57 protein-coding genes and 1 tRNA gene (1 of these 58 cut by a window edge) are annotated in these 56,665 nt (G+C 65.4%); 25 read left to right on the top strand and 33 right to left on the bottom strand.

Annotated elements, in window-relative coordinates:
* Nucleotides 1–663: the 3' portion of a thioredoxin domain-containing protein gene (locus WC585_RS08380; RefSeq protein ID WP_373257309.1), read on the top strand. The gene continues 153 nt to the left of window position 1, outside the view; the window shows 663 of its 816 coding nt (coding positions 154–816); the start codon falls outside the window, past its left edge; the stop codon is at nt 661–663.
* Between the two features lie 20 nt (nt 664–683).
* On the opposite strand, the gene WC585_RS08375 is transcribed toward WC585_RS08380, so the two are convergent.
* The 13 genes from WC585_RS08375 to crcB all read right to left on the bottom strand — a co-directional run bounded on the left by WC585_RS08375 (nt 684) and on the right by crcB (nt 11,228).
* The gene (locus tag WC585_RS08375) at nt 684–1,406 is read right to left on the bottom strand and encodes a chorismate mutase (RefSeq protein WP_373257307.1); all 723 of its coding nucleotides are present in this window, start codon (nt 1,404–1,406) and stop codon (nt 684–686) included.
* A 275-nt stretch (nt 1,407–1,681) separates the two neighbouring features.
* Entirely contained in the window at nt 1,682–2,266 is a 585-nt protein-coding gene (locus tag WC585_RS08370) for a prephenate dehydratase domain-containing protein (protein ID WP_373257305.1), read from the bottom strand.
* Nucleotides 2,267–2,268: 2 nt separating this feature from the next.
* Nucleotides 2,269–3,639 (bottom strand): class II 3-deoxy-7-phosphoheptulonate synthase, encoded by a 1,371-nt coding sequence (locus WC585_RS08365; protein WP_373257303.1) that lies wholly within the window; start codon nt 3,637–3,639, stop codon nt 2,269–2,271.
* Nucleotides 3,636–3,977: a phosphotyrosine protein phosphatase gene (locus WC585_RS08360; protein WP_373257301.1), complete on the bottom strand. Its 342-nt coding sequence runs from the start codon at nt 3,975–3,977 to the stop codon at nt 3,636–3,638. Before WC585_RS08360 ends, WC585_RS08365 begins: the two co-directional genes overlap by 4 nt.
* A gap of 56 nt (nt 3,978–4,033) precedes the next feature.
* A complete protein-coding gene (locus WC585_RS08355; protein ID WP_373257299.1) occupies nt 4,034–4,495 on the bottom strand; it encodes a hypothetical protein in 462 nt (153 codons plus the stop codon).
* A 9-nt stretch (nt 4,496–4,504) separates the two neighbouring features.
* Complete coding sequence (locus tag WC585_RS08350; protein ID WP_292173930.1) at nt 4,505–6,037, bottom strand: acyl-CoA carboxylase subunit beta; 1,533 nt, start codon at nt 6,035–6,037, stop codon at nt 4,505–4,507.
* 82 nt (nt 6,038–6,119) lie between these two features.
* Nucleotides 6,120–6,416 (bottom strand): transcriptional regulator, encoded by a 297-nt coding sequence (locus WC585_RS08345; protein WP_373257297.1) that lies wholly within the window; start codon nt 6,414–6,416, stop codon nt 6,120–6,122.
* Nucleotides 6,413–6,862 (bottom strand): hypothetical protein, encoded by a 450-nt coding sequence (locus WC585_RS08340; protein ID WP_373257295.1) that lies wholly within the window; start codon nt 6,860–6,862, stop codon nt 6,413–6,415. The genes WC585_RS08345 and WC585_RS08340 overlap by 4 nt, the downstream gene beginning before the upstream one ends.
* Before the next feature lie 79 nt (nt 6,863–6,941).
* Complete coding sequence (locus WC585_RS08335; protein WP_373257293.1) at nt 6,942–7,706, bottom strand: ATP12 family chaperone protein; 765 nt, start codon at nt 7,704–7,706, stop codon at nt 6,942–6,944.
* A gap of 9 nt (nt 7,707–7,715) precedes the next feature.
* The gene (locus WC585_RS08330) at nt 7,716–8,393 is read right to left on the bottom strand and encodes an HAD-IA family hydrolase (protein ID WP_373257291.1); all 678 of its coding nucleotides are present in this window, start codon (nt 8,391–8,393) and stop codon (nt 7,716–7,718) included.
* Nucleotides 8,390–9,799 (bottom strand): putative 2OG-Fe(II) oxygenase, encoded by a 1,410-nt coding sequence (locus WC585_RS08325; protein WP_373257289.1) that lies wholly within the window; start codon nt 9,797–9,799, stop codon nt 8,390–8,392. Before WC585_RS08325 ends, WC585_RS08330 begins: the two co-directional genes overlap by 4 nt.
* Nucleotides 9,800–9,801: 2 nt before the next feature.
* Nucleotides 9,802–10,836: an RluA family pseudouridine synthase gene (locus WC585_RS08320; RefSeq protein ID WP_373257287.1), complete on the bottom strand. Its 1,035-nt coding sequence runs from the start codon at nt 10,834–10,836 to the stop codon at nt 9,802–9,804.
* On the bottom strand, nt 10,833–11,228 hold the full coding sequence (gene crcB / locus WC585_RS08315; protein WP_373257285.1) for a fluoride efflux transporter CrcB: 396 nt from the start codon (nt 11,226–11,228) through the stop codon (nt 10,833–10,835). The genes WC585_RS08320 and crcB overlap by 4 nt, the downstream gene beginning before the upstream one ends.
* 47 nt (nt 11,229–11,275) lie before the next feature.
* On the opposite strand from crcB, the gene WC585_RS08310 reads away from it, so the two are divergent.
* Nucleotides 11,276–11,716: a DUF2214 family protein gene (locus tag WC585_RS08310; protein ID WP_373257283.1), complete on the top strand. Its 441-nt coding sequence runs from the start codon at nt 11,276–11,278 to the stop codon at nt 11,714–11,716.
* Here the strand turns inward: WC585_RS08310 and WC585_RS08305 are convergent.
* The 5 genes from WC585_RS08305 to WC585_RS08285 all read right to left on the bottom strand — a co-directional run bounded on the left by WC585_RS08305 (nt 11,713) and on the right by WC585_RS08285 (nt 15,597).
* Entirely contained in the window at nt 11,713–12,201 is a 489-nt protein-coding gene (locus WC585_RS08305; protein ID WP_373257281.1) for a hypothetical protein, read from the bottom strand. The genes WC585_RS08310 and WC585_RS08305 overlap by 4 nt on opposite strands.
* Before the next feature lie 58 nt (nt 12,202–12,259).
* Nucleotides 12,260–12,994 (bottom strand): RluA family pseudouridine synthase, encoded by a 735-nt coding sequence (locus WC585_RS08300; RefSeq protein WP_373257279.1) that lies wholly within the window; start codon nt 12,992–12,994, stop codon nt 12,260–12,262.
* Between the two features lie 9 nt (nt 12,995–13,003).
* Complete coding sequence (locus tag WC585_RS08295; protein ID WP_373257277.1) at nt 13,004–13,444, bottom strand: hypothetical protein; 441 nt, start codon at nt 13,442–13,444, stop codon at nt 13,004–13,006.
* Nucleotides 13,445–13,513: 69 nt separating this feature from the next.
* Nucleotides 13,514–14,290, bottom strand: a complete 777-nt coding sequence (locus WC585_RS08290; protein ID WP_373257275.1) for a hypothetical protein — start codon at nt 14,288–14,290, stop codon at nt 13,514–13,516.
* Nucleotides 14,287–15,597, bottom strand: a complete 1,311-nt coding sequence (locus WC585_RS08285) for a replication-associated recombination protein A (RefSeq protein WP_373257273.1) — start codon at nt 15,595–15,597, stop codon at nt 14,287–14,289. The genes WC585_RS08290 and WC585_RS08285 overlap by 4 nt, the downstream gene beginning before the upstream one ends.
* A gap of 203 nt (nt 15,598–15,800) precedes the next feature.
* Between WC585_RS08285 and WC585_RS08280 the strand changes: the two genes are divergently transcribed.
* A complete protein-coding gene (locus WC585_RS08280) occupies nt 15,801–16,217 on the top strand; it encodes a VOC family protein (protein WP_373257271.1) in 417 nt (138 codons plus the stop codon).
* Nucleotides 16,218–16,226: 9 nt separating this feature from the next.
* Here WC585_RS08280 and gor read toward each other — a convergent pair whose 3' ends face one another.
* Nucleotides 16,227–17,624: a glutathione-disulfide reductase gene (gor, locus tag WC585_RS08275; protein ID WP_373257269.1), complete on the bottom strand. Its 1,398-nt coding sequence runs from the start codon at nt 17,622–17,624 to the stop codon at nt 16,227–16,229.
* A gap of 42 nt (nt 17,625–17,666) precedes the next feature.
* Here gor and WC585_RS08270 point away from each other — a divergent pair, with 42 nt between their 5' ends.
* A complete protein-coding gene (locus WC585_RS08270; protein WP_373257267.1) occupies nt 17,667–18,728 on the top strand; it encodes a hypothetical protein in 1,062 nt (353 codons plus the stop codon).
* A 59-nt stretch (nt 18,729–18,787) separates the two neighbouring features.
* Nucleotides 18,788–19,768: a hypothetical protein gene (locus tag WC585_RS08265; protein ID WP_373257265.1), complete on the top strand. Its 981-nt coding sequence runs from the start codon at nt 18,788–18,790 to the stop codon at nt 19,766–19,768.
* Nucleotides 19,769–19,821: 53 nt separating this feature from the next.
* Here the strand turns inward: WC585_RS08265 and rpiA are convergent, their stop codons facing one another.
* Entirely contained in the window at nt 19,822–20,505 is a 684-nt protein-coding gene (gene rpiA / locus WC585_RS08260; protein ID WP_373257263.1) for a ribose-5-phosphate isomerase RpiA, read from the bottom strand.
* Complete coding sequence (gene glmU, locus WC585_RS08255) at nt 20,502–21,842, bottom strand: bifunctional UDP-N-acetylglucosamine diphosphorylase/glucosamine-1-phosphate N-acetyltransferase GlmU (RefSeq protein ID WP_373257261.1); 1,341 nt, start codon at nt 21,840–21,842, stop codon at nt 20,502–20,504. Before glmU ends, rpiA begins: the two co-directional genes overlap by 4 nt.
* A gap of 68 nt (nt 21,843–21,910) precedes the next feature.
* On the opposite strand from glmU, the gene WC585_RS08250 reads away from it, so the two are divergent.
* The 9 genes from WC585_RS08250 to WC585_RS08210 all read left to right on the top strand — a co-directional run bounded on the left by WC585_RS08250 (nt 21,911) and on the right by WC585_RS08210 (nt 31,472).
* The gene (locus WC585_RS08250) at nt 21,911–22,630 is read left to right on the top strand and encodes an HAD-IA family hydrolase (RefSeq protein WP_373257259.1); all 720 of its coding nucleotides are present in this window, start codon (nt 21,911–21,913) and stop codon (nt 22,628–22,630) included.
* Nucleotides 22,631–22,658: 28 nt separating this feature from the next.
* Nucleotides 22,659–23,948 (top strand): dicarboxylate/amino acid:cation symporter, encoded by a 1,290-nt coding sequence (locus WC585_RS08245; protein WP_373257257.1) that lies wholly within the window; start codon nt 22,659–22,661, stop codon nt 23,946–23,948.
* Nucleotides 23,949–24,042: 94 nt separating this feature from the next.
* Nucleotides 24,043–24,117, top strand: a tRNA-Val gene (locus WC585_RS08240).
* Between the two features lie 389 nt (nt 24,118–24,506).
* Complete coding sequence (locus WC585_RS08235) at nt 24,507–25,037, top strand: hypothetical protein (RefSeq protein WP_373257255.1); 531 nt, start codon at nt 24,507–24,509, stop codon at nt 25,035–25,037.
* A gap of 250 nt (nt 25,038–25,287) precedes the next feature.
* Nucleotides 25,288–26,049 carry a hypothetical protein gene (locus WC585_RS08230; RefSeq protein WP_373257253.1) on the top strand — a complete coding sequence of 254 codons (762 nt, stop codon included), beginning with the start codon at nt 25,288–25,290 and terminating at the stop codon, nt 26,047–26,049.
* A 77-nt stretch (nt 26,050–26,126) separates the two neighbouring features.
* Nucleotides 26,127–26,903 carry a hypothetical protein gene (locus WC585_RS08225; protein WP_373257251.1) on the top strand — a complete coding sequence of 259 codons (777 nt, stop codon included), beginning with the start codon at nt 26,127–26,129 and terminating at the stop codon, nt 26,901–26,903.
* A 194-nt stretch (nt 26,904–27,097) separates the two neighbouring features.
* Complete coding sequence (locus WC585_RS08220) at nt 27,098–27,940, top strand: hypothetical protein (protein WP_373257249.1); 843 nt, start codon at nt 27,098–27,100, stop codon at nt 27,938–27,940.
* Nucleotides 27,937–30,555, top strand: coding sequence for a hypothetical protein (locus WC585_RS08215; RefSeq protein WP_373257247.1), 2,619 nt, complete (start codon nt 27,937–27,939; stop codon nt 30,553–30,555). Before WC585_RS08220 ends, WC585_RS08215 begins: the two co-directional genes overlap by 4 nt.
* Nucleotides 30,556–30,575: 20 nt before the next feature.
* A complete protein-coding gene (locus WC585_RS08210) occupies nt 30,576–31,472 on the top strand; it encodes a hypothetical protein (protein ID WP_373257245.1) in 897 nt (298 codons plus the stop codon).
* Between the two features lie 19 nt (nt 31,473–31,491).
* Here WC585_RS08210 and WC585_RS08205 read toward each other — a convergent pair whose 3' ends face one another.
* Complete coding sequence (locus WC585_RS08205) at nt 31,492–31,908, bottom strand: hypothetical protein (protein WP_373257243.1); 417 nt, start codon at nt 31,906–31,908, stop codon at nt 31,492–31,494.
* 337 nt (nt 31,909–32,245) lie between these two features.
* Between WC585_RS08205 and WC585_RS08200 the strand changes: the two genes are divergently transcribed.
* From WC585_RS08200 to WC585_RS08170, 7 genes are all read left to right on the top strand, one after another.
* Nucleotides 32,246–34,384 (top strand): DEAD/DEAH box helicase, encoded by a 2,139-nt coding sequence (locus WC585_RS08200; RefSeq protein WP_373257241.1) that lies wholly within the window; start codon nt 32,246–32,248, stop codon nt 34,382–34,384.
* A gap of 116 nt (nt 34,385–34,500) precedes the next feature.
* Nucleotides 34,501–35,583: an ABC transporter ATP-binding protein gene (locus WC585_RS08195; protein ID WP_373257239.1), complete on the top strand. Its 1,083-nt coding sequence runs from the start codon at nt 34,501–34,503 to the stop codon at nt 35,581–35,583.
* A 69-nt stretch (nt 35,584–35,652) separates the two neighbouring features.
* Entirely contained in the window at nt 35,653–36,690 is a 1,038-nt protein-coding gene (gene alr / locus WC585_RS08190) for an alanine racemase (protein WP_373257237.1), read from the top strand.
* A gap of 150 nt (nt 36,691–36,840) precedes the next feature.
* Nucleotides 36,841–38,205 carry a DNA repair protein RadA gene (gene radA / locus WC585_RS08185; RefSeq protein ID WP_373257235.1) on the top strand — a complete coding sequence of 455 codons (1,365 nt, stop codon included), beginning with the start codon at nt 36,841–36,843 and terminating at the stop codon, nt 38,203–38,205.
* Between the two features lie 6 nt (nt 38,206–38,211).
* Nucleotides 38,212–38,805, top strand: a complete 594-nt coding sequence (locus tag WC585_RS08180; protein ID WP_373257233.1) for a CvpA family protein — start codon at nt 38,212–38,214, stop codon at nt 38,803–38,805.
* Nucleotides 38,806–38,836: 31 nt separating this feature from the next.
* Nucleotides 38,837–40,342, top strand: coding sequence for an amidophosphoribosyltransferase (purF, locus tag WC585_RS08175; RefSeq protein WP_373257231.1), 1,506 nt, complete (start codon nt 38,837–38,839; stop codon nt 40,340–40,342).
* Between the two features lie 7 nt (nt 40,343–40,349).
* Complete coding sequence (locus tag WC585_RS08170) at nt 40,350–41,081, top strand: SDR family NAD(P)-dependent oxidoreductase (protein ID WP_373257229.1); 732 nt, start codon at nt 40,350–40,352, stop codon at nt 41,079–41,081.
* A 28-nt stretch (nt 41,082–41,109) separates the two neighbouring features.
* Here the strand turns inward: WC585_RS08170 and WC585_RS08165 are convergent, their stop codons facing one another.
* The 8 genes from WC585_RS08165 to WC585_RS08130 all read right to left on the bottom strand — a co-directional run bounded on the left by WC585_RS08165 (nt 41,110) and on the right by WC585_RS08130 (nt 47,801).
* A complete protein-coding gene (locus tag WC585_RS08165) occupies nt 41,110–41,472 on the bottom strand; it encodes a hypothetical protein (protein ID WP_373257227.1) in 363 nt (120 codons plus the stop codon).
* A gap of 58 nt (nt 41,473–41,530) precedes the next feature.
* Nucleotides 41,531–43,150 carry a ribosome biogenesis GTPase Der gene (gene der / locus WC585_RS08160; RefSeq protein ID WP_373257225.1) on the bottom strand — a complete coding sequence of 540 codons (1,620 nt, stop codon included), beginning with the start codon at nt 43,148–43,150 and terminating at the stop codon, nt 41,531–41,533.
* 42 nt (nt 43,151–43,192) lie between these two features.
* Nucleotides 43,193–44,611 carry a PQQ-binding-like beta-propeller repeat protein gene (locus tag WC585_RS08155; protein ID WP_373257223.1) on the bottom strand — a complete coding sequence of 473 codons (1,419 nt, stop codon included), beginning with the start codon at nt 44,609–44,611 and terminating at the stop codon, nt 43,193–43,195.
* Between the two features lie 23 nt (nt 44,612–44,634).
* Nucleotides 44,635–45,411, bottom strand: a complete 777-nt coding sequence (locus WC585_RS08150) for a tetratricopeptide repeat protein (protein ID WP_373257221.1) — start codon at nt 45,409–45,411, stop codon at nt 44,635–44,637.
* A gap of 78 nt (nt 45,412–45,489) precedes the next feature.
* The gene (gene panB, locus WC585_RS08145) at nt 45,490–46,326 is read right to left on the bottom strand and encodes a 3-methyl-2-oxobutanoate hydroxymethyltransferase (RefSeq protein WP_373257219.1); all 837 of its coding nucleotides are present in this window, start codon (nt 46,324–46,326) and stop codon (nt 45,490–45,492) included.
* A gap of 69 nt (nt 46,327–46,395) precedes the next feature.
* On the bottom strand, nt 46,396–46,818 hold the full coding sequence (locus WC585_RS08140; RefSeq protein ID WP_373257217.1) for a hypothetical protein: 423 nt from the start codon (nt 46,816–46,818) through the stop codon (nt 46,396–46,398).
* Nucleotides 46,808–47,395 (bottom strand): RNA polymerase sigma factor, encoded by a 588-nt coding sequence (locus WC585_RS08135; RefSeq protein ID WP_373257215.1) that lies wholly within the window; start codon nt 47,393–47,395, stop codon nt 46,808–46,810. The genes WC585_RS08140 and WC585_RS08135 overlap by 11 nt, the downstream gene beginning before the upstream one ends.
* Before the next feature lie 25 nt (nt 47,396–47,420).
* Nucleotides 47,421–47,801, bottom strand: coding sequence for a DUF6249 domain-containing protein (locus WC585_RS08130; RefSeq protein ID WP_373257213.1), 381 nt, complete (start codon nt 47,799–47,801; stop codon nt 47,421–47,423).
* 155 nt (nt 47,802–47,956) lie between these two features.
* Between WC585_RS08130 and WC585_RS08125 the strand changes: the two genes are divergently transcribed.
* The 3 genes from WC585_RS08125 (at nt 47,957) to WC585_RS08115 (ending at nt 51,487) form a co-directional block, all read left to right on the top strand.
* A complete protein-coding gene (locus tag WC585_RS08125) occupies nt 47,957–48,787 on the top strand; it encodes an endonuclease/exonuclease/phosphatase family protein (RefSeq protein ID WP_373257212.1) in 831 nt (276 codons plus the stop codon).
* 79 nt (nt 48,788–48,866) lie between these two features.
* On the top strand, nt 48,867–49,106 hold the full coding sequence (locus tag WC585_RS08120) for a DUF2188 domain-containing protein (RefSeq protein WP_373257211.1): 240 nt from the start codon (nt 48,867–48,869) through the stop codon (nt 49,104–49,106).
* 158 nt (nt 49,107–49,264) lie between these two features.
* Complete coding sequence (locus tag WC585_RS08115; protein WP_373257210.1) at nt 49,265–51,487, top strand: glycoside hydrolase family 3 N-terminal domain-containing protein; 2,223 nt, start codon at nt 49,265–49,267, stop codon at nt 51,485–51,487.
* Between the two features lie 3 nt (nt 51,488–51,490).
* Here the strand turns inward: WC585_RS08115 and WC585_RS08110 are convergent, their stop codons facing one another.
* From WC585_RS08110 to WC585_RS08100, 3 genes are all read right to left on the bottom strand, one after another.
* Nucleotides 51,491–51,838 (bottom strand): arsenate reductase, encoded by a 348-nt coding sequence (locus WC585_RS08110; protein WP_373257208.1) that lies wholly within the window; start codon nt 51,836–51,838, stop codon nt 51,491–51,493.
* A gap of 86 nt (nt 51,839–51,924) precedes the next feature.
* Nucleotides 51,925–52,362, bottom strand: coding sequence for a hypothetical protein (locus WC585_RS08105; protein ID WP_373257206.1), 438 nt, complete (start codon nt 52,360–52,362; stop codon nt 51,925–51,927).
* A gap of 664 nt (nt 52,363–53,026) precedes the next feature.
* Entirely contained in the window at nt 53,027–54,247 is a 1,221-nt protein-coding gene (locus WC585_RS08100; RefSeq protein WP_373257204.1) for a patatin-like phospholipase family protein, read from the bottom strand.
* Between the two features lie 164 nt (nt 54,248–54,411).
* On the opposite strand from WC585_RS08100, the gene WC585_RS08095 reads away from it, so the two are divergent.
* Complete coding sequence (locus tag WC585_RS08095; protein ID WP_373257202.1) at nt 54,412–56,484, top strand: TonB-dependent receptor domain-containing protein; 2,073 nt, start codon at nt 54,412–54,414, stop codon at nt 56,482–56,484.
* Nucleotides 56,485–56,665: the final 181 nt, after the last annotated feature.

The following is a 56,665-nucleotide window of genomic DNA, read 5'->3' as shown; positions in this document are numbered from 1 at the left end:
GACGCCCGCGTGCGCAGCTATCTGCTGGCCAATCCGGAAGTGCTTCAAGAAGTCAGCGACGCCCTGAACGCCAAGGCCGACGTCGCCCGTCAGGCGGCGGATCGCGACCTGGCCGGTCAGATCACGGCCCGCGCCGCCGCCAATCCGGCCCTGCTGGCCGCTGATCCGCGCGACCCGTCATTCGGTCCCGCAGACGCCAAGGTAACGGTGGTGGAGTTCTTCGACTTCCGCTGCCCCGGCTGCAAGGCGACGGCACCCGAGGTCCTGGCCCTGATGCAGGCGCATCCGGACGTACGGTTCGTGTTCAAGGACTGGCCGATCCTGGATCGCGGCAGCGACGGCATGTCCAATCTGTCGGCCCGGGCCGCCCAGGCCGCGCATCGTCAGGGCAAGTATCTGCCGGTCTTCCGTGACCTGATGGCCGAACCCGACCTGACGCCGGACACCATCGCCCGCATTCTGAACGACAACGGCGTGTCCCTGCCCCAAGCCGAGGCAGCCATGGCCAGCGGCGAGATCGCCTCGCACCTGGCAGACGTTCAGACGACGGCGACGACGCTGGGTCTGCAAGGCACGCCGACCTTCCTGATCAACGGCAAGGCCAGCGCGACCATCCAGCCTGCGGATATTGATGCCGCGATCCGGGCAGCCAAGGCGAGCTGAGCTCGCCCTGCCCTGTTCGGCTAAGTAATCGCCCCGACGCAACCTTCGTCGCCGCCCATGGGCAGCGGCGCGTCGGTCAGCGACAGCGTCCAGCCGTGGTGGGTATCCAGCCCGCGACGCCGAATGCCGCCGCCGTCACCGGCATCGCCACCGGCATCGACGACGACGCGGCGGCCCGTCGGCAGGGCGGCGGGGTCGATCCGGCCGACGGCCAAGGCGCTGGGCGTCTCGCCACCGAAGCCGTCGAACACGCTGAGGCCAGCCCATTCGCGGCGCAGGCCGGTCCACCAGGGGTCGCCCGCATTGACGGCCAGGACGGCGACGCCGTGACCTTCGGACGCCCATTTCAGCGCCGCCTGGGGATCGCGCACGGACCGCATATCGGCGGCGGCTCCGAAGCGCAGGCGAGCCCCGTCGAAGGCGCGGGTCGGCTCGATCGGAGACCAGACCTGGACCTTCATCCGGCCCTGACGCGCCAGGCCCCAGCCGACGATCTGACGCCAGAGGGATTCGACCGCTTCCTGGTTATCGGGTTCGGTCTGGGCCAGGACGCGATCCAGCACGCGCTGTTCACGGTCCGGACGCAGTTTGACGTGGGGGCCGGCGGGGGCGTCCTTGGCCTGGCCGACGCGGGCAGCGATGGCGAGGCGGCGCTGGAACAAAGCCAGGAGTTCGTCGTCCAGCAGGTCGATCTCGTGACGCAGGGCCGAGAGCGCCATGTGTTCGGGGCTGATGTCAGTCAATGTCGGCCAGACTTGCTGGAGGGCGGTTTGATTGTGGGGCACGAGCGTGGGCTTTCGATGTTCGACAGGGCTGCGATGAGGTCTTTTGCGAGCCGCCGCTCCGTCGCGGAGCGGTCGCCGGCGAGGCCGTCAGGAGCGAGTGCCCGACGCCTCAGCCGGCGTATCGAAAGCCGTAGGCATAGAGGCCCGACACCGCGAAAACGCGGGCGGTAAAGGGCGCAGCGATTGCTTGCGGACGGGCCATGCGCCTCACTGGACGCAAGGAACGTGCGGCGTCAAGCCGGTTTGGCGCTCAGCAGGACGAAACGCGTGCGATTTTCGGCCACGTCCTGAATATCGTTGCGCAAAATCGACAGGTCATAGACCTCGGCCGCACGAGTAGGCGCGACGGCAGCGCGGCTCTTGTCTCCCGCCTCGGCGACCGAACGGGCGGCCCCGGCGGTGTCGAAGACGATGACCGGCTCGATGTTCAGACCGGTCAGGGTGCCGGTGCACTGGCGCAGGGCGATGGGATGGCTCTCGGCTGTCCTGATGTCCGACAGACGCGCGCCGTGCTGGGCCATCAGGGCCAGGCGGATGGGCCGCCAGACCTCCGAGACGATGTGCAGGCCGCTGTTCTCCACCAGGGTTGCGGCCGGTTCGACCCGCCCGATGGTGGAGTTCTCGACGGGGATCAAAGCACAGCCGACATCGCCAGCCTGCAAGGCCTCCAGCACATGCTCGAACGTCTGATACGGCACGGCCTCGTCCCAGGGACGCAGATCGATGCAGGCTTCGTGGCTGAAGGCACCGGGCGCACCCTGATAGCCGCACCGTCCGGCGGCATCGTCACCTTCGGGCTTGCCGACACCCTCCAGCACAATCAGGCCGCCTTCGATCGCGACTGACGCCCGGTCTTCAGGCGCTCGGCGACCAGAAAGGCCAGCTCCAGCGCCTGGTCGGCGTTCAGACGGGGATCGCAGTGGGTGTGGTAACGGCTGGACAGGTCGTCCTCGGTCACGGCCTGGGCTCCGCCCAGGCATTCGGTGACGTTCTGGCCGGTCATTTCCAGATGGACACCGCCAGGGTGAACGCCTTCGGCCTCTGCCACGTCAATGAAGGTCTTCACCTCGCCCAGGATGCGGTCGAACGGCCGGGTCTTGTAGCCATTCGACGCCTTCAGCGTATTGCCGTGCATCGGGTCGATGGACCAGATCACCCGCCTGCCCTCGGCCTTCACCGCCTTCATCAGGCGCGGCAGGCGATCACCGACCTTGTCGTGGCCGAAACGACCGATCAGCGTCAGGCGACCCGGCGTGTTGTCCGGGTTCAGGGAGTCGATCAGCGACAGGATGTCGTCCGGCTCCATCGTCGGGCCGCACTTGACGCCGATCGGATTGCGGATACCGCGCATGAACTCGACATGGGCTCCGTCCAGCTGGCGCGTGCGCTCGCCGATCCACAGCATGTGGGCCGAGGTGTCGAACCATTCGCCGGAGCCGCCGTCCAGCCGCGTCAGGGCGCTCTCGACGTTCAGCAGCAAAGCCTCGTGGCTGGTGAAGACCTCGACCCGGCTCAGATCCGGATGGGTCTCGGGCGTGACCCCGACCGCCTCCATGAAGGCCAGGGCCTCGGTGATCTTCTCGGCCAGTTCGCGGTACTGGGCCCCGACGGCATGGTCGGCGAACCCGAGCGTCCAGCGATGGATGTTGTACAGGTCCGCATAGCCGCCGCCCGCAAAGGCGCGCAGCAGGTTCAGGGTCGAGGCCGACTGGTTGTAGGCCCGCAGCAGACGCTGAGGGTCGGGGATCCGCTCTTCCGGCGTGAAGTTCATGCCGTTGATGATGTCGCCGCGATAGGACGGCAGCTCGACATCGCCGATCTGCTCCACGCCCGACGAACGCGGCTTGGCGAACTGTCCGGCGATACGGCCAACCTTCACCACCGGCTTGCGGCCCGCAAAGGTCAGCACCACCGCCATCTGCAGGATCAGGCGGAAGGTGTCGCGAATGTTGTCGGTCGAAAACTCCTTGAAGCTTTCGGCACAGTCCCCGCCCTGCAACAGGAAGGCCTCGCCCGCCTCGACCTGGGCCAGCTTGGACGTCAGCCGCCGTGCCTCGCCCGCAAACACCAGCGGCGGCATGGCGCGCAGTTCATCCTCGACCCGCGCCAGTTCGGCCATGTCCGGATAATCCGTCGGCATCTGCACGACGGGTTTCTGTCTCCAGCTTTCGGGGGTCCAGCGCATGGTCATGGATACAGAATAGGCCTTCGACTGTCCTGCGACAACGCATGGCGTTGCGGTGCGGCAAAAGAGTGGGCGAAGGCAGGATCAGAGAAACGGACCGACCTTCTTCCCAGCAAGGCCACCAGCTCGGGCTGCATGAAGGCGTAGTCGTCGGGGATGTCGAGGCAGATGACGCGGGCGCGCTTCAGCTGCGCCCGAAAGCGGCGCTGGAGTTTGGCGCGGTGGGCGCGCTCCATGACGAAGATGATGTCGGCCCATTCCACCAGTTCTGCGGAGCATTCCTCTTCCGCATCGGAAGCCAGGCCGGCGGAGGCGGTCTCGACGCCGGGCCATGAGGCGAACACCTGCTCGGCCGTGGGGGAGCGGAGACGGTTGCGGGCGCAGAGGAAGAGGAGGTTGGTCAGAGGCGGGCGCTCTGATCCGCAGCCACAACAAGAGCGCGGGCCGACTCGACCCCATCTCGTATTGAAAGAATAACCTCCTCGACTGTCTCGTCCGAGATAGCATGGGGAGCGCAGGCCACTGAACGAATGAACTGGGCCTGCTCGTCCCGAGACCACATCCACCAGCCTGTGTGAGAAGCATCGGCGAGGATTACATCGACAATATCTTGCCTAGTGGCAGGATCATCAGCAAACAACGGTGACTGGACCGTCGGTGGCTGTGTCGGCAATCCAGACTGGAACCTCGAGTGCAAGCCCCAGATCAACTCCGCCATCCACTCGTTCAGGAAAGTGAGAGCATCGAACGGCCTCGCGTATTTGGCACGCAATAGCAGGTTGAGTAGCAGCGTCTGGCCGGAGCGTCCCCCAAAGGTCACGTTGCCTTCGTCGTCGACGCTTACGCCGTTCGGCAAACTCATTCTCTCCTCCTACAGCGGAATATTATCGTGCTTCTTCCACGGGTTCTCCTGCACCTTCCCCTTCAGCGTCCTTAGCGCCTTGATCAGCCGTCGCCGCGTGCCGTGGGGCATGATCACGTCGTCGATATAGCCGAGACCCGCCGCCACGAAGGGGTTGGCGAAGCGGGCCTTATATTCGGCCTCGCGGGCGGCCAGGGCTTCGGGGTCGCCGGCTTCCTTTCTAAAAATGATCTCGACCGCGCCCTTGGCGCCCATGACGGCGATTTCGGCGCTGGGCCAGGCGTAGTTGACGTCGCCGCGCAGGTGTTTGGAGCTCATGACGTCATAGGCGCCGCCATAGGCCTTGCGCGTGATCAGGGTCAATTTGGGGACGGTGGCCTCGGCATAGGCGAACAGCAGCTTGGCACCGTGCTTGATCAGGCCGCCGTATTCCTGGCGCGTGCCGGGCATGAAGCCGGGAACGTCGACGAAGGTCACCAGCGGCAGGCCGAAGGCGTCGCAGAAGCGGACGAAGCGGGCGGCCTTGCGGCTGCTATCGATGTCCAGCACGCCCGCCAGGACCTGGGGCTGGTTGGCGACGATGCCGACGGGCTGGCCGTCCAGACGGCCGAAGCCGCAGACGATGTTCTTGGCGAAATCCGCGCCGATCTCGAAGAAGTCGGCCTCGTCCACCGTCTTGAGGATCAGTTCCTTGATGTCATAGGGCTGGTTCGGATTGGCGGGGACCAGGGTGTCCAGGCTGGCCTCGTCCCGCTCCGGATCGTCGTAGCTGTCACGCACCGGGGGCTTTTCGCGGTTGGACAGGGGCAGAAAGCCGATCAGGCGGCGGACTTCGGACAGGGCCTCCAGATCGTTCTCGAACGCGCCGTCGGCGACGCCCGACTTGCCCGCATGGACGCGGGCCCCGCCCAGATCCTCGTGCGTGACGACCTCGTTGGTGACGGTCTTCACCACGTCGGGGCCGGTGACGTACATGTAGGAGGTGTCCTTCACCATGAAGATGAAGTCGGTGATGGCGGGGGAATAGACGTCGCCGCCCGCGCAGGGGCCCATGATCACGCTGATCTGGGGGATGACGCCCGAGGCCAGGGTGTTCTGCAGAAAGATGTCGGCATAGCCGGCGAGGGATTCCACGCCTTCCTGGATGCGGGCACCGCCGGCGTCGAACAGGCCGATGATGGGGGCGCCGTTGGTCAGGGCCATCTTCTGCAGCTTGACGATCTTGGCCGCATGCGCGCCGCTAAGAGAGCCGCCGAAGACGGTGAAATCCTTGGAGAAGACGTAAACCAGACGGCCACCGATGGTGCCGCGGCCGGTGACCACGCCGTCGCCGGGGATGCGCTGTTTCTCCATGCCGAAGTCGTGGGAGCGGTGCTCCACGAACATGTCGGTTTCCTCGAACGAGCCTTCGTCCAGCAGGACCTCGATCCGCTCGCGCGCGGTCAACTTGCCCTTCTTGTGCTGGGCCGCGATCCGGGCCTCGCCTCCCCCCAGTTTGGCGGCGGCGCGGCGGGCTTCGAGCTGGTCGAGGATGTCTTGCATGAGGCGTCTCCTTGAGGGGCGAGGCTTAAGGAGACGCAGGGCCGGTGGCAAGGTGTTGGCCGCCCCGTCTGGTGGCAGATGGTCAGCCCGTGAGAGCGGCCAGACGGGTCAGTTCGGCGACGTGGGCGGAGAAGGCCTTGCGACCCTTGCCGGTCAGGCTGGCCCAGGTGCGCTGGCGTCCGTCCTGGGTCATCTTGCTGAGCGCGATATAGCCCGCCTCCTCCAGCAGTTTCAGATGCTTGGACAGGACCGAGTCCGACACCTTGATGGCGTCGCGCAGCATGGCGAACTCCGCATCCGAGACGGACGACAGGATGGCGCAGATCTGCAGCCGGCCGGGGGCGTGGATCAGGGTGTCGAGGGCGGGGGCGGCGCTCATCCCTGCCCCGCCAGCAGATCGCGGCGATAGGCCCGCATCCACAGCCGCCCGCCGACGATGCCGGTCACGCCGGCCAGGGCTCCGGCCACGATCGGGGCCCAGAACGGTCCGTCGAACAGCCGGGTCCAGAAGGACAGGCCCATCAGCCCCATCAGGACGGCCACCATGACCCAGGCCACCCAGCGCGCGCGGGGCGGGGTGTAGCCGCTGACCCACCAGCCCGTCCGTTTGCGCCACCACTGCACCATGAAGACCAGGGCGACGATGGAGAGCACCAGCGTCACGGTGCTCCACGGCTGGGGCAGCCCGGCCCCGCCGACCATCAGGGCCAGCATGCCGCCATAGGCCAGATCCCAGGCGAAGGGGTAGTTCAGCGTCTCTCCCACGCTGGCGCGGGCAGCCTGAATGGAAGCCAGGGCTTCCTGCGGTGTCGGGTCTTGGGTCATGGACATTCCTCACTTTCCGATATGGAAAGCGTATCATGACTTTCCATGATGGCAAGCGATAATTTTCCAGACTGGAAAGTTAGTGGTTCAGCGCCTTGAACCACCGCTCCAGCAGCATGGCCTCGGCGCGGCGCAGGGCCGTACGTTCGGCATTGTCGGCGTCGATGCCCCACTGCTCTTCCTGGAAGGCCTCCTCCAGTCGGGACAGGTCGAAGGCGGCCTCGCCGGTCAGGGCTCCGCGCTGCAAAGCCAGACCCAGGACGGCACTGCCGAGCAGGGGCACGGCCGTGGCCAGGCCGGTCAGGGCGAAATCGTCCAGCGACAGGGCGAGGTCGCGCACGCGTGCGATGGCCGCGGGGTCCTGCGGGCAATGGACGATGCCCTCGGCGGAGACCAGCATGACGCCCAGCTCGTTCGCGGCCCAGTCGCGCCAAGGGGCCCACTCCCGGGCTTGCCGGGTCACCAGCGGCGTCGGATGTTCGGCCAGGTAGCAGAGGGCGTCGGAGCCGGCATAGGCGGCGATCTCGTCGGCGACGGGCTCGCGGGTCTGGCTGACGCGGTCGATGGCGGTGGAGGCCAAGCGGGTGGCGGGCATGGTGCCGGGTTCGATGAACTCGCCTTGCGCGGCCCATTCCTCGGCGACCAGGCGGGCGGCGGCCTCGGTCGGCAGGGTCAGCTTCGCATGGGCGGGGGTCTTGGGCGTGCGACCGTCCAGGGTGACGGACCAGCCGTCGTCGCCTGAGGCGACATCGACGGCCTTCCAGAACCGCTTCAGCCGCTCTTCGGATTCTCGAAAGCCCTTGCGGGCGGCGACCATGGGATCGAGGGGCGGGATATGGCTCATGACAGGGTCTCAGGCAGCGAGGCGGTCGGAGGCGAAACGCGCCAGCGCCGCCTCCAGATCGGGAAAGTCGATGGCGACATGGTGGGCACCGGCGGCGAACTGCTCCTCGGGCGTGTGAAAGCCCCAGGCGACGCCCAGCGGATGGGCCCCGGCGGCCAGCGCCATGCCTATGTCATGGGCCGTGTCGCCGATCATGGTGGTGGTGGCGGGGTCGGCTCCGCAGGCGGTCATGGCGGCATGGAGCATGGCCGGATCGGGCTTGCCGGGGCCGTCCTCGGCACAGTGGCTTGAGATGAACAGATCGGCCCAGCCCTCGCGCGCCAGATTGCGGGCCACGCCGCGCCGGTTCTGACCCGTCGCCAGGGCCAGACGCCAGCCGTCGCGATGCAGGCGACGCAGCGTCTCCATGGTGCCGGGATAGAGCGGCTCCTCGTGACCCGCGTCGTACATGCGGCCGAAGCTGGCGCGGAACTCGGCGGTGAAGCGGTCCAGCTCAGGCGGCGTCAGGCCCGGTTCCAGCACGGCCAGGGCGTGCGGCAGGGACAGGCCGACGATCTGGCGCACGCGGTCGTAGTCGGGATCGGGCAGGCCCAGAGCACGCGCCGCCTCGGTGGCGGCCTGATGGATGGAGGCGCGGCTGTCGACCAGCGTGCCGTCGATGTCGAAGACTGCGAGCGGTCGGGTCATGCGGGCACCACGTCGAAGGCGATGGTCAGGCGGGTCTGGTCGCCCTCAAACGGAAGGGTGCCGTGCCACATACAGGACGGGAACAGCACCAGCTTGCCGGGCTCGGGCTTTTCGAAATGCTGATGCGGCAGGTCGGGCGTGAAGGGCGCGCCGCCGAAGCCGATCCAGCCCTGCCGCCCTTCGCCCTGAACCGCATCGGGCAGATCGATGTAGCAGGCCGAGGACAGCCAGCCCTCCGGGTGAATATGGGCGGCATGATAGCCGCCGGGCTTCAACTGAACCGACCAGGCTCCGGACAGGCGATAGCTGCCACTAGCGCGTCGACGCATTGGACCGAAACCCCTCTCCAATCGGTCCACATAGGCGTGTAGCGGCCCGTCAATGGCGGTGAAGAAAGCGCGGATGGCCGGGTCGGTGCTGGTCAGCAGGCTGGCCGTCGTCTGGGTGCCGTGACGCAGGCTCTGGCCCAGCGGGTGGGTGGTCAGGCCGTGAAGGCGGCGCAGGGCGACTGCCAGATCGGCGAGGTAGGCCGGCAGGCTGGTCCAGGGCGCGGGCGTGTCGATAGTCCAGGCCCCGACCATGGTGTCGTAGTCATAGAGGTCGGCCGCGCGCGCATCGCCCGCCTGACGCCAGGCCACGGCTTGCAGGCTGAGAGCGTTCTGGTCCTCGGGCAGGGCCTTAAGGATCGCATCGATCAGTGGCTGGGCGGCGTCCGGCTCCGAGCGGGCCAGATGCACCTCCGCCAGTTTGAGAGCAGTGCGGATGTCGGGGCGAAGGGCGTGGGCAGCGCGGGCGTGGGACAGGGCGCGGTCCTTGTCGAGGCTCAGCGCGGCCTGGGTCGCCGCCAGTTCGATTTCGGGGTGGCTACCGTCAGCGGTCAGGGCTGCCAGCACGATATCGGGGGCGGTGCCGACATATTCCATCACCGTGACGCGGGCGATGCGCAGGTCGACGGCGCCCGGGGCCCCAGCCAGCGCCGCCTCGAAGGGTTGCAGCGCGGCCTCGGCGTCGCCGGTCCGCATCCAGATCAGCTGGGCCAGATCGCGCACGGCATCGGCATAGGCGGGCCGGCGCGTCAGGGCCTGACGATAGGCGGCGTCGGCCTCGTCGAACCGGTCCTGGGCCAGCAGGGCGCGGGCCAGGACCAGCCAGGTTTCGGGGGCATCCCCGCCCTTGGCGAAGGCGCGACGGACAGCGGCCTCTGCCTCTGCGGCCCGGCCCATGTCGCCCAGCAGGGCCGCCAGATTGTGTTCGGCGACGGCGCTGGTCGGGCGCTGCGCAACCTCCGTGCGGCGTAAGTCCAGCGCCACGTCCAGCCGCCCGATCCGCTTCAGCAGGGCCACGGCCTCGGGCAGACGACCGGCCCCGGCCAGCGCCTGGGCCTGTTGCAGGACGGCGGCCGACATCGTCAACGCTGACGCCTCACACCCTCGAACGGATCGCTTTCATCCCCCTCGCTGGCGTCGAAGCCGAAGTGGGCGAAGCCGGCCTTCATCTCGGGCGACAGGGGGGCTGTGACCTTCAGGACGCCGCCGCGCGGGTGGTCCAGTTCGATACTGCGGGCGTGGAGCTGCAGCTTCAGCGGGCCGGACAGCTCCTTCGATTTTTCGTCGCCGTATTTGGGATCGCCCAGGATGGGATGGCCGATGCCGGACATGTGGGCCCGCAGCTGGTGCGTCCGACCGGTGAAGGGGCGCAGCGCCATCCAGGAAGCGCGGTGGGCGGCTCTGGAAATGGTGGCGAAGGCGGTCTCTGCGGGTTCGGCGCGCGGGTCCTTGCGGTCGGCGGGACGCATCATCTCGAAATCGTTGATGCCGGTCTTCTTCAGCGGCATGTCGATCTGGCCGGCGGCGGGCTTGGGGTTGCCGATGACGATGGCCCAATAGGTCTTCTTGGCCTGACGCCGCGCAAAGGCTCCGGCCAGTCGCTTGGCCGCCTCCGGCCCCTTGCCCAGCAGCAGCACGCCGGAGGTGTCGCGGTCCAGGCGGTGAACCAGTCGCGGCCGATCCATCCCCTCGCCCCAGGCCCCCAGCAGCCGGTCGACGTGGCGGCTGGTCTTGGTGCCCCCCTGCACGGCCAGGCCGTGGGGCTTGTTGATGGCGATGACCATGTCGTCTTCGTACAGGACCAGCGACTTGGCGAAGGCGATGTCTTTCTCGGACAGGGTGTGGGCGTCGCCCGCCTGACGCGAGGTATCGTCCGGGATCGGCGGCACGCGCACGGCGGCCCCGGCGGTCAGGCGACCCTCAGGCTTGATGCGGGCGCCGTCAACGCGGATCTGGCCGCTGCGGGCCATCTTCTGCACCTGGATGTTGGACAGATGCGGCCAGCGCCGACGGAACCAGCGGTCCAGCCGGATGCCGTCCTCGTCCTCGGCGACATAGATGGTCAGGACTTCGCGCTTCGGAGGCGCATCGGCCTCGCGGATGGGTTCATCAGTCAAATGGCGGCTCCGAAGGCGCGGCGGGCGACCATCAGGCCGATAAACAGGGCGAGGATCGACAGCACCACCGAGGCGGCGACATAGCCTCCGGCCAGGGCCAGCTGGCGTTTCTCGACCATCAGGGCCGTCTCCAGCGAGAAGGCCGAAAAGGTGGTGAAGCCGCCCAGGATGCCGACGGCGGCGAACAGGCGGATGCTCTCGGTCTGCAAGCCCCCGCGAAACGCCAGCCAGCCGGTCAGCGCACCCATCAGCAGGCCGCCGACGACATTGACGCCGAGCGTGGCCCAGGGCCAGGCCAAGTTGCCGAACAGCCGACCGACCACGACGCCTGTGCCATAGCGGGCCATGGCACCCAACGCCCCCCCGGCGGCAACGATCAGAAAACGTGTCATGATGCGGGCTTATACGCCAGATTGCGGCAATGCGAAGGGAGGCGCGCATGCTTGATCTGACCCTGGCGGTCCTGCACCACATCCTGGTGTTCGGACTCGTGGCCATGCTGGCCATCGAACGGACCCTGCTGAAGGCCCCGGTGATCGAGACGCGGCGTCTGGCGGGGCTGGATGGCGGCTATGGCCTGACGGCGGTTCTGGTGCTGGCGGTCGGGGTCGCGCGTGTGATCTGGGGCGGCAAGGGCTGGGCCTTCTACGAGGCCAACCCCTTCTTCTGGGCCAAGGTCGGCTTCTTCGCCGTGATCGGCCTGATCTCCATACTGCCCACCATCGCCTTCATCAAATGGGCGCGGGCAACCAAAGCCAATGCAGACTGGCAACCGGACGCGACGGCGGTAGCCAGCGCCCGCCGCTGGGTCGGGATCGAGCTGCTGCTCATCATTCCGCTGGTGGCCTGCGCCGCCGCGATGGCGCGCTGGCCGTTCTAGCGCCTCAGGCTGTCGCGCACGTCGCGCGCGTCATAGGCCGTCGGTCGATCCGGCTTGCGGCCATCGCCCATAATGATTTCCAGCACGGTCGAGGTCGGTTGTGGCCCGCTGAAGTTCAGGCCCACACCGACACCGACACCGGACGCGCGCCAGCCACCGTAGTTGCTTGACCCCGCGCCGATCGAAACGCTGGGGCGCACGCCGCCCGCGCTGTCAGGCCGACCATTGATCCAGCGCTGGGTCACCTCGAACCAGTCGTTGCCGTTTTCGATCGTCAGGTCCGCCGCGCGCAACAGGGCATAGTCCGCCACGGGACGGGGATCGCCGACGCCGCGATAGGTGATCTGATAGCGGTTGGACTCGATCCGCTGCTCCGAATAGCCCTGCCCGGATGGGGAGGACTGCGGGCCATAGGGCGACAGGCTGGCGCAGGCGGTCAGGGACACGGCCGTCAGGGCAACGGCGGCAAGTGAAAAGCGGTTCATGGCGGAACTCCAGATATATGCTGTCTAGCGTATCACGTCCCGCGTTCGTTCCCTCGATTCAGCCGGCTGTCGCCAGCCCTGCGGCAACCTTCAGCGCCTCGAAGTCGGCAGGCACTTCGGCCTCCAGCGTGCGGTAGCCGCCCTCCGGATGCGGAAACACCAGTTTTGACGCATGCAGCATCAGCCGGGACGCCGGCCTGCCCGCAAAGGTCAGCGCCCCGCCGTAGCGGGCGTCACCGGCCAGCGGACGCCCGATGGAGGCCATGTGGACGCGCAGCTGGTGCATGCGCCCCGTAGCGGGGTCCAGCTCGACCAGCGCACCGTCCTCTGAAGCCGCCAGGGTGCGATAGCGGCTCAGCGCCGCCTGGGCTCCAGCCGTGTCGGGGGCCACGACGCGCATATAGCTTTCGCGGCCGATCTCCTGACGCAGCAGGGGCGCGTCGATGGTGCCTGATGTGGGTTCGGGAGCGGCGGACAGCAGGGCCAGATAGGTCTTCTTGAACCGCCTCGCCTGCATCGCCTTGCCCAGGAACCCCGCCGCCGGCTTGGTCTTGGCCGCCAGGATGACGCCCGAAGTGTCGCGGTCCAGCCGATGCACCAGTTCCGGCCGCTTGCCGTTCGACCGCGCAAAGGCCCACAGCAGGTCGTCCAGCGTATGGGCCTGGATGCGCCCGCCCTGGCTGGACAGGCCGCTGGGCTTGTTGAAGGCGATGACGTGCGGATCCTCGTGGATCACCCACGACCGGACGGCGGCGATGTCTTCAGGCGAAAGGTCGGCGGGGGTGCGGGTCACCCCGTGCCTTTAGCGGAGCACGCCCCGGTTCGTCATCATCCGAGAATACCAGATCAAAAAGACCAGGCTGAGCGTGATGATGGTTGCGATCACCAGACCCGCCGTGCCGCCCAGCGACCCCAACTCCGACATTCCGTAGTTGTGCGCCAGATTGGCGACATAGACGATCAGGCTGACGACGAACGAGATGAAGGCCCAGCGCGATCGCAACAGCAGCAGCACCGACCCCAGGACCGCACTCCAGACCGCCACCGGCCAGGCCACCGACATCCACATCGGCATCTGCTCGAACTCGGCCACAAAGGTCTCATTCATGCCCGCCTGACGCAGATAATCCATACCGCCGTACATGGTCATCACATAGTCGAACGCTCCGATGCTGTTCCACAGCACGGCCAGTACCCCGACGACCCACAGGTGCCAGGGTGTCCTCACAGTCATGTTGTTCATCGACCCCTCCCAAGGTTGAGGCGGCGACGCTACGCCCGTTGGAGGAAGCTTGGCAATGAACAGAGGTGGTCAGGCATCGGTCTGGAGATCATGCCCGAGCCAGACAGCCCTGGCATTCAGCAGTACCCAACCCAGCAGGACTCCCGAGGTCGAGGTAGCCCATCCTCCAGCATCGACAATCGACAACAGAAGCACGGCGGTGCCCATCAGCGGTATCAGATAGATCGCGCTTACGACGCCGGAAGTCAGCCAACCCCTCCCACGCAGTGAGAACAGAGCGGCTGGCTGGCGACGCCGCAAGAAAAGAGGCGACATGCCCAAAGCCATTGCGACAGGCAGGATGATCATTGTGGCTATGACAGCACCAAAAAGAACAATGCCGAAACTGTCTGACCATGCTGGAACCTGTTGACGGCCAAGAGGCTGAAGTCCGGACGCCAAAAAGCCCACAAAAAGAAGACCGATGCCCGCGAGCACCGCTAAACCAATGAGCAACCCGCTGCGCGTCGTCAGCCCGGCGTTTCCTCCGCTTCTGAAAAAGGCCATGACAAGCAGTAACGCCCCCCAGGCCACAGCTGCATACCCCATGTCCGCGTAGAGCCATTTGGGCGTACGGTACTGGTTCTGCAGAGTGTGAAACGCGTCGCTCGCCGAATCGAAATCTGGTGCCATCTGATCCGCATAAAGACGGCTGCGGATCGCGTCCAAACCAGCAAAGTATGCGTTTGAATCCGTGTGCCACGGAGTGGTTGCTGCGGCATAGATCAGGCCAACTCCCAATCCGAAGAGCAGGATGGTGACGCCGATAAGAATCTGATTGGCCCTCTTTGAGGCAACGGTGTTCACTCGCCCCCATCCTCCCTGACCACCCGCATCGCCGCCCAGCGGTCCAGCCGGGCCTTGACCTTCTCCTCATGCCCCTCGCCTTTCGGCGCATAGAAGACACGGCGCTCCATGCCGTCGGGGAAGAAGTTGGCACCGGAGAAGCCTTCGGCCGTCGAGGGGTCGTACTGATAGCCCTTGCCGTAGCCCAGCGACTTCATCAGCTTCGTCGGCGCATTGCGGATATGGGCCGGCGGCATCAGGGAGCCGGTCTCGTGCGCGGCTTTCTTCGCCGCCTTGAAGGCTTCATAGACTGCGACCGACTTGGGTGCCGTGGCCAGATGCACCACCGCCTGGGCCAGGGCCAGTTCGCCCTCGGGCGACCCCAGGAAGTCATAGGTATCCTTGGCCGCATTGGCGACCAGCAGGGACAGGGGGTCGGCCTCGCCGATGTCCTCGACCGCCATCCGCACGATCCGGCGCGCCAGATACAGCGGATCCTCGCCCCCGTTCAGCATCCGCGCCAGCCAGTAGAGGGCCGCGTCGGGGTCCGAGCCGCGCACGGATTTGTGCAGGGCAGAAATCAGATTGTAGTGCTCCTCGCGGCTCTTGTCATAGGCGGGCGCGCGTTTCTGGAGAATGCCGGCCAGGGCCTGGACGTCCAGCGGTTCGGCGTCCTGAAGGTCGAACAGAACCTCGGACATGGTCAGCAGGTAGCGGCCGTCACCATCGGCCAGGGCCAGCAGCGCCTGCCGGGCCTCGGGTGTCAGTGGCAGGGTCTTGCCCTCCTGCGCCTCCGCCCGCACCAGCAGCTGATCCAGGGCCACATCGTCCAGACGTTTCAGCACATAGACCTGGCTGCGGGATAGCAGGGCCCCGTTCAGTTCGAACGACGGGTTCTCGGTCGTCGCCCCGACCAGGGTGACGATCCCCTCCTCCACGAAGGGCAGAAAGCCGTCCTGCTGGGCGCGGTTGAAGCGGTGGATCTCGTCGACGAACAGCAGGGTGGATTGACCCGCCGCCCGGCGCATCCGGGCCGCCTCGAACGCCTTCTTCAGGTCCGCGACGCCGGAGAAGACCGCTGAAATCTGCTGGAACTGATACCCCGCCGCCTGGGCCAGCAGGCGGGCGATGGTGGTCTTGCCGGTGCCGGGCGGGCCCCACAGGATCATGGAGCCCAGCCGCCCCGCCTCGATCATCCGCCGGATCGGTCCTCCCTCGCCCAGCAGATGATCCTGCCCCACCACCTCCTCCAGCGTGCGCGGACGCAGCCGATCCGCCAGGGGCGCGTCGGGGGGATGGATGCCGGAGGCTTCGAACAAGTCGGTCATGGATACCTTATACAACTCCCTTCCCGTTTGGCGGATGGGGGAAGGGCTGGGGATGGGGGGTGACGGCGCGTAAGGCAGCTAACGAAGAAGATGGCGACCAGTGGGTGCATCTTTGGAACGCGGGAACCCTTCAACAGCTTCACCCCATCCCAACCCTTCCCCCATCAAGGGGGAAGGGCTTTAATGTGCGCAAGGAGCTCTTCATGACCGACGGCACCCAGCAAGGCCCGACCACAGGCGTCACGCCGCATCTGGTGATCCCGTCGCGCGGGGGGCAGGCGGCGCTGGAGTTCTACACCCGCGCCTTCGGGGCCCAAGTGCTGGACCAGAAGCTGGCCGAGGACGGCGAGCGGCTGATCCACGCCCACCTGCTGATCAACGGGGCCAGCATCATGCTGCACGACGAGTTTCCGGAATACGGCCACGAGCCCGACATCATCCCGCGCGGCGTGACCCTGCATCTCCAGGTCGACGACGCCGACGAATGGTGGACGCGCGCCCTGCTGAACGCCGCCATTCCTGTGGTGCCCATGGCAGACCAGTTCTGGGGCGACCGCTATGGTCAGTTGCGCGACCCCTTCGGACACAGCTGGTCGATCGGGTCACCAATCAGGACGTAGGCTGAAAAGCTATCCAGCCGACATATTCCCCGGCTGCTGCTTCTCCTTCAGCGTGACCAGTTCCTCGGCCATGGTCGGGTGCACCGCGCAGGTGGCGTCCCACTGGGCCTTGGTCAGACCAGCCTTCACGGCGATGGCGGCCAGCTGGATCATCTCCGGGGCCTCTGGGCCGACAATGTGAACGCCGACGACCTTCTGGCTTTGCGCATCGACAACCAGCTTCATCAGCACCCGCTCGTCCGAGCCGGTGAAGGCGTACTTCATTGGCCGGAAGCGGGTCAGATAAACGTCGACCTCGCCCGGACAGGAATGACGCGCCTCGCTCTCGCTCAGGCCCACGACGCCGACGGGTGGCTGGCTGAAGACGGCGGTGGCGACGGCCTCGTAGTCGAAATGCTGGGGGTTGTCCTTGTAGACCGTCTCATGGAACGCCACGGCCTCGCGGATGGCCACGGGTGTCAGGTTCATGCGGTCGGTGACGTCGCCGATGGCCCAGATGTTGTCCGCAGTGGTCTTCGAATACTCATCAACACAGATTGCGCCGTTGTCGTCGATCTTCACCCCGGCCTTGTCGAGACCCAGTCCCCTGACGTGCGGCACACGGCCCGTGGCGAACATGACGGCGTCGGTCTCGATCGTCATGCCGTTTTCCAGATGGTTGACGATGCCGGTCTCGGTTTTCTCCAGCGAGGTGTGCTGACAGCCCAGGATGACCTTGATGCCGCGCTTCTCGATTTCGCCGGCCAGATGGGCGCGGACGTCGTCGTCGAAGCCCCGCAGGATGTTGGGGCCGCGATAGATCAAGGTCGTTTCGACACCCAGTCCGGCAAAGATGCCCGCGAACTCCACCGCGATATAGCCGCCGCCCGCGATCAGAATGCGCTTGGGCAGTTCCGGCAGGTGGAAGGCCTCTTCCGAGGTGATGGCATGCTCGATGCCCTCCAGCCCCTCCGGCATCCACGGGCGACCGCCGGTGGCGACCAGTATGCGCTCGGCGGTGATCGACCGATCCGGCGCGCCGTCCTTCTTCAGGATCTGGACCGTATGGGCGTCGGTCAGGACGGCGCGACCATGCACCAGATCGACCCCCGCCTTGCCCAGATTGGCGGCATAGATGCCGGACAGGCGCGCGATCTCGACATCCTTGGCCTGCAGGAAGGTCGGCCAGTCGAACTTCGCATTGTCGAAGGACCAGCCATAGCCCTCGGCGATCTCCAGCGCGTGACTGACCTCGGACGCCATGACCATGAACTTCTTGGGCACGCAGCCACGGATCACACATGTCCCGCCGACACGAAACTCCTCGGCAATGGCCACACGCTTGCCGCCGAGAGCGGTCAGGCGCGCGGCGCGCACCCCGCCGGACCCGGCACCGATGACGAAGAGGTCGTAGTCGTAGGTCGTCATGAGATGGCCTGATCCTGTGAAGCAAGGGCGTATGTGGCAACCGTGGGTGGCGACGTCCAGACCAAGGTCATTGTGTTTTCGCAAACCTGGGATACGCTATCAATTTCACAATCTGCCCACAGGAGTTTGACGATGCTCGAAGCTCTTCTCGCTACAGCGATCCTGCTGGGTTCGGATCCAGGCTCTACACCCACTCTGCAAACCCTTCCAACCGCATCTCAGCGGGTTCAGGAACCGGAAGCTGTAGAGCTTGAGGACATTACTGTCGTTGGCAGACCACTGACGAACCTGATCCGCGGCTTCACGACCGAGGTCGCCGAACCCAACCGCTTTCGCGGCCTGGCGCGGTGGGACGGCAGCATCTGCGTCAGTGCCGTCAATCTGCGGGTCGACACCGCCCAATATGTGGTGGATCGGGTTTCGACCATCGCTGAGGACGTGGGCCTGCAAGCCGGTGAACCCGGGTGTACGCCAAATCTTGTGATCGTCGCTACGGACGACGGCGGTGCCCTCGCGCGGCAACTGGTTTCAGAGCGTCGCAGAGCCTTCCGAATGGGGGGCAGCGGTATGGACCGCGGCAAGGTCGCACTGAAGGATTTTCAGGACACTGATCGACCGGTGCGCTGGTGGCAGATGAGCATGCCGATCGATTCCCAGACCGGGAATCGAGCCTATCGCATACCGGGCGAGTGCAGCAACGCCTGCAGTTCGGTCAACGATTACGCGCCTGTGATTGCGATCGCCGGCGCGTCACGACTGCGGACCCAGATCGTCGATAACATCATCAGGTCGATCGTCATCGTCGATATCGACGATGTTACGGGTCTGACGACCCAACAACTGGCCGACTATGTCGCCCTGGTTTCGCTGGCACAGATCGATCCGGATGCAGACACCCGGGCCTATTCCTCCATCCTCAACGTCTTCGACGACCGAGCGTCAGTTGACGAACTGACAAGCTGGGACCGCGCCTACCTGCGGGGCCTGTATGACGCCGAAAGAAACCGGCTGAACGGGCGGTCGAATCTTACGGAAGTTGTCGGGTCGATTCAGCGCGAACATGCCCGTCTGCGGAGAGCAGATGATGCGACGGCATCCGACTAAGGCTGTCACATTCCACTAAAGCGTAAGCTCTGTAGAGAATTCTTCGAAAGGCGATGTTCATGCTCACGCTCACCCTGGCCGCGCTCCTGGCGATATCTGATCCGCAGCCCTTGCCGTCGGCAGTAGCACAGACTCCTCAAAGCGTTTCTGTCGCATCCCCGCAGGTGCAAGATCCGGAGGCCGTACAGCTTGAAGACATTACGGTCACCGGACGGTCGCTGTCGGACATCATCCGCCGATTTACCGCCGAGGTCGCCGAACCAAACCGCAATCGCGGTCTGGCACGCTGGAACAGCCGTATCTGCGTAGGTGCCGTCAACCTGAAGGTAGAAACGGCTCAGTATCTTGTTGATCGCGTTTCTATGGTGGCAGACGATCTGGGCATCGAGGCCGGCGAGCCCGGTTGCACACCCAATCTGGTGATTATCGCGACCGAAGACGGCGGGACTCTCGCACGCGAGCTGGTGTCCGAACGCCCCCGCGCCTTCCGCATGGGCGGCAGCGGTATGGACAGGGGTGGCGTCGCATTGGACGATTTCCGAAATGCGGATCGTCCGGTCCGCTGGTGGCAGATGAGCATGCCTACCGATTCGGAGTCCGGTGGACGCGCTGTGAGGCTGCCGGGCGAATGCGTAGACGCCTGCAGTTCCCCCAACGACTATGCCCCATTGCTCTACGTCAACTCTGCATCACGTCTCAGAACGCAGATCGTCGATAACATCGTCAGAACCATCGTCATTGTCGACATCGAGGAGGTCGCTGGTTTGTCGACCCAGCAACTGGCGGACTACATCGCTTTCGTGTCGCTGGCACAGATCGATCCTGACGCAGACACACAGGCTTATTCCTCGATCCTCAACGTATTCAGCAACCGCGATGAGGTATCTCAACTTACGAGCTGGGATCTGGCCTACCTTCGAGGATTGTATGGAGCCGAGCAGAACAAGCTGAACGGCAGAGCGAACGTCGCCGAGATTCAATCTTCGATCCAGCGGGAACACGGTCGGCTGCGCGCCGAGGATCTACCTGCGACTGACTGAGGTCGCACCGAACTCCGAGCCAGATCTGGCCAGTCGATCCGGCGGGGGCTAACTTAGGGGTTGTCCACCCGAGTCCCCTCGTCGGTCCCGATGATCGCCTCGTCCGCCAGATCGAGGAACAGGCCGTGCTCGACCACGCCTGTTATCAACTTCAGATCGTCAGCCAGGCGCACCGGGTCATGGATGACGCCGCATTTCGCGTCATAGATCAGATTGCCACCATCGGTACGCACCAGCCCCCGGTCAGCCATGCGGACGCGGGCGGGCATGGCGATGTCGTGGTCGGCTAGGACGTCGGCGATGCGGTTGGCCGTGGTCTTGTGCCCGAAGGCGACGACCTCGATCGGCAGGGCGAAGGCCCCCAGGGTCTTCACCACCTTGGCGCTGTCGGCGATGCACAGGCACCTGGCTGACGCTTCCCACACCAGCTTCTCACGCAGCAGGGCCGCGCCGCCACCCTTGATCAGGGCCAGGCCGGGGCCGACCTCGTCTGCCCCGTCGACGGTCAGATCGATACGGGGCGTGTCCTCCAGAGTGGAAAGCGTCAGGCCCAGCTCACGCGCCAGTTCGGCGGTGGCTTCGGATGTAGGCACGCAGCGCAGACCGGTCAGGTTGCGGGCGGCCAAGGCCTTGACGAACCAGGCGGCGGTTGAGCCGGTGCCGAGGCCGACGACCATGCCCGCCTCGACGCGCAGGGCGGCGGCTTCACCGGCGTGGCGCTTTTGCAGATCGCTCATTTGCCCTTCGCCTTCTTCGCCCGCATCGTATCCATGAACCGCGCGGCCCAGCCGGGCTTGGACAACTGATCGCCCCGGCCCAGCGCCAGATCGCCCGGGCCCACATCGCGGGTGATCACCGAACCCGACCCGACCATGGCCCCCTCCCCGATGGTCACCGGTGCGACCAGGGCGCTGTTAGAGCCAATGAAGGCCCCTGCCCCCACCGTCGTCCGGTGTTTTAAGAAACCGTCGTAGTTGCAGAAAATGGTGCCCGCGCCGATGTTGGCCTTTGCCCCGACGGTGCCGTCGCCCAGATAGGCCAGATGGTTGGCCTTGGACCCGGCGTCCATCCGCACGTTCTTGACCTCGACGAAGTTGCCGACCTTAACGCCCTCGCCCAGGTCCGCGCCGGGACGCAGGCGGGCATAGGGGCCGACCTCGGCGCCGGTGGCGACGGTCGCGCCCTCGATATGGCTGAAGCTGCGGATGCGCGCGCGGGGGGCGACCTTTGCACCGGGGCCGAAGACGACGAAGGGCTCGATGACGGTACCCGCGCCGATCTCGGTGTCGAACGAGAAATGGACAGTCTCGGGCGCCGCCATGGTCACCCCGGCGGCCAGGAAGGTCTCGCGCTGGACCTTCTGGAACAGGGCCTCGGCGACGGCCAGTTCGGACTGGGCATTGACGCCCATGACGGCGTCTTCACTGGCCATGACGGCGCGGGTCGGCGCACCCTGGGCGCGAGCCAGGGCCACGACATCCGTCAGATAGTATTCGCCCTTGGCATTGTCATTGGTCACGCGCGCCAGCAGATCGAACAGCAGGGCCGACGGCGCGGCCATGACGCCGGAGTTGCAGGTGGTCAGGGCCAGAACCTCCGCCGACGCCTCTTTAGCCTCGGTGATGGCTGCCAGGGTGTCGCCCTCCATGACCAGACGACCATAGGCCCCCGGATCGCGCGCCTCGAAGCCGATGACGGTGACGCCGTCGGCGCTGGCGAAGATCGGCTCGATGTCGTGCGCCTTCAGCAGGGGCACATCGCCATAGGTGATGACCACCTGACCTTCGAACCCGGCCAAAGCGGCTTCGGCGGCGCGGACCGCGTGGCCGGTGCCGATGGGCGGATCCTGCACCGCGATGGCCCCCTCCCCCAGCCGCTTGACCACATGGGCGCGGACTTCTGGAGAGTGATTGCCGACCACGACGACGATCCGCTCGCAGCCCAGAGCTTCTGCCGCGTCGATAGCATGGTCCAGCATGGCGCGACTGCCGACGGGATGCAGCACCTTGGGCAGCGGCGACTTCATGCGGGTGCCCTGGCCGGCGGCGAGGATGATGGCAGCGCGTCTGGTCATGAATCGGTCCGGCGGTTAGTCACGGCGGCTGGTCTAGCCTATCGCGGCGACCCTTGGGAGATGCCGCTGTGATCGAACGCGACCTTGAGGGCTGGACCATCGCCTTCGACCTGGACGGCACGCTGGTGGAAACGCACCGCGATCTGGTCGGGACACTGAACCGCATGCTGGTCCGCGAGGGCCTGCCGACCGTGCCGATGGAGGGGGCGGCGAACCTGATCGGTGGCGGGGCGAGGGCCCTGCTGGAGCATGGGTTCGCGGCGGCGGGGGCCAGTGCAGAGGACGCAACGCGGCCCGAACTGTTCGACGCCTTCATCGCCGACTACATCGAGCACATCGCCGATCACTCGCGCCCCTATGACGGGGTGGTCGAGACGCTGGGGCGACTGGCGGCGCGGGGGGCCATCCTGTGCGTGGCCACCAACAAGCGCAGCGACCTGTCGGAACGGCTGCTGGGCGCGCTGGGTCTGACCCGCCACTTCGCCGTCATCGTGGGCCCGGACCGCGTCAGCGCGCGCAAACCGGACGGGGCGCATCTTAAGGAGGCCGTGCGCCTGGCGGGCGGCGATCCAGCGCGAGCCATCATGGTCGGCGACGCCGCGCCCGATACGGGCGCGGCACGGGACGCGGGCATGCCGTGCATCGTCTGCACCTACGGCTACACGCCCATACCGGCAGCGGAACTGGGCGGCGATGTGATGGTGGACCGGTTCGCGGCCGTCGAATCCGCCATCGACGGCTTTCTGTCGGCGCAGCGGTTGCGGATTGCTGCGACTGCGAACACATAATGTGGCCGACAGCCCAGAAGGCCCTGCCATGCTCCGTCGCTTCTTCGCCATCCCCCTGTGGCAGCGCACCGCCGCCGGGTTTGTGCTGGGCATCGTCGCCGGGCTGATCCTGCGCGAACAGGCCGTCGTCTGGCTCCAGCCGATCGGCGACATCTATCTGAACCTGATCCGCATGGTCGTGGCCCCTCTGGTGCTGTTCACCATCGCCAGCTCCATCGCCAAGCTTGGCGAGGGTGTGGGCGCCGTGCGGCTGGGGGTGCGGACCATCATCTGGTTCGCCGTTACCTCCCTGCTGGCCGTTCTGGTGGGTTTCGCCTTCGGTCACATCATCAATCCCGGAATGGGACTGGCCAATCTGCCGCTGGGTGAGGTCCGCGCGCGCGAAATACCGACGCCGCTGGAAGTCCTGATCGGCATCGTCCCCACCAACCCCTTTGCGGCGCTGAGCGAGGGTAAGGTGCTGCAGATCATCTTCTTCTCAGCCCTGGTCGGGATGGCGCTGGTGGCTCTGGGCGAGCGGGCGCAGGGCGTGCGCAGGCTGGTGGACGAAGGCGCGGCCATCATCTTCCGCATCACCCGCTGGGTGATCCAGCTGACGCCGTTCGGGGTCTTCGGCCTGATCGGCTCGGTCGTCGGGGGCTATGGCTGGGAGGCGCTGCTTCCCTTGGGCAAGTTCATCTTCGCCATCTATGCGGCGTGCCTGTTCCACATCCTGATCGTCTATTCCGGCCTGCTGAAGCTGCACGGGCTGAAGGTGCGCAGCTTCTTCCGCGGGGCCTTTGCGGCGCAGCAGACGGCGTTCGCCACCTCTTCGTCCCTCGGCACCCTGCCGATCACCCTGCGCCAGACGGTCGAGCGGCTGGGCGTGCCCCAAGCCTATGCCGCCTTTGCCGTGCCGCTGGGGGCCAATGTGAAGATGGACGGCTGCGGGGCCATCTATCCGGCCATCGCCGCCATCTTCATCGCCCAGTATTTCAAGATCGACCTGACGCTGACGCAATACGTACTGATCGGGTTGACGGCGGTGCTAGGTTCGCTGGGCACGGCGGGGGTGCCGGGAACCAGTATCGTCATGCTGACCTTGACCCTGTCGACCGCGGGACTGCCGCTGGAGGGCATCGGCTATATCGTCGCCATCGACCGGATCATCGACATGATGCGCACCGCCACCAATGTCACCGGCCAGATGCTGGTACCGGTGCTGGTCGCCCGGGAAGAAGGCATACTGGATCAGGGCATCTACGACGGCCACGTCGCCTGGCTGCCCGGCGACCCCGATGCCGAGACGCCAGACACCGTCCGCGCCGCCGGAATCTGACCCTGCGTTTGCCTGTTGCAAGGCCCCGCCTCGCGGGCTATGTCCCCGCCCTCCCCGGCCCTCAGCGGTCGGCGGGCCGACATGTTGGCCAGATGGATGCGTAGCTCAGCGGGAGAGCACCTCGTTCACACCGAGGGGGTCACAGGTTCAATCCCTGTCGCATCCACCATCGATCTCACCTGATTACCGCGAACACCAGCAGACACAGGCACGCCATCGCATGATCGGTGTTGATCCGTTCACGGACGCTGCTTGGCCCCGAGCCATGAAACCTCGGTCGCAGCCAGCAGAAGCTTGGCCATAACTCAATTCCCCCAACAGGATAACAGTGTTGCGAGAACCCAATTTCACGGGTATTGACCCTCGCTGTTAGGGATTTGTTAACCCCATCTGAAGCCTGGGCGGATTCGCCCACTGTCCCATTTCGGGATGGCACGGGTCTTGGAAGGGGATCGGGGAAGTCGCCGGAAAGGCGATGCCGCACAACGCGGCGATGAGGGTGGGAAGATGCGTAAGCAATCAAAGGCGTACCGCGGGGCTCTTGCCGCAGCGTGTGCAATGACCGCCGCCATGGCAGGCCTGGGGCTGACCGCGACGTCGGCCGCCGCGCAATCGGCGGCAGACAAGAGCGTTGTCGCCACCTTCTCCAAACTGGACGTTTCGCTGACCGGCCGGATCATGGGCGGCTGTGCGGTCGCCGGGGGCGGAGACATCAACTTCGGCGAACTGACCGGAAACGAGACGGCGGTCGCCACCCTGGATCTGGACTGCAATGTCCCGTTCGAACTGGGTCTCAGCTCGCCGCGCGGTGGACTGGCGCATGCGACCATGCCCCAGGGCCAGGGCCCGTTCGCCGGAACCCTTCCCTACTCAGTCCGCGTCGAGGTGCCGGTTATCAGCCCTCAGCCTTCGATGCTGGATCGCAGTTTCGACAGTCGCGACCTGCGCTCGCGCAGGACCATGAACAGCGGTGAAGCCATCGCCGCCGGTGGTGCACGACTGACGTTCAAGACGGATATGCCTTCCGGTGCAGGCCTACTGGCCGGAGACTATTCGGAGACGCTTACAGTAACGGTTACCGCTCTGTAGTATAGTTTTCAGGCCTAACAGGCCTTCTGACATCCAGTATTGCGTCACAATACGTCACCATTCTGTGACAGTGCTTTCGCATTGACGATTTCCATTTTCGCCAATGAGGGGAATACGACAGCTTAACCACGTAACATTGATATTTGCGGTTGACTTACTTGTTTACAGGTTGTTAATCGCAAACCCAAGATCGGGGGGATTCGTCTCGATCGACACGACCACACACTCAATCTGTCTTTGGAGACTGATCATGAAAATCGTTTCGCTTCTCGCCGGCGTCGCCGCCGTCGCCCTGACCGCCTCGGCCGCTTCGGCCCAGGACATCAACAAGGGCCAGTTCCACCTCCTGGGCGACCAGAACGTCCAGGGCGGCGGCTTCTTCGCCAACATCGGCGCCGCCATCAACCGCGCCAACGCCAACGACGGCGACTCGCTGATTTCGTCGTGGCACGCCTTCGGCAACGCCGCGAACAACAACGGCACTGCCGCTGATGAGGATGGCGCTACCTTCACGATGACCGGCACGGTCTCGACCGACTGCGCCTACTATTCGGGCAACAACGACACCGAGACCCTGGATTTCGGCCAGATCGGCATCTACGCCTCGGACAACACCGGCCCGGCCGCTGCCTTCACCATGGTTGACGATGCCGAAGTCAGCATCGACACCAACCTGGCCGGCTGCAACACCGCCAACACCGTCCGCATCGCCAAGACCGACCTGAACGGTCTCGTGAACGCCGGTGCCTCGGCTTATGACAGCAATGTCTTCCAGGCCAACCTGCCCTACTCGGTCACCGCCAGCTACGTCGCCGGCCCCGCCACCGGCGGTCCGGCTGCCGGCACCAACCAGACCCTGGTTGTCGCCACCACCGCTGACCAGAACTCGGCTCAGCACGGTGCCTGGAAGTCCGCCATGTCCCTGGACGTGGTCATTCCGGCCCCCGCAAAAGCCCTGGTCGCCGGCTCCTACGCCGGCACCTTCGGCGTCACCATCTCGGCCGGCCTGTAAAGACCGGTTGATACGGCGTGGGTGGTTTTCCACCCACGCCTTTCGTCCTTCTGGACACCCAAACGGAAAGTAACCTCATGAAAATCGTTTCGCTTCTCGCCGGCGTCGCCGCCGTCGCCCTGACCGCCTCGGCCGCTTCGGCCCAGGACATCAACCAAGGTCAAACGCAACGCGTTGGCGGCAACAACGGGACCTATACGTACAACTTCAATCCCGGCAGCACCGGTCAGGTCGATCACGGCCGGAACATTGAGCGTGCAGCTGGTCTGCGTGCAGGCGGCGCATCGTGGCACGCTCTGGGCAACGCCGCAGACAACAACGGCACTGCCGCTGATGAGGACGGCGCTACCTTCACGATGACCGGCACGGTCTCGACCGACTGCGCCTACTATTCGGGCAACAACGACACCGAGACCCTGGATTTCGGCCAGATCGGCATCTACGCCTCGGACAACACCGGCCCGGCCGCTGCCTTCACCATGGTTGACGATGCCGAAGTCAGCATCGACACCAACCTGGCCGGCTGCAACACCGCCAACACCGTCCGCATCGCCAAGACCGACCTGAACGGTCTCGTGAACGCCGGTGCCTCGGCTTATGACAGCAATGTCTTCCAGGCCAACCTGCCCTACTCGGTCACCGCCAGCTACGTCGCCGGCCCCGCCACCGGCGGTCCGGCTGCCGGCACCAACCAGACCCTGGTTGTCGCCACCACCGCTGACCAGAACTCGGCTCAGCACGGTGCCTGGAAGTCCGCCATGTCCCTGGACGTGGTCATTCCGGCCCCCGCAAAAGCCCTGGTCGCTGGCTCCTACGCCGGCACCTTCGGCGTCACCATCTCGGCCGGCCTGTAAAGACCGCGCTACGCCTATGGAACGGGGGGGACTCAGGTCTCCCCCGTTCTGCTTTCTGACGAAATCTGCGCGGCACGAGTTTTGCTGAACAAGATTCGATCAAGCCGGCATCAAGTCGGCTATCTAAACGATTACAGAACGTTTGACCGGCGATAAGCGGGCTTTGGGGGCGAATAACAATGGTGTTCCGAACGATGTCGATCCTGTCGCGCAGCATGCGCATGGCGGTCTGTGTCGTCATGGCGACCGCCGGTCTGTCACTGGTCGGGGCTGCGGCCTGGGCCATGCGGGTGGCCCCCATGGTGTCCGAACTGACCACCACCGGTGCCGGATCCACGGCCCGGATCGAGGTGGGCAATATCGGTTCCGCCGCCCTGCCTTTCGAAACAATGATCACCAGCATCGAGTTCGACGAGAATGGCGAACTGATCGAGACGCCGTCTGACGAGAACTTCCTGGTCTTCCCGCCCCAGGGTCTGGTGCCCGTCGGTGGCCGTCAGGTCGTGCGCGTTCAGTGGGTCGGCGAGCCCGAGATCGACGTCAGCCGCGCCTACTATCTGTGGGTCCGCCAGCTGCCGGTCGCCACGGAACCGACCTCGACAGAAGGCGGCGGTGCCGTTTCCGTTTCGGTCCTCTACACAATGAAGGCCCTGATCGTGGTGGCTCCTCCCGGTGCCCAGCCCAATGTCGAGGTGACGTCCGTCGTCCCCGCCATGGTGTCTCCGCCCGCGCCCGAAATCGATCCCAGCCTGACACAGGGTGAGGCCCTGCCCCCGCCCCCGTCCGAGCCGGGTCTGGAAATCAGCGTCACCAACAGCGGCAAACGCTATGCCCTGATGAGTGGTGCCACCTGGAACATCGCCGGCACCGACATGGCCGGACAGCCCTACAGCCAGGTCATGACCGGCCAGCAAGTGTCTGAAACTGTTGGCGTCGGCTACCTGGCTCCCGCCGGTGGACGCCGCGTCTTCAAAATCCCGACGGGTGGCATCCAGCTTGATCCGTCCAAACCCATAACGGTACGGTTCACACGATGAGGTTCCGGGGGGGACTTTTCCTGACGGTGGCGACGGGGGCCCTGGTCGCCGGTCTGACGTGCCAGCCCGCGCTGGGCGCTTCCGCGCGTGATTTCCGACCCTATCAGGAGATGCCGCAGGTTCCTGCGTCGACACCGGCCCCGGCCGATCCGCAGGCTCCTGAGGTCGAGGCCACCGCTGCCCCTGCCGCAACACCGGCTCAGGATCCGACGACACGGCCGAACATCAACCCCTACGACCGCGACATCGCGATTACGGTTCCGCTGAACTTCAATCGTCGGGTCCTGGGCGAACTGCCTGTTTTGCTGACCATTGACGACCGCTTCATCGTCGACAGCGCGGGCTTCCAGACCCTGATCAATCCGTTGCTGACCGAAGAGGCGCAGGCCGAACTGGCGGCGTCGCTGGAAGGCATCGAATCCTTCCCACCCGAAGAGATCAACGCCACGGGCATCCAGCTGGATTACGATCCGGAACAGCTGGCGGTTCTGGTTCTTCGGATCGACCCAACCAAGCGCCTGCCGGAAATGCTGTTCCAGGGCGGACGCCCCGACGCACCCGAACAGCCGCCCGAGAATTTCACGGCCTATCTGAACACCAATCTGGCCATTCAACGCCGCAACTCGACCGGCGACATCGACGCCCCCAGCGTCTTCCTGAATGGTGCGATCCGCTACAAGTCGCTGGTGTTTGAAGCGGACGTGCAGGGTCGCGAGGACCGGTTTACCGGCGAATACGAAATGGAGCGTCGCTATGCGCGCTTCGTCTTCGATCAGCCTGAAGACTATCGCCGCTGGTATCTGGGCGATCTGGACCCGGAAACGCGGGGTCGCCAGGGCTTCGTGGAACTGGGCGGTATCGGTGTCGCCCGTCAGCGCAGACGGTTTGAATCGTTCCGCAACAACGTCCTGTCGGGCTCGCGCCAGCTGGTGCTGCGCGAGGAATCGACTGTCCGCGTGCTGCGCAACGGCCTGTTCCTGCGAGAATTCCGGCTGGATCCCGGTCAGTACGACCTCAGCAACCTGCCGCTCGATACCGGCAGCAACGACATCCAGCTGGAAATTCAGGGGCAGTCCGGCTCGCTGGAGAACGTCGCCTACAGCGCCTATCTGGACAGCATCGACCTGGAGCCGGGCGACTACGAGTACGGGGCCTATCTGGGCCTGACCAGCGAGGGTCTGTTCGGATCGCCGGATTATTCCGACGGCGACGTCGCCTTCACCGGTTACTGGCGCAAGGCCTTCATGAACCGACCGGCCATCGGTCTGGGGCTGCAGGCTGCCGAATATGCCCAGACGGTAACGGGCCAGACCCAGCTGATCCTCAAGAACGGCTCTCGCCTTCAGTTCGACGCCTCGCTCAGCAACAGCCAGGAAGTCGGCTTCGGCTATGCCGGTGCGGTCAGTTACGACTACGTCGTCGAGCGTGATGGTCTGGCGGACAACTGGACCGTTCTGGCGGAATACACGTCCGAGGATTTCTCGACCCTGGGCAACCGCTTCGGCCAGAACCCCACCTCCTGGGCCTTCAGCGCCGGTTATGCGCGGCGGTTCAACATCGACTGGGTCGGCAACGTCAGCGCCTCCTACCGGATGAGCCACGACGATACGCGTGATGACTCCTACAGCGTCAATGCCTCCAGCACCTACCGCTTCAGCCCGCAATGGAGCGCACAGGTCGGGGTGGAATACAGCAATTTCGGCAGCAACATCTTCACGGGGCCTGGTGGCAACGAGGTCGGCGTCACCCTCGCCCTGATCTGGACCCCGCGCTACGACCGTCGCGCGGAGGCCCGCTACAACTCGGCCCGCGATTCCGGCAGCGTCCGCTTCCAGCAGTCCCCGGAGAACCGCGTCGACAGCTTCGGCTATTCTCTGGCGTCCACCTATGACGGGGGTGCCGGTTCGGTGTCCGGTCAGGTCGACTATTACAGCAACCGTTTCGACGCGACCCTGTCCCACGCTGCCTTCGGGCGAGACTTCGGCAACATCACCGAGGAACAGGTCACCAGCTTCCGTATCGGTAGCGCGATCGCGACGACCGGTCGGCACTGGGCCATCGGACGCACGATCGGCGACAGCTTCGCCATCGTCTATCCGCACGAGAGCCTGAAAGACAGCGGCGTCATCGTCGGCGAAAGCCTCGAAGGCGGTCGCTACACGGGCCGCAGCGGCGCATTCGGACCCGCGCTCGACAACCAGCTATCGTCCTATGTGAACCAGTCGGTCCGCTATGACGCCCTGGATGCGCCTGTGGGTTATGATGTCGGCGAGGGCATCCTGCGTGTTCGTCCGACCTATCGCAGCGGCTATGCGATCGAAGTCGGCAGTGCCGCCTTCGTCAGCGCCCTGGGTCGTCTGGTCGGCAATCAGGACAAGCCTCTGGCCTTGACATCTGGCCGCCTGCGTTCGCTGGACGAGCCGGAGGCGGAACCACAACTGTTCTTCACCAACTCGGTCGGCCGTTTTGCCATCCAGAATCTGGAGCCCGGCAAACGCTATCGCGTGGAACTGTTTACCCAGCCGGCACAGGGTTTCGAATTTACAGTGCCGGAAGACAGCGACGGTCTGCTCGACCTGTCGGTTGTCAACATACCCATCGACGTTGTCGAATAGCGAGGCCAGGAATGGACCGGATGCGCAACAGACTATTGGGCGGCCTCGGTGCCGTCGCCGCAATCACCCTGGCATCGGCAGGCACCGCGCTTGCAGACTGCCAGCTGTCGATCCAGCCGGCCCAGGACCAGTGGCTGATCCGCTACGACCCCTTCACCAGCGAAGGGGCCCAGCGCCAGTTTGACGTCGCCCTGGTCAATCAGGGTGATACGGCCTGCAGCGGCTCGATCCGGGTGGATTTGCGCGGCCAACCCTATGGCTTGTCCCGCAACGGTGAGCCGGAACGTATCGGCTACGCGCTGATCGATGAACGCAGCGGCAGCGACGTCACCCCTCGCGTCGGCCAGAATGCGCGCCGTCTCAACGCGCGCCCCGTCAATATCGCGCCCGGCGAACGGTCCCTGGTGCGGTTCACATTTGCAACGGCCACAGACGCGCCCCTGGGCGAAGGCGTCTATTCCCAGGACGCCTTTATCGCCGTCGATGCGAGCGATGGCTCTCCTCTGGCCGAGCGGCCCGTGGCACTGGCCATCAATGTGATTCCCACGGCCGTCATGGGCCTGAAAGGTGCGTTTCAGCGCAGCAATGGCGTGGCACAGATCGACCTGGGGGAACTCAGGGAAGGCGTGCGTCCGCTTGCGACATCGTTGTATGTCCTCAGCACCGGCGGCTACAGCGTCTCCGTGCGCTCATCCAACCAGGGCCGCCTGCGTCTGGGGGCCAGCGAATGGTACGTCGCATATGGCCTGCTGGTGGACGACAAGTCGATGAACCTTGGACAGGGTGACCGCTTCGAGGTCGTCTCGCGCAGGCCGAGAGCCGACGACTACGCGCTCAGCGTCAACATCGGTGACGTCCGCGGCAAGCGCGCCGGTGACTACACCGACGTGCTTACCTTCACGATCGCAGCCCTCTGAAGGCTGCCGTCGTCATCGATCAGATGGGCTGGATCGTCAGCGACAGGATCAGCGGCTCGTCAAGATCGACCTGGCCAAAGCTGTAATCGACGGTGCGAATAGTGGCCATGTTGGAGCGGCGAAGCATTTGCTCGCCGGTCTTCGACAGGTCGATCATTCGAGCGCCATAGGTCATGACGGCCTTCTCGGTATCCTTTAGCTGGCGGTAGCTGGCCGAAACCGTGAAGCCACCAGGGCTGTTGCAAGCCTCGACGACCGCACCGGTCCGGCCCGATCCTGCCAGCACGCTGCCCTGGGGACGAACCCAGCAGGCGACGGGAACTGTTGCCCGAAGCCGATAGGTCGTTCCGGACTGGGATTCGCCTGCCGACGCGGCGTTTGCTCCGGCCAGCATCCCCACAGCCAGGGATGCGGCGGCGATCTTGCGGCTATTCATCTTCAGACAAGTCATGGGCCACCTCGGGCAATGCATTCTGCAAGCACGAACATAAGCGCGAGGACTTAAACTATGGCGATCAGACAGGCTTAGTAGAGCCTGACCAAGCGTCACTAACGCGCGGTAACCTTGACAGACACTGTCTTCACAAGAGGCGTTGCTGGTTTGGAGGTCCTACGCCGATCTGACCTCGTAGTGTGCAAACCGGTCTCGGCCAGAATTCGGCATACCCCAGCTGCCATGACCACCATTCGGCCTTGATCATGGCGCATGTGCGCGCCCCTTTCGCCAACCGTCACGGCTGGCGTGCACCGCTCTGGTGCCCTACGGAACGTTCATGCCTTTTCCTGCCAGTCATCCCGCGCTCGACCGCGCCCTTTCCGCCCGTGGCTATGCCGAGCCGACGCCCGTCCAGTCCGCCGTCCTCGAGGCCACGCTGAACGAAGACGGCAGCGGCCGCGACCTGCTGGTCAGCGCCCAGACGGGGTCCGGCAAGACCGTCGCCTTCGGCCTGGCCCTGGCCCCCACCCTGCTGGGGGAGGCTGAAAAGTTCGCCGAGTTCGGTGCCCCCGTCGCCCTCGTTATCGCTCCGACCCGCGAACTGGCCCTGCAGGTCTCGAACGAACTGCAATGGCTGTATGCCCAGACCGGCGCGCGCATCGTCTCCTGCGTCGGCGGCATGGACCCCAAGACCGAGCGTCAGGCTCTGAACCGCGGCTGTCACATCGTGGTGGGTACGCCCGGCCGACTGCGAGACCACGTCGAGCGCGGGTCGCTGGACCTGTCGACGCTCCAGGCCGTCGTGCTGGATGAAGCCGACGAGATGCTGGACATGGGCTTTCAGGAAGACCTGACCTTCATTCTGGACGCCGCGCCCGCCGAGCGCCGGACCCTGCTGTTCTCGGCCACCCTGGCGCGCGACATCGTGCAACTGGCCAAGACCTATCAGAAGGACGCCCTGCGCATTGATACGGTCGCCGGTGCCGGATCGCACGCCGACATCGAGTATAAAGCCATCCGCGTGGCGCCGAACGAGGTCGAACTGGCCGTCGTCAATGTGCTGCGCTATTTCGAGGCCCCCGGCGCCTTGGTGTTCGCCAATACGCGCGAGCGGGTGAAGCATCTGACCGCCAGCCTTCGCGAGCGCGGCTTCTCCGTCGTCGGCCTGTCCGGCGAACTGACCCAGAGCCAGCGGTCCGAGGCCCTGCAGGCCCTGCGCGACGGCCATGCGCGCGTCTGTGTCGCCACCGACGTCGCCGCCCGCGGTCTGGACCTGCCCGATCTGGGCCTGGTCATCCATGCGGAGATTCCGGTCAACAAGGCCGGGCTGCTGCACCGTTCGGGCCGTACCGGACGCGCGGGCAAGAAGGGCGTCTCCGTCCTGCTGGTCAGCTACACGCGCCGCCGCAAGGTCGAGATCATGCTGTCCTCGGCCGGCATCACCGCCGAATGGTCGGGTCCGCCCAGCGCCGACGAGATCCGCGCCAAGGATCAGCAGCGCATGCTGGCCGATCCCGTCCTGACGGCCGTCATCGAGGACGAGGACACCCTGGCCATGGGCCGGCAACTGCTCGAGAAATCCAGCCCGGAGCAGATCGCTGCGGCCCTGATCCAGTTGTATCGCCAAAAGCTGCCGCCGCCCGAAGACGTCTATGACGACGAGCGGATGAAGCGCCAGCAGGCTAGCGGCAAGAACGACAAGGGTCAGCCCGACGTTCCCTATACGGACTTTGCCCGTGGCGGCGACATGGTCTGGTACCGGATCAACATCGGCCGCGACAAGAATGCCGATCCCAAATGGCTGATGCCGACCATCTGCCGCCTGGGTCATGTGACCAAGCGCGACATCGGCTCGATCAAGATCTTCGACCGCGAGACCAAGTTCGAAATCACCCTGGAGATGAAGGCCAAGTTCGAGGCCGCCATCGCCCTGGGTCTGGAAGACGGCGTCAAGATCGATCCGGCCGTGAAACCCGGCCCGTCCGAGAAGCCTGTCGGTAAATGGGACAAGAGGCCGTCCGGCGACCGTTCGCAATCCGACCGTCCAGAGAAGAAGCCCTGGGCCAGGCGCGAAGAGGGTGGCGACAAGCCCGCCTGGAAACCGCGCGAGGATCGTCCTGAAGGCGCGGCGAAGAAGCCTTGGGTCAAGCGCGACGACAGCGCTGCGCCTGCCGACAAGAAGCCGTGGAAGGCCCGCGAGGACGCTGCCCCTGCTCCCGCCGCCGAAGGCAAGAAGCCTTGGGTGAAACGCACGCCGAACGACCCGACGCCCGAAGGCAAGAAGCCTTGGGTCAAGAAGCCCCCGGTCGAGGGCAAGACGCCGTGGGCTCCGCGTTCCGACGCCGCGCCCGGCGCTTCCGGCGATCAGCCCTGGAAAGGCAAGCCCAAGGGCGGCGACCGTCCGTGGGCCGCCAAGGACGCGCGCGGAAAGCCGGCGACCAACAAGCCCTACAAGGGCAAGACCCCGCGCGGGTAGGGCCATAAACAAAGGCCCTTCCCCCTTGATGGGGGGAAGGGAGACGCTCCCCATTGCACCACCTCTGTAACCGTTTACGGTAACCCGCAAATCAAGAGACTGCGGGTCGAGGAAACATGGCGGACGTCCGGCTGGCCGGTGTGAAGAAGAGCTTCGGCACGACCGAAGTCCTGAAGGGCATCGATCTGGAGATCGCCGACGGCGAGTTCGTGGTGTTCGTCGGCCCCTCCGGCTGCGGCAAGTCCACCCTGCTGCGTACCATCGCCGGGCTGGAAGAGGTCGACGCCGGTCAGATCGCCATCGGCGGCCGCACGGTCAACGACCTGTCGCCGTCCGACCGGGGCATCGCCATGGTCTTCCAGTCCTATGCCCTGTACCCGCACATGAGCGTCTATGAGAACATGGCGTTCGGCCTGAAGCTGGCCAAGGCCGACAAGGCCGAGATCGACCGTCGCGTGCGCGGTGGGGCAGAGACGCTGAACATCACCGAATACCTGGACCGCAAGCCCAAGGCCCTGTCGGGTGGCCAGCGCCAGCGTGTCGCCATCGGCCGCGCCATCGTGCGCGAGCCGCAGGTGTTTCTGTTCGACGAACCGCTGTCCAACCTGGACGCCTCATTGCGCGTCCGCATGCGCTACGAGTTCGCGGCCCTGCACCAGCGACTGAAGACGACCATGATCTACGTCACCCACGATCAGGTCGAGGCCATGACCCTGGCCGATCGCATCGTGGTGCTGAACGGCGGGGTGATCGAACAGGTCGGCCGGCCGATGGACCTGTACGAAAACCCCCGCAACCTGTTCGTCGCCGAGTTCATCGGCAGCCCCAAGATGAACCTGCTGCCCGGCGAACTGGTCACGGCGACGGCGAGCGGCGCGACCGTGCGGCTGGCGGGTGGCGAAACCCTGTCGGTCGCCGTGAATGCCGCTTCCGCCAAGTCCGGCGACAAGGTCACCGTCGGCATCCGGCCCGAGCACATCGGCGGGGCGACCGAGGGCGACACCCTCCCGGCCACTCTGACCTTCGTGGAGACGCTCGGCCACGCCACCTATGCCTATCTGACCTATGGCGAGACCGCCCTGACCGCCCTGCTCCCCGGCGAGGCGCGGCCGACGGCGGGCGAGGTCATGACGATGAAGATTCCGGCATCGCAGGCGCACCTGTTTGATGCAGAAGGCACGGCGTTTCCCCGACTCTGATCCTTCTCCCACCGGGAGAAGGAAACCGAAGATGTTGCATCGCACAACATCTGTCTCTTACAGTCCCGCATGCCCTCCCCGACCCGCCTGACAGTCGACCTGAACGCCCTGGCCGCCAACTTCCATGCGCTGGAAGCAGCCACCGGCGTACAGGTCCATCCGGTGGTCAAGGCCGACAGCTATGGGCTGGGGGCCGTCGCCTGTGCCACCCGTCTGATGGCCGAGGGGGTCCGGACCTTCTTCGTGGCACGGGCTGCGGAGGGCGTCGGCCTGCGCGCGGCATTGGGGCCAGAGCCGGTCATCTATGTGCTGGACGGCTGCGTCGGCGACACGGCTCCGGCCCTGAAAGCCGCCGACCTTCGACCCGTGCTGAACCATGGTGCCCAGCTCGCGACCTGGCGCGCCGCCGGGTCCGGCCCTTGCGCTCTTCAGATCGACACAGGCATGAATCGTCTTGGTTTCCGACCCGAGGAAGCCCCCGAACCGTTCGACGGCCTGACGATGGTTCTCAGCCATCTGGCCTGCGCCGACGATCCGTCGGCCGAGATGAACGCCCGCCAGCGTGACGTCTTCGCCGCCGTCGCCGCCCGCTACCCCGGCACGATCCGCTCCTTCGCCAACTCCGGCGGTGATTTCCTGGGCCGGGACTATGCCTTCGACGCTGCGCGGCCCGGCATCTGCCTGTATGGCGGCGGTCCCGAGGGGCGGCCCGATCCGCGCATCCGTCCCGTCGCCACCTTCTGTGCCGACATTCTTCAGGTCCGTGACGTGCCTGCGGGCGAGAGCGTCGGCTATTCGCGCGGCTTCGTGGCGGACGCACCGCGCCGGATCGCCACCGTCGCGGCGGGTTACGCAGACGGCGTCCTGAGGTCCTACAGCCCACGGGGCCAGGTCTGGATCGGCGGGATGCTGCGGCCGCTGGTCGGACGGATTTCCATGGACGTCTGCGCGGTTGATGCGACCGATCTTGACGTAGCAGCGGGTGATAGCGTCGAACTGTTCGGCACCCACAGGCCGATCGACGATGCGGCACAGGCCGCCGGGACCATCGCCTATGAACTGCTCACCTCGATCACCGCTCGCGTGCCCCGGCACTATATCGGCTGAGCCTCTGGCGCAGGCCGCATGTTCCCCCTATGTTCCTGCCAGGTTCGAGGGGAAGACGATGACAATCCGATCAGCATGTCGTCTGCCTGACATGAGGCCCAAAGCGAAGTTGCACTTTTTGCACCCCGTTTTTTTCGAGTGCAGTTTCTGATGGCCCGCGACAGCGCCATCTTCGTCTGCCAGTCCTGCGGAGCCGTCCATGGGAAGTGGTCCGGCCAGTGCGGGGCCTGCGGCCAGTGGAACTCAATCGTCGAAGAGAGCCGCTCGGCCCCGCCCGGTGCCCTGAAGCCGGTCAGTGCGGCCAGGACCCGCAGTCTGCAATTCGAGACGCTGCAGTCGGACACGCCTGAGCCGCCTCGTCTCGTCACCGGCGTGACCGAGTTTGACCGCGTCTGCGGTGGCGGCGTGGTGCCGGGCTCGGCCATCCTGCTGAGCGGCGATCCGGGCGTGGGCAAGTCGACCCTTCTGCTGGACGTGGCCGGGCGGGCGGCCATGTCGGGACGCCGCGTGGCCTATATTTCGGGCGAGGAAGCGGTCGAGCAGATCCGCTCACGCGCCAAGCGGATGGGGCTGGAGAAGGCTCCGGTCGAACTGGCCAGTGCCACGGCCCTGCGCGACATCCTCGGCACGCTGAAGCGCGAAAAGTTCGACATCGTCATCGTCGATTCGATCCAGACCCTGTGGTCCGACGCCCATGAGGCGGGGCCTGGATCGGTGACGCAGGTTCGTGCCTGTGCCGGAGAGATGGTGCGGCTGGCCAAGTCTCAGGGCGTGGCCGTGGTGCTGGTCGGCCATGTCACCAAGGACGGCCAGGTCGCCGGACCCCGCGTGGTCGAACACATGGTCGATGCGGTGCTGAGCTTCGAGGGCGAGCGCGGCTATCCCTTCCGCATCCTGCGCGCGGGCAAGAACCGCTTTGGCGCGACCGACGAGATCGGCGTGTTCGAAATGGGCGATGCGGGCCTGCGCGAAGTCTCCAACCCATCTGCCCTGTTTCTGGGCGAGGGCAAGGATCGCGCCCCCGGTGCGGCGGTCTTCGCCGGGATCGAGGGGTCGCGCCCCGTGCTGGTCGAGATGCAGGCCCTGGTGTCCAAGTCCGCCTATGGCACGCCGCGCCGGGCCGTCGTCGGCTGGGATACGGGGCGGTTGAACATGGTGCTGGCCGTGCTGGAGGCGCGCTGCGGCTTCGGCTTCGGGGATCAGGACGTCTATCTGAACGTGGCGGGTGGCCTGCGCATCAACGAACCGGCGGCGGATCTGGCGGCGGCGGCGGCCCTGATCAGTTCGGCCACCGACATGCCCCTGCCCCAGGGCTGCGTCGTCTTCGGCGAGATCAGCCTGTCGGGCGAGATTCGCAGCGTCGGCCGGGCCGAAGCCCGCCTGCGGGAAGCCAACAAGCTGGGCTTCGACCACGCCCTGACCCCTCCCCTGACGGTGAAGGACAAGGGGGTGAAACTGACCTCGGTCACACGCCTGACCGAAGTGGTCGAACGAATCTCGCAGAACCGCTATTGAGGTCCAGTGACCGGTTTCGACATCCTCGCCCTCATCGTCATCCTGATCTCCGCCGGCGCGGGGTGGGTGCGCGGGGCGCTGCGCGAAGTCATCACCCTGTTCAGCTTCGTGCTGGCGGCCTTTGTCGCCATGCTGGCCCTGCCGGTGACCGCGCCGATCGGTCGCGGCCTGATCGATCCGGACTGGCTGGGATCGATCGTGGCCGTGATCGTATCCTTCGTACTCATCTATTTCCTGATCCGGCTGGCGGGCTCGGCCCTGTCCAAGGGGGCCAAGGATCACCCTCAGCTGGGCGGCATCGACCGGTTTCTTGGCGTCTTCATTGGGGCGGTGCGGGCGCTGGTCCTGCTGGGTGCCATCCATCTGGTCGTGGTCGCCGCCATGCCAGGCGAGCGGACGCCGCGCTGGCTGACCGAGGCGGCCGTACAGCCGCTGTCGGCGGGGGCTGCGCGGGTCATCCAGATCATCCTGCCCGGCATCGGCCGGGGGGCCGATACACTCACGCCGCTGGTCTCTTCGTCTGTCAGCAGAGGGTTTTCGGACGATGAAGCCTTGCCCCCGACGCAAAGCCCGCCTAACTCCCCGGCCACAGCCCCCTGATATAGTTTCAGCAGGTCATCGGAGCCCCACGATGCGCCACCTGATCGCCGATCCGGTCATCCACCGCGAACATTGGCGCGACGCCGATGAAGACACCCTGCGCCTGGAGTGCGGGGTCTGCGGTGTCTGGGGCGCCGACGAAGACGCCGCCTCCGCCATCGTCGCCCTGGGCCTGCATGCGCTCCAGCATCGCGGACAGGAAGCCTGCGGCATCGCCAGCGTCAACGACAGCCGCTTCCACACCGAACGTCACATGGGCCTGGTGGGCGAAGCCTTCGGCGGGGCCGACCTGGCCACCCGCATGCCCGGCCGGGCCGCCGTGGGCCACACCCGCTATTCGACGGCGGGCGGCAGCTTCCTGCGCAACATTCAGCCCATGTTCGCCGATCTGGATTCCGGCGGCATCGCCGTGGCCCACAACGGCAACCTGACCAACTTCCACTATCTGCGGAAGCAACTGGTCGGCGAAGGCTCGATCTTCCAGTCGACCTCGGACAGCGAGGTCATCCTTCACCTGATCGCCCGCAGCCGTAAGGCCAAGATCGTCGAACGGTTCATCGATGCCATCGGCCGGATCGAGGGCGGCTATGCCCTGGTCTGCCAGACGCGGTTCAAGATGATCGGCGCCCGCGACCCCCTGGGTATCCGCCCGCTGGTGCTGGGCAAGATCGGCGAGGCCTGGGTGCTGGCATCCGAGACCTGCGCGCTGGACACCATCGGGGCCACGTTTGTGCGCGATGTCGAACATGGCGAGGTCGTCATCATCGACGAAAAGGGCCTGCGCTCGCTCAAGCCCTTCCCGACCCGCGCGGCGCGGCCCTGCCTGTTCGAATACGTCTACTTCTCGCGCCCCGACAGCGTTGTGAACGGTCGCTCGGTCTATGGCGTGCGCAAGCGGATGGGCCAGGGGCTGGCCCGCGAGCATGGGGTCGAGGCGGACGTGGTCGTCCCGGTGCCTGACTCGGGCGTTCCGGCGGCGCTGGGCTATGCCCAGGAAAGCGGCATTCCCTATGAGATGGGGATCATCCGCAGCCACTATCTGGGCCGCACCTTTATCCAGCCCAGCCAGGCCACGCGCCAGAAGGGCGTGCGCATGAAGCACAGCCCCAACCGCTCGGTGTTGGAGGGCAAGCGCGTGGTGCTGATCGACGATTCGATCGTGCGCGGCACCACCTCCGTCAAGCTGGTGCGGGCCGTGCGGGCCGCAGGGGCGACGGAGGTTCACCTGCGTTCGGCCAGCCCGCCGATCCTGTATCCCGACTTCTACGGCATCGACATGCCCGAGCGGGACCAGCTGATCGCGGCCAACATGACGCTGGAAGAAATGCGCCGGCATCTGGAGGTCGACTCGCTGGGCTTCCTGTCCGTCGACGGCCTGTATGCCGCCATGGAGGCCGGGCCGCGCGATCCCAAGACGCCGCAGTTCACCGACCACTATTTCACCGGCGAATACCCCACCCGCCTGCTGGATCGCGAGATCGAGGAAGGTGGCCGGGAAGAGCCCCAGCGTCAGTTGTCCCTGCTGGTGAGTGCCTGATCCCTAAATGACCGACCTGCCTCTTAGAGACCGTATCGCCCTCGTCGTCGGGGCCTCGCGCGGCATCGGCTATGAGACCGCCCTGGCCCTGGCCAAGGCGGGAGCCCACGTCGTGGCGACGGCACGGACCCAGGGCGGGCTGGAAGACCTGGACGACGCCATCTTCGCCGCCACCGGCAAGCACGCGACGCTGATCCCGTTCGACTTGGTCGACGGCGGCGCGATCGACCGCCTGGGCGGGGCGCTGTTCGAGCGGTTCGGCAAGCTGGACATCTGGGTGCAGTCGGCGGCGATTATGGGGGCCGAAGGCCTGACCCCGGTCGCTCACGCCGACGTGCGCGGTTTTGCCAAGATCGAGAAGACCAACTTCACCGCCGTCTATCGCCTGATCCGCTCGCTGGAGCCGCTGTTGCGGGCTTCGGACGCCGGACGCGCCATCTATCTGACCAGCAGCGTCGCCTCCGCCCCCAAGGCCTTCTGGGGGGCCTATGCCGCGACCAAGGCGGGGGCCGAGGCCCTGATGAAATGCTGGGCCGACGAGATCGAGAGCACCAACATCCGCGCCAGCATCGTCGATCCCGGCCGCATGCGCACCCAGCTCCGCGCCCAGGCCTATCCGGGCGAGGAACCGGAGACGGTCATTCATCCCTCCGCCATCGGCCCGCTGATGGTCGAACTGGCGCGGGGGGATCGCGAACCGGCGCTGGAGGTGAAGTTCAGGGACTGGAGCGCCAGCTAGGAGACGGAGACGCTGATCTAGGACCTACTCAACCGTTGATCAGTGTTGAAGGCAAAACGATATCCCGTTCGCACTCGGCATAGGCCACAGCCTCCCGAGTATAGGCCTGCAACTTCTGAATATAGCTGTTTACCTGCGCCACATAGGCGGTGAAGGAGGCTTGATATTCACGATTGGCGGTCTCGTAAGCGTTGAGGACGCGGTTGTTGCAGTTATGGGTGCCGCGGGCCTCGTTGACGCAAGATGGCAGCGCCGGCCGCTCTGGCTTGGTTGGTCGTTCGACCGTCGGAAGTTCGGGAACGGGACAGGCTGTAACAACCGAGGCGACGTCCTGCGCCATCGCCGAGCCCGCGAGCAACACGCCGGTCGCCAGAGCCAAAACCACTTTCATTTCTGAATCCCCCAACCCGGCCTAATGTGCCAATCCAGAGGCACCAGTCAACCGGGAGTTACTTCTTCGGCGCGTGCTTTTGACCTGTGCGGATGCGGCCTGAGCGCGATACCTGACGGGCCCCGCCCCTCGCGCCTTTTTGAACGGCGATGGAGGATCCGGCCTTCTTGGACGCGCTGGCCTTCAGGCCGGACAGGGGCTTGGGCTTGGCTCCGGACTTCTTCTGCTCCAGTGCCTTGCCGGGCAGGTTGGACAGGGCGGCCTCGCGTTCGGCCTTTTTGATGACCCGGCGCGGGGCCGTCTTGGCGTCACCCTTGTAGCGTTCAGGACCGGACTTGGCCCCGCCCGGCGCATAGGGGTTGTCGCTGCCGGACTTGACAATCAGCCGGATCGGCGTGCCGGGCAGGTCGAAGCTTTCGCGCAGATTGTTGACCAGATAGCGCTTGTACTGCTCCGGCATGGCCTCGGCGCGGCTGGCCATCAGCACGAAGGTCGGCGGGCGGGCCTTGGTCTGGGCCATGTATTTGGGCTTGATACGCTTGCCGTCCACGGCGGGGGGCGGATGCCGCTGGGTGGCCATCGACAGCCAGGTGTTCAGATCCTTGGTCTTGACCTTGACCGACCAGGTCGCATGCGCCTGAAGAATGGCGGGCATCAGCCGCTCGACGCCGCGGCCGTTATGGGCCGACAGGGCGATGAAGGGCGAACCTTTCAACTGGGGCAGCTTGTCCTCGGCCAGTCGCGACAGCTCGGCCAGCTTGGACTGCGGGTTCTCTTCCAGGTCCCATTTGGAGGCGACATAGACCAGGGCCCGGCCCTCGCGCTCGACCAGATCGGCCAGTTGCAGGTCCTGGGTGTCGAAGGCGTTGTCCTTGTCCATGACCAGGACGACCACCTCGGCGAAGGTGATGGCGCGGATGGTGTCGGCGACCGACAGCTTCTCCAGCTTCTCCTGAACCCGGGCCTTGCGGCGCATCCCCGCGGTGTCCACCAGGCGGATATTCTGGCCTTCGTATTCCCAGTCTACGGAGATGCTGTCGCGCGTGATTCCGGCTTCGGGACCGGTCAGCATGCGGTCCTCGCCGATCAGATGGTTGATCAGGGTGGACTTGCCCGCATTGGGGCGGCCGACGATAGCGATGCGGATCGGCTTGTCCGGTTCGTCGATCTCTTCGATGAAGATGTCGGCACTGGCCGTGACGACGGCCTGGTAAAGATCAGCCATGCCCTCGCCGTGCTCGGCGCTGATGGCCACAGGTTCGCCAAAGCCAAGGCCGTAGGCCTCGCCGATGCCGCCGCCGCTCTCACGACTCTCGGACTTGTTGGCCAACAGGATGACCGGCTTGTGCACCTTGCGCAGACGGTCGGCGAAGATGCGGTCCAGCGAGGTCACGCCTTCGCGGGCGTCCATCATGAACAGGATCAGGTCGCCGTCTTCCAGTGCGAGCTCGGTCTGCTCACGCATGCGAGACTCGAGGCTGTCGTCGCTGACATCCTCATAGCCCGCTGTATCGATCAGGGTCAGGTCCATGTCCCCGATGTTGCCGTCGGCATAGCGCCGGTCACGAGTCACACCGGGGCGATCGTCGACCAGCGCGAGGCGCTTGCCGACGAGGCGGTTGAACAGTGTCGACTTACCCACGTTCGGGCGGCCGACGATGGCGACTTTGAGAGCCATGTCGGCCTTCTAACGCAGTTTGGGCTCAGACGTGAGCGGCGATCAGCGAATGCTGACCAGGTCGCCCTTGTCCGTAAGAACATAGAGGGCACCGTTGTAGGCGGCTGGGGCCAGATAGGCAGGTCCACCCAGTTTCAGGCTGGCAGTCTGGACGCCCGTCTTGGGATCGAAGGCGACCAGCTCACCATCGGAGTTGGTCAGGACCAGACGATTGGAGGCCAGCAGCGGACCCGACCAGACCGGACGCACGGTGCGATCCCAGAAGCCCAGGAAGCCCCCCTCCTGACGCACGCGACCTTCGTTCAGGTCACGGGTCCAGTAAACCTGACCGGTCTCGCGGTTGACGACGGTCAGTTCGCCTTCCTTGGACACGACGTAGATCACATCGCCGACCGGCAGGGGTGCGTTGACGCCGCCGATGGGCAGCTCGGCCCATTTCGGCTCGCCTGAGCGGATGTCCAAGGCAGAGAGGACGCCCGAATGACTGATCGCATAGACGGTGCCGCGGCTGATGACCGGGCGGCCCGCGATGTCGCGGATCTCGGACAGCGCGCTGGTCCGGCTGGTACGCGACAGGACGTGCTGCCAGACGGCCTGGCCTGTCGAGGCGCGGAACGCGGTCAGTTCGCCGGACGAGAAGGGGGCCACGACGGTGTCGCCGGTGACGGCCGGGCTGGAGGCGCGCATGAGACGGGCGGGTTCGGGGATACCACGAAAGGTCCAGGATTGCTGGCCCGTGGCCGCGTCGAAGGTCAGGAGCTGATTTTCCACATCGACGACGAAGACGCGACCGCCTGAAAATGTCGGGGCACCGTGGATCGGCACATCGACCGGCGTGGTCCAGATCACGGCACCCGTGGCCTGATCCAGTGCCGTGACGGTGCGATAGCCCGAGGCGACAAAGACGCGGCCTGCGCCGGCGGCGACACCACCGCCGAAGCCACCGCCGTCCGAGCGCCCGCCCATCCCGAACCAGCCACTGCGGCGCGTGTCCTCCGGCGGCTTGATATCGGTCTTCCAGGCGATCTGGCCCGTGCCCGCATCGACGGCGGCCACCGAAGATTCCCCATCCAGGACGAAGATACGATTCCCGTCAGCGATGACCGGGGCCATGACCTGGCGGTTGCGGCTGGAGCCGACGCCGATGCTGCGACGCCAGGCGACCGTGAAATCAGGTGCCGCAATGGCATGTTCGACCAGATTCTCGGCCGTGCCCCCCGGCTGGGTCCAGGCCGTTGCGGCCTGGGGCCCCGGCAGGAAGAAGTCACGACCGGACAGGGCGGCCGACGGAGCCAGTTGCTGTTCGAACTCCAGGATCGAGATGCGCGCACCCTCGCTGGCGACGGCCTCGGGCTGCTCCGAACCGCCCAGCCCGAACGGCAGCGCCCGGCGCACGGTGCCGCACGAGGCGACGGTGACGGCGAGACCGCACAGCAGGGCGACTTTAAGCACGCGATTCATGGGCAAGGTCCTGGAAACAGAGATCACTGGCTGGCCGGAGGTGCTTGAGGAGCGGGGGCCGCCGGGCCTTGTGGTTGCTCGCCAGCAGCCGGGGCGGCAGCAGGCTGCGGCAGGGTCGCCATCCGGTCGGTTATGCCCTTGATGTTGGCGGCGACACCCGCATCGATGGCTTCAACGGTCACGCCTGCGCGCTGCCCCACGGCCTGGGGCGTGTCGAGATCGTTCTTCAGCAGGACCAGAGCCTGACGAGCCTCTGCGGTCTGGCCATTCTGCAAACGGGCCATAGCCAAGGCCTCACGGGCGTCGAAGCGATACGGGCGCTTGTCGCCGGTCAGCGGCTCCAGCCGACCTTCGATGTCGGCCAGCGAGGCATTGGTGTCCATGATAAGCCACGCCGCCTTCAGAGCGGCGAAGTCGGACAGGATGGGATCGCGCGTGGCATCGGCGGCCTCGTCCAGAAGCGCGATGGCATCGGGTATCCGGTTGGCATCCAGCGCGATCTGCGCGCGCTGTTGCAGGGCCAGGGCCTTGTAGGCTCCATTGCCTTCCTTGACGGCCTGAACGAACGCGGCGTCGGCCCCGATCGGGTTGTTGGCGGCCATCGATTCCAGCCCCCGGTCATAGGCGACCGAGGCCTTGTCGGCCTTCGACGTCTGCCAGCTGTCCCAGCCCCACCAGCTCAGCGCAGCGACAAGGGCGATCAGCAGCACGCCGCCGACAACCGGCAGCCAGGTGCGGGCCAGCCGCTTGTATCGGTCGGAGCGAAGCTCCTCCTCGACCTGTTCGAAGACATCAACCACGAAATAACCGCCCCAAGCCGCTGAAATTCAATCCGGCGCGACCCTAGTGTGTCGCATCAACCACCGCAACGCGGCCATTCAGGTGGAAACCGGCTTTTTGGAGAAGTAGGTCTCGACTTCGGCAGGAAAACGGCGGGCACGGACATCATCGGCATAGGTTGCTACCGCCTGATCGATTACCCCGCGCAGATCGGCGTATTTGCGCACGAATTTCGGGGTCCAGTCGAACAGGCCCAGCATGTCGGACGACACCAGGACCTGGCCGTCGCACGCGGCCGAGGCCCCGATACCGATCGTCGGCTTGTCGATCGCCTCGGTAATCTCGCGCGCCAGTCCTTCCGCCACGCCTTCGATGACGACGGCGAAGGCCCCGGCGTCAGCTGTATCCCGCGCTGACTGCAGGATGCGAGCGCGTTCGCCCTCCTCGCGCCCCTTGGCCTTGAAGGTGCCGTCGATATTGATCGACTGGGGCAGCAGACCGACGTGCCCCATGACGGGAATCCCACGCTTGACCAGATAGTCGATGGTGGCGGGGGCCGCGGGGCCACTTTCAACCTTGATCGCCTGGGCGCCGGTTTCCTTCATGACGCGTACGGCATTGGCATAGGCTGTCTCGACACCCGCCTCATAACTGCCGAAGGGCATGTCGATCACGACCAGCGCCCGCTTCGCGCCGCGCATGACGGCTTGGCCGTGCAGAATCATCATCTCCAGGGTGACGCCGACGGTGGAGGTCAGGCCGTGAACCGCCATCCCCACGCTGTCGCCGACCAGCAGGACGTCACAATGCGCATCCATCAGGGCAGCTGTCGGCGCGTCATAGGCGGTCAGGACAACGATCGGCTCGCCACCTTTTCTGGCCCTGATTTCGGGCACGGTAATCCGCTTGATCGGGGTCTGGACCTGACTGGACATGGGCTATCCCTTGGCTATTCGCGGCCTAGATAGGCCGTGCGTCCCGCAAGGTCGAGCGAATGAGGCTGCTCAGACTTCCTGCGACAGACGCACGACGCTGATCGTCGCCACGGCGATGACGCTCGCGGCCGCCAGCCAGAAGATCTGCATCCCGCCAACCGATCCCAGTTCCAGCTGGTTCAGGCCCAGACCGGACAGCGCCGAATCGACCGCGGTCTGAATGCCTATGGATGCGGATTGCATCCCCTGCCCCAGCGCCTGACCGGCGACGACACCTTCGCTGGCTTCACCCAGGTTCACATTTACGTTTACGGTTTCCCGAACGGCTACCACACCACCGACCACGCCCGCCAGGACGATGGCCAGGCTCCGGAAGCGCGAGCCCTTCTGCAACCGCGCCTCGACGCCGGCGGTGAACAGGGCCGCGTCAGCCATGGGCGGGGTGCGCGAGAACAGCCGCTCGACGAAGGGATCGAACTCGTCAGCCGACATTCTGTGCTCTCCCCAGGGTTTGAGCGGATTGGTTTTGAGCGGGTTCCGGCTGGAGCCGCGCGCGGAGTTTATCCAGACCACGTTTGACATGAGACTTCACCGTGCCGAGTGGCAAATTCAGGGCGGACGCGATCTCGGGATGGGCCATGCCTGCGCCGTGACACAGGGAGACGCACAGCCGCTCCGGCTCGCTGAGGGTTTTCAGGGCTTCGTCCAGATCCATGATGTCGCCGGGATGGGGCTGATGGATGGCCTCATCGTCTGTGACTTCATCGACATAGCGGGCCTCCTTGACGCAACGCTTGATGTAAAGGCGGGCCGCGATCCGCTTGATCCAGGCCGCGAAGGTGCCGTCACCCCTGAACTCTCCGCATCGCTGGAACGCCTGGATGAAGGCGTCCTGGGCGATATCGTCGGCCAGGGCGGGTTGGGCCCCCATCCGCCGCAGCAGCGCACGCACAGGAGTGCCATGGCGGCGGACCAATTCGCCGAACTCTCGCCGTCCGCCCGCAGCCGCGAGTGCGGCGAGCTCGACATCGTGCCGGTCGATCAGGGCCAGATCGCGGGCCTGGGCCATAGTGATGCTCCCCCCGTCGTCCGGCTCAGTCCTTGTTCTTGTTGAAGAAGCTCAGGACGATGAAGGCCAGGCCGATCGAACCCGGGATCGCGGCAAAACCGGCGACGAACTTGGCGTCGTTGTCGACACCATAACCCAACGCAAGGAATGCCGCGGCGATGCCCGTCGATAGCGCCAGCAGGATGACGCCGATCCGCAAATCACGCGATGCCGACGGCAGCTTGCGAACCTGTTCCTTGGTCAACGCGTCGATCAATTCGGTTGGCAGGGGTTGTCCCCGTTCAACTGCGGCACGCAGTGTGTTCTGCATTTCTCGCCGATCACGGCTTTTGAGCCAGGCAGGTCCGACCGAGACCGCGATAATCATGAAGATACCCGCCAGTGGGATCAGAACGTCTCCGTCCATGGGACAATCTCTCTTTCGATGATGGAGGCAGCGTGGCGCCGCGTCCTTCTGTCAACAAGAGGCAGGCAGGCGATCAAACGGATGCAGCCGATCGCAGATTCTTTTTGACCCGCGCCCTGCACGCGGGGACAAGGTCAGCCGCAAAGGAGACCGCTATGATTGATCGCCGCCTTCTGCTGACCGGCCTTGCCGCGACACCCCTTATGGCCTGCGCACCCCTGCCCGCCTCGCTGCCCGCACCCGGGACAACCCATGCAGAGCGTCAGCTGAAGCTCGTCACCTTCAATATCTGGCACAATCAGGGAGACTGGCCGGCACGGCTGGCGCTCCTGATCGCAGATCTGCGAGCACAGGACGCCGACGTTATCGCGCTGCAGGAAGTCTTGGAGGACGCCGCCGTCGGCCTGCCGAATCAGGCACAGACGATTGCCGATGCGCTTGGCGGTTATGAGATGCATTTCGTTTCCACCGATGCCGAGGGCGCACCACGCCGCTACGGCAATGCCATCCTGTCGCGCCTGCCGGTTCTGCAGCACGACTGGAAGAAGCTGGAGCCTTTGGACGACTATCGCACCGCGATCCGCGCGCGGGTCACGCTGGGCGGCCGCCCCGTCGACATCGTGAACACCCATCTGGCCGCGCAACCGGACGCCGGTGCCGTGCGGACGCGCCAGATTTCCGATCTGATGGCCTGGCTACCCCAGGATGGTACACCCCTGATCGTGACGGGGGATTTCAATGCCCAGCAAACCGATCCGGAACTGGCGACGTTGACCGGGCCGCGCCTTCTGACCGCCCTGCCCCACGGCGCGGTTGTGACTACGCTCAATCCGGCAAAGAACCACCTCAATCGCCAGATCGACCACATCTTCGCCGAGCGCGAGCATTTCACAATCAGTCAGGCCACAAGGATCGGCGATCAGCCGACGAATGGTGAGTATCCGTCGGATCATTTTGGTGTCGCCGCCGTGATAAGCCTGCGCTGACTTCGCGCCGGGGCTGTATCCACAGCGCTTGGTCCTGTATCCAGACTGCCACTGCCGCCCTTCTGAACCGGAGCTTCCCATGAGCCACGTCACCTATCGCATCGTCGAGCACGACGGCGGCTGGGCCTATTCGTCCAACGGCACCTTTTCAGAGACCTATCCCAGCCATGACGCCGCCCGCGCCGCCGCCGTCGCCGTGGCCCGCGAACAGCGCGTTCCGGATCAGACAGCCGTGATCGAGTTCGAGAATGCCTCGGGCGAATGGGTCACCGAACGCGCCGATGGCCACGACCGCCCCGTCACCGATGTCGAGGGTTGATCGCAACCGCTTGTGATCGACCCCATCCCTTCAGGGGGTAGGCGTATGCCTGTCCTGTCGCTAGTCGTGTGCACTGTCATTGTGAAACCGGTTACATTATGCGTCCATTGTCTCAATCCGCATCGACGCGGAGATCCCTGTTGGCCGGTGGAGCCGTGATGGCTGGACTGATGATGGCACCGCGCATGACGCTGGCGAAACAGGCCGAGGCGAAGGATCGCATCGACGCCCTGATGGCGCGCATGACGATTGAGGAGAAGGCGGGTCAGCTGAACCTCATGAACGACCCGTTCCGCTGGCGACCCGAGGGGGTCAACCCCGGCGACCGGCTGGACAGCGATCAGGCGCAGACGGCGGCGGACATCAAGGCCGGACGCATCGGGGCCCTGTTCAACGGCGTGGGGGCCGCGACGACCCGTCTGGTCCAGGACATGGCGGTGCGCGAGAGCCGCCTGGGCATTCCCCTGCTGTTCGCGGCCGACATCGTCCACGGTTTGCGCACGACCTTCCCGGTGCCTCTGGGCGAAAGTGCCAGCTGGGACCTGGAGCTGGCCGAGCGCACGGCCCGTGCCGCCGCCGTCGAGGGCGGCGCGTCGGGCGTGCACCAGACCTATGCCCCCATGGTCGACGTGGCCCGCGACCAGCGCTGGGGCCGGGTGGTCGAGGGCGCCGGCGAGGACGTGTTGCTGAACAATCTGTTCGCGGCGGCTCGCACCAAGGGCTTTCAGGGCGACGACCTGACCCACTGGTCCAGCCTATTGGCCTGTCCCAAGCATTTCGCCGCCTATGGCGCAGCGGAATCGGGCATGGACTACAACTCCACCGACATGAGCGAGGTCATGCTTCGCTCGGTCTATCTGCCGCCGTTCAAGGCCGCGCTGGACGCCGGGGCCCTGTCGGTCATGAGCGCCTTCAACGACCTGAACGGCGTACCGACCAGCGGCAACAAATGGCTGCTGACCGACATCCTGCATGGCGAGTGGGGCTTCGCAGGCTTCGTGGTGTCCGACTATACGTCCGAGGCCGAGCTGGTCGCCCACGGCTTTGCCGCCGACGGTCGTGACGCGGCGCGGATTGCCCTGATGGCCGGGGTCGACATGTCGATGAAGAGCGGCCTGTATCTGCGCCACATCCCCGATCTGGTGGCCTCTGGCGAGGTGCCGATGGCGCGCGTCGACCAGGCCGTGCGGCGGGTCCTGATGACCAAGGCGGCGCTGGGTCTGTTCGACGACCCCTATCGCGGCTCGGACGTCGCGGTGGAGCGGCGCGTGGTCGGCAGCCGTGATCATCTGGACCTGGCCCGCGAGGCCGGGCGCAAGTCCATCGTGATGTTGAAGAACGAGGGTGGACTGCTGCCCCTGCCCAAGTCGGGCCAGCGCATCGCCCTGATCGGCCCGTTCGGGGCGGATGCCGCCGATGTGTTCGGCCCCTGGTCGATCTTCAAGGACACCGATCTGGCGGTGTCGCTGGAACAGGGCCTGCGCCAGGCGCTGCGCGACCCGAATGCCCTGACCGTCGTGAAGGGATCTGACGTCGAGGCCCCCCTGCCCGGCGGCATCGAGGCGGCGGTGGCCGCTGCCAATGAGGCGGACGTCGTCCTGCTGGCCATCGGCGAATCGTCGGTGATGTCGGCCGAGTCCAAGTCGCGAGTCAGCATCGACATTCCCGCCCCTCAATTGGCCCTGGCCGAGGCCGTGGCGGCGACGGGCAAGCCGGTTGTGGTCCTGCTGCGCAACGGGCGCGGCATGGAGCTGTCGGGCGCGGTCGCCGGGGCCGACAGCATTCTGGTGACCTGGTTCCTGGGGTCTGAGACGGGGCACGCCATTGCCGACGTGCTGTTCGGCGATCACGAGCCGACGGGCCGCCTGCCGGTCAGCTTCCCGTTCCGTTCGGGCCAGTCGCCCTTCTACTATGCGCACAAGGCGACGGGGCGCCCGTCCCAGCCGACGGATCAGGAGTTCACCTCCAAGTTCCGCGAGGTGCCGCACGCCGCCCTCTATCCGTTCGGCCACGGCCTGACCTATGCCCCCATCGACTGGTCCGAGACGCGGCTGTCGTCACAGACCATGGCCTGGAACGGCCAGATCGAGGCCAGCGTCACCCTGACCAACGGCGGCGACCGCGACGTCACCGAGGTGGTTCAGCTCTATATCCGCGACCGCGTCGCCTCCCTGACACAGCCTGTGCGCCTGCTGAAGGCCTTCAGGCGCGTGACGGTGCCCGCCGGCAAGTCGGTCGAGGTGACCATGCCACTGACGTTCGCCGATGTGCAGTTCATGGGCCCGGATCACACGATGATCGCCGAACCCGGCCTGTTCGACGTCTGGCTGAGCGCCAGCGCCCAGACGGGTCAGGCGGCGCAGTTCACCTTGCTTCGCTAGGGATCAGCCCACCGCCGCCGCATAAAGCTCCGGCTTGAAGCCCACCAGCGTCCGGTCGCCCAGATCCAGCACGGGGCGTTTGATCATCGACGGCTGGGCCAGCATCAGGGCGATGGCCTTGTCCGCATCCAGCCCCGTCTTGTCCGCCTCCGGCAAGGCGCGGAACGTCGTCCCGGCCCGGTTCAGCACCGTCTCCCAACCATGCTCGGCCACCCAGGCCTCCAGACGGGGCCGGTCGATGCCCGCCTTCTTGTAGTCGTGAAAGGTGAAGACGGTGCCGTTCTGGTCCAGCCAGACGCGGGCCTTCTTGACGGTGTCGCAGTTGGGGATGCCGTAGAGTGTGGGGGTCATGTGGATGGCTTAGCCAAGGGAGGGTTGTCGCCACAAGTCCGTTGTCTATTCGCGACCCAAGTCAGACTTTAGGCCCTGGCAAAATCCTAAACGCCGGTCGGGACGCCCGTACCACCATCTAATTTGGTTATGCTCCAACGTTCTAAATCCGACCATTCGAACTTGATCTCGTAATCAAAAGTCTTGCTGACGACCAAGAGCAGAACACCTCGATTTTTTCCCATGAGGTCTACAATTTCCCAACTTATTGCCTGCAAATCCTTGAATAAGGCACGCTCCTGCACAGCATCCATCAATGTTACCTGCTCGCCGATCACATAGGAGGCTCTCCCTCCATGTTGTTGAGGCTCGATGACCGCTCTGTAAAATGCACGGTCAAAGTCAGGGGCCTTCTGGCGAACATGGCTTAGAAACACTTTGGCTAATTTAACGACCAGTTCAGTATTAGCGTCACTAAACGGAGACGGCACTTCGCTTGTCGCTTTGGTTCGTGGGCCGCCGACTAGCCGCTTAATCCAAAACATGCCGTCTCCCTGCAACAACTATTTCTATTATGACGGAGTTCAGCCTCCGCTTTCGACCCATTGCGGATCTTCATATCATCCGCTGAGCGGCGATTGCTCAACAGATGTAGAATGGTGCCCAAAATGATTGAACTTTTGCGGATGTCCAATTCGCGCGATAGCTGGTGCACAAATCCCGATGAAGAGTCCACGTTTCCCCGGGCAGAAGAACCAGCGTATTCCTATCCAGAACGGCTTGAAGCGGGCCGCCGTACGGTACGTGTCTCCCCCCGTCTACTATCTCAAAATGGTCCAATCCTAGTTCGCCGCTTGGCCAGCTCGCTTCATTGATACAAGCGGACACAGTGGCGACATTCCTGACGGTCAAGCCAATCTGGGAACCCGACTGAGCTATGGAGGCTTGAAGCCCGAGGGGGCCGAAACTTTCAGCCTTCTCTTTCCAGAACTCTGACTGCTCGTCTTGGCGCAACTCGGTCTCAGGTGAGCAACCACTGACGGAAATGGCGGCGACGAGACTTGCGCCGACAACTGCCGCCATCCGAAATGAAATGTCCGTCATTCGTTTCCCAGCGTGGTTTGCTCTAACCTTAAACCTCAGTCTCTGCTTCACCCAAGGTCCGCTCCCCACCCTCAACGACGTCGGCTACGCCGCTTTCGGTCCGCCCTACTCGGCCTCATCCGATCCTTCACCCGCTTCCCCCGCCGGATCCCGCGCAATCGCCGAGACCGTCGCACCGGAGTTCATCGCGCTCCAGGCCTGACCGGCGGCGGCGCTGGCGCGGCCCAGTTCGAACAGGGACTGCATCGACTCCTGGCTGAAATCCAGGCTGGAGACCGTGCGGTCGCCGGGGATGGCGGCGACGCGGAAGGCCACGCCGTTGCGCTGGGCAAAGGTGGCATTGGCGACCAGATGGGTGCGCAGGGCGGCCTTGCTCATGCTGTCATAGGCCCGCGCCAGAATGGCCGGCAGGCGGCCGCGCACGACCCTGTAGTCCCGGCTGACCTGGCCGTTGACCAGCACATAGATGGCCGCCCGGTCCGGAGAGGCCGCCACGCCGGGGACCGGGTCGTTCCAGCCCAGCATCGCCTCGGGCACCGCCAGGAAGGGCATGTTGACACCGCCATCGACGTGCATCTCCTCCACCAGACGCCCGTCCGTCAGGCCCGCGATCATGACCGGCGGAAAGACGCCTGGAATGCTGGCCGAGGCCACCAGCACCTGACGGAACAGCGTCAGGGCCTGTTCGTCGCCTTGGGTCGCCAGAACCCCCATGTCCCAGATGACCGATTCCTCGCCATCCAGATTGGTGGTGACGACCAGCAGGCGGCGGCCCTGGGCATGTTCGACGGCGATGGCCTGCAACAGCTCGGGCGTCACATTGTCATCGACCAGCTGCTTTAGCTCGCCGGGGCTGAACAGGCTGGGGGCCACGAAGGCGGCGAGGCCGCGCGGACCCAGAATGCCGTCGGCCTGACCGCTGGCATAGGCGGCCTGAAGTTCGTCGTCCCAGTCGGAGCCCAGATAGGCGAACGGCGCGGCCAGGGCCCCGGTGCTGATGCCCGTGACGATGTCGAAGCGCGGGCGGGTGCCCGCCTGGCTCCAGCCGACCAGAACGCCGGCCCCGTAAGCGCCGTTCGCGCCGCCGCCAGACAGGGCCAGAACGTTTCGCTGGGCTTCACCTTGGCCCAGACCGGCCGCGAACTCCTCGGCCAGAACGCGCAGCTTGTCCTCGTCCCCGGCCCGGATGCGCGGATCGACGGTGGGGGCCAGCTGACCCTCAAGGATGCGCAGCGGCACCGGATCCGGCCGCTCGATCGTTCCGCAAGCGGTCAGAGCCAGCAGGACTGCGCCCAACCCCAGGCCACGCGACAGCATCCTCAACATCGACCGCTCCCAAGGCTGAAGACCAAGCTCACGCTCTCTAGCGCAACTGGCTTGATCACACACCTGTGGCGAGCTCGCGGATTACGGGATCGTCATGATCGCGGCCTTGACGGGTCGGTATGTTATTTCATAACACATCGCTTCCTTCCCCGAGAGAGTTTGCCATGCGTCACCGCCCCTCCACCCGCACCCTCCTGCTGGCCGCCACGGGCTGGGCCGCGCTTGGCGGTGCGGCCTCAGCCCAGTCGGTACCGGCACAGACCGAACCGACCGTGCTGGAAGAGGTCATTGTCACCGGCGTGCCCTTCGGTGTGACCGACCGGGCCAGCCTGCTGGCGGTCGAGGTCCTTGACGAGGAAGCCTTGGCAGTCGCCCCCGTCGCCACGCTCGGTGACCTGGTCGACGGGCTGCCCGGCGTCCGCAGCACCGCCTTTGCGCCGGGGGCCAGCCGACCGGTGATCCGCGGCCTGGCCGGGCCGCGCGTCCAGGTGCTGACCAATGGCCTGGGCCTGATCGACGCCAGTTCGGTTTCGCCCGATCACCAGGTGGCGGTCGATCCGGCCGAGGCGCGCCGCATCGAGATCGTGCGCGGCCCCTCCACCCTCACCTACGGCGGCTCGGCCATCGGCGGGGTGGTCAATATCATCGATGACCGCATCCCGACGGAACGCGCGGCCGGCGGCTTCGACGGGCATGTCTCGGCCCAGTATTCCTCGGTGGATGACGGCACCAGCTTCGGTGGCCGGCTGAAGGCGAACGCCGGCCCCCTGGTCCTGACGATCGACGGCTTTACCCGCGACGCCTCGGACTACGACGTGCCGGTATTCCCGGAATCCCGACGCCTCCTGGAGGAAGAGGGCGAAGACGCCGGCGACGAACGCACGGTCGAGAACACCTTCGTCCAGCTTGACCAGTACGGTGCCGGCGTCAGCTGGATCGGCTCGCGCGGCTATCTGGGAGCCTCGGTCAAGCGCGTCGAGACCACCTACGGCGTGCCGGGCCATGGCCATGCGCACGAGCATGAGGAGGGCGAGGAAGATGAGGATCATGAAGGCGAAGAGGAGCACGGCGAAGAGTCGGTCTCGATCGGGCTGGAGCAGACGCGATATGACATCCGCGGGAGCCTGAACTTCGCCTCTGGCCCGTTCAGCGAGGCGCGGCTTTCGGCGGGCTATGCCGATTACACGCACACCGAGTTCGAGGGCGACGAGGTTGGCACCCGGTTCCTGTCCGACGGATACGAGGGCCGGTTCGAGCTGATCCAGCGCGAGCGCGATGGCTGGCAGGGCGTCATCGGTGCCCAAGTGCTGGACCGGACCTTCGACGCCATCGGCGACGAAGCCTATGTGCCGCGCACCCAGATCAGCGAGCAGGGCATCTACACCGTCCAGCGCCTTGATCGCGGCCGCGTCGGCTTCGAAGGCGGGCTGCGTCTCGACAACCGCTCGCTGGAAAGCGTGACGGCGGACCGCGACTTTACCAATGTGTCCGCTTCTGCAGGGATTTTCGGTCGGCCTGCTGAAGGCGTCTTCCTGGGTCTGAGCGTCGCCCGCAACGAGCGGGCACCCAGCGAGGTCGAACTGTTCGCAGAGGGGGCCCACGTGGCCACGGAAACCTTCGAGATCGGCGACATCGACCTGGATAGCGAGGTGGCCACCTCTATCGAAGGGACGGCACACTTCGGCTCCGGTCCGTTCGAGTTCGACCTGCACGCCTACTATGCCAGTTACGATGGCTTCATCGACCTGCGGCCTACTGGCGAAGAGGACATCGAATCCGAGCTGCCGATCTTCGAATATGTTCAGACCGACGCCGAATTCGTCGGCTTCGAAATCGAGGGTCGCTATGACCTGTGGCAGTCCAGCGACCGCAGCCTGGCCCTGACCGGCGCAGCCGACTGGGTACGGGCAGATACGGATCTGGGGCCTGCCGCACGCATTCCGCCCTGGTCGGCGACGGCGGGGCTGGAATACGCCTCGCGCCTGTTCGACGTCGGACTGGAGGTGCGCAAGGTCGCAGAGCAGGACCGGGTCACCGAGTTCGAACTGCCCACCGACAGCTATACCCTGGTCAATCTGCGCGGTGCCATACGTCCGTTCGTAGACCGCAACGTCACGATCTTCGCCGAGGCGCACAATCTGACCGACGAGGAGGCGCGCGAGCACGCCAGCTTCCAGAAGGACATCTCTCCGCGGCCGGGCCGCAACCTGCGCGTTGGCGTCAACTACCGCTTCTAGAACCAGAAACGCCCCTGACAACGACTGTCAGGGGCGTTTTTGCCGTTGGCCTATTCCCACTCGATCCTTCAATAGACCAGAAGGCGCTGATTTATCAGCGCCTTTTCTCTCATCCGCGCACCATACCGCGCGAGCTACCGTCACTTGGACAGCGCTTTTGAATTCATTGGTGAAATTCGAC

It is taken from the genome of Brevundimonas sp., from assembly GCF_041648055.1.
Lineage (GTDB): Bacteria > Pseudomonadota > Alphaproteobacteria > Caulobacterales > Caulobacteraceae > Brevundimonas.
This window is presented reverse-complemented; position numbering and strand designations above follow the sequence as displayed.

Coding starts and splice junctions, on each gene's coding strand:
- glmU (WP_373257261.1), bottom strand. CDS start 21,842: ATGACCAGACGCGCTGCCATCATCCTCGCCGCCGGCCAGGGCACCCGC.
- WC585_RS08095 (WP_373257202.1), top strand. CDS start 54,412: ATGCGTCACCGCCCCTCCACCCGCACCCTCCTGCTGGCCGCCACGGGC.
- WC585_RS08305 (WP_373257281.1), bottom strand. CDS start 12,201: ATGAACCGCTTTTCACTTGCCGCCGTTGCCCTGACGGCCGTGTCCCTG.
- WC585_RS08355 (WP_373257299.1), bottom strand. CDS start 4,495: ATGAGTTTGCCGAACGGCGTAAGCGTCGACGACGAAGGCAACGTGACC.
- WC585_RS08130 (WP_373257213.1), bottom strand. CDS start 47,801: ATGGACGGAGACGTTCTGATCCCACTGGCGGGTATCTTCATGATTATC.
- purF (WP_373257231.1), top strand. CDS start 38,837: ATGCGCCACCTGATCGCCGATCCGGTCATCCACCGCGAACATTGGCGC.
- WC585_RS08365 (WP_373257303.1), bottom strand. CDS start 3,639: ATGACCATGCGCTGGACCCCCGAAAGCTGGAGACAGAAACCCGTCGTG.
- WC585_RS08135 (WP_373257215.1), bottom strand. CDS start 47,395: ATGGCCCAGGCCCGCGATCTGGCCCTGATCGACCGGCACGATGTCGAG.
- WC585_RS08100 (WP_373257204.1), bottom strand. CDS start 54,247: ATGTTGAGGATGCTGTCGCGTGGCCTGGGGTTGGGCGCAGTCCTGCTG.
- WC585_RS08330 (WP_373257291.1), bottom strand. CDS start 8,393: ATGACCCGACCGCTCGCAGTCTTCGACATCGACGGCACGCTGGTCGAC.
- WC585_RS08120 (WP_373257211.1), top strand. CDS start 48,867: ATGAGCCACGTCACCTATCGCATCGTCGAGCACGACGGCGGCTGGGCC.
- crcB (WP_373257285.1), bottom strand. CDS start 11,228: ATGACACGTTTTCTGATCGTTGCCGCCGGGGGGGCGTTGGGTGCCATG.
- WC585_RS08265 (WP_373257265.1), top strand. CDS start 18,788: ATGCTCACGCTCACCCTGGCCGCGCTCCTGGCGATATCTGATCCGCAG.
- WC585_RS08285 (WP_373257273.1), bottom strand. CDS start 15,597: ATGACCGACTTGTTCGAAGCCTCCGGCATCCATCCCCCCGACGCGCCC.
- WC585_RS08155 (WP_373257223.1), bottom strand. CDS start 44,611: ATGAATCGCGTGCTTAAAGTCGCCCTGCTGTGCGGTCTCGCCGTCACC.
- WC585_RS08340 (WP_373257295.1), bottom strand. CDS start 6,862: ATGACCCAAGACCCGACACCGCAGGAAGCCCTGGCTTCCATTCAGGCT.
- alr (WP_373257237.1), top strand. CDS start 35,653: ATGCCCTCCCCGACCCGCCTGACAGTCGACCTGAACGCCCTGGCCGCC.
- WC585_RS08210 (WP_373257245.1), top strand. CDS start 30,576: ATGCGCAACAGACTATTGGGCGGCCTCGGTGCCGTCGCCGCAATCACC.
- WC585_RS08325 (WP_373257289.1), bottom strand. CDS start 9,799: ATGTCGGCCGCCGTCCTGCAACAGGCCCAGGCGCTGGCCGGGGCCGGT.
- WC585_RS08230 (WP_373257253.1), top strand. CDS start 25,288: ATGAAAATCGTTTCGCTTCTCGCCGGCGTCGCCGCCGTCGCCCTGACC.
- WC585_RS08165 (WP_373257227.1), bottom strand. CDS start 41,472: ATGAAAGTGGTTTTGGCTCTGGCGACCGGCGTGTTGCTCGCGGGCTCG.
- WC585_RS08205 (WP_373257243.1), bottom strand. CDS start 31,908: ATGAATAGCCGCAAGATCGCCGCCGCATCCCTGGCTGTGGGGATGCTG.
- WC585_RS08170 (WP_373257229.1), top strand. CDS start 40,350: ATGACCGACCTGCCTCTTAGAGACCGTATCGCCCTCGTCGTCGGGGCC.
- WC585_RS08280 (WP_373257271.1), top strand. CDS start 15,801: ATGACCGACGGCACCCAGCAAGGCCCGACCACAGGCGTCACGCCGCAT.
- WC585_RS08125 (WP_373257212.1), top strand. CDS start 47,957: ATGATTGATCGCCGCCTTCTGCTGACCGGCCTTGCCGCGACACCCCTT.
- rpiA (WP_373257263.1), bottom strand. CDS start 20,505: ATGAGCGATCTGCAAAAGCGCCACGCCGGTGAAGCCGCCGCCCTGCGC.
- WC585_RS08235 (WP_373257255.1), top strand. CDS start 24,507: ATGACCGCCGCCATGGCAGGCCTGGGGCTGACCGCGACGTCGGCCGCC.
- WC585_RS08220 (WP_373257249.1), top strand. CDS start 27,098: ATGTCGATCCTGTCGCGCAGCATGCGCATGGCGGTCTGTGTCGTCATG.
- WC585_RS08105 (WP_373257206.1), bottom strand. CDS start 52,362: ATGTTTTGGATTAAGCGGCTAGTCGGCGGCCCACGAACCAAAGCGACA.
- WC585_RS08295 (WP_373257277.1), bottom strand. CDS start 13,444: ATGAACAACATGACTGTGAGGACACCCTGGCACCTGTGGGTCGTCGGG.
- WC585_RS08215 (WP_373257247.1), top strand. CDS start 27,937: ATGAGGTTCCGGGGGGGACTTTTCCTGACGGTGGCGACGGGGGCCCTG.
- WC585_RS08195 (WP_373257239.1), top strand. CDS start 34,501: ATGGCGGACGTCCGGCTGGCCGGTGTGAAGAAGAGCTTCGGCACGACC.
- WC585_RS08345 (WP_373257297.1), bottom strand. CDS start 6,416: ATGAGCGCCGCCCCCGCCCTCGACACCCTGATCCACGCCCCCGGCCGG.
- WC585_RS08140 (WP_373257217.1), bottom strand. CDS start 46,818: ATGTCGGCTGACGAGTTCGATCCCTTCGTCGAGCGGCTGTTCTCGCGC.
- gor (WP_373257269.1), bottom strand. CDS start 17,624: ATGACGACCTACGACTACGACCTCTTCGTCATCGGTGCCGGGTCCGGC.
- WC585_RS08225 (WP_373257251.1), top strand. CDS start 26,127: ATGAAAATCGTTTCGCTTCTCGCCGGCGTCGCCGCCGTCGCCCTGACC.
- panB (WP_373257219.1), bottom strand. CDS start 46,326: ATGTCCAGTCAGGTCCAGACCCCGATCAAGCGGATTACCGTGCCCGAA.
- radA (WP_373257235.1), top strand. CDS start 36,841: ATGGCCCGCGACAGCGCCATCTTCGTCTGCCAGTCCTGCGGAGCCGTC.
- WC585_RS08115 (WP_373257210.1), top strand. CDS start 49,265: ATGGCTGGACTGATGATGGCACCGCGCATGACGCTGGCGAAACAGGCC.
- WC585_RS08110 (WP_373257208.1), bottom strand. CDS start 51,838: ATGACCCCCACACTCTACGGCATCCCCAACTGCGACACCGTCAAGAAG.
- WC585_RS08310 (WP_373257283.1), top strand. CDS start 11,276: ATGCTTGATCTGACCCTGGCGGTCCTGCACCACATCCTGGTGTTCGGA.
- WC585_RS08350 (WP_292173930.1), bottom strand. CDS start 6,037: ATGCAAGACATCCTCGACCAGCTCGAAGCCCGCCGCGCCGCCGCCAAA.
- WC585_RS08335 (WP_373257293.1), bottom strand. CDS start 7,706: ATGAGCCATATCCCGCCCCTCGATCCCATGGTCGCCGCCCGCAAGGGC.
- WC585_RS08200 (WP_373257241.1), top strand. CDS start 32,246: ATGCCTTTTCCTGCCAGTCATCCCGCGCTCGACCGCGCCCTTTCCGCC.
- der (WP_373257225.1), bottom strand. CDS start 43,150: ATGGCTCTCAAAGTCGCCATCGTCGGCCGCCCGAACGTGGGTAAGTCG.
- WC585_RS08245 (WP_373257257.1), top strand. CDS start 22,659: ATGCTCCGTCGCTTCTTCGCCATCCCCCTGTGGCAGCGCACCGCCGCC.